Raw genomic sequence first — 46617 nt, 5'->3', positions numbered from 1 at the left:
CAGCCCGCTCAGAGATGTGTATAAGAGACAGACCCCGGCCCGTGGTTGCAACAGCGGCTCGGTGGCGGACTCGAGGACGGTCGCGAACTCCTTCGAGGCAGGAAGCCCCTCGTGGAACGCGATGGCGTCGTCGACGGTAGCTGCCTCGCCCGTCGGCCACTCGGCACGAATCGACTCGTCTATCGTAGCGAGTTCGTCCGACGAAAGTTGTTCGTCGCGAACCATCTGGTCAGGAGGTCACCCGGAGGCGATCGGGTTCAGTCGTGAGGTTCAGGTCGCGCCGAAGGGCGTTGATCGCCTCCGTCGGATCCGTCTCCGGATCGAAGACGCGATCGAACCCGAGCGACTCGAATGTCGCACGCGTCTGAGCGAAGTCGTCCTGGCCGACGGCGAGGTTGCCACCGATGTAGGTAACCGCGTCGACACCCGCCGTCTCGAGGCGGTCGTGGAAGCCGGTGCAGTCCTGCTGGGCGTGTCCGTACAGCGACGAGACGAGGATCGCGTCCGCGTCGTGGTCGGTCGCGGCCGCCACGAACTCCGCCTGCTCGGTCTGGACGCCGAGGTTGACCACCTCGAACCCAGCTGCGTCGAGCGCTCGTTCGAGTATCGTGACGCCAACCACGTGCGCGTCGGAGCCGATCACCCCGAGGACGACTGTTGTCGGCATGGATGCAGAACCATGATAGATTGGGGCTTAAAGGTAATGATTTATCATGATAATAGTCCTTATACGCCTTTGTATGGGTTCCTGTGACATGGGTTCGAGCTGAGAGTGGCACAGCCGGGATCCGGTAGAAAACGTTAACCCGGTCTTCGAGTTACGGCGGGGCATGGGAGCACTCTCGGACGTGCGCGTGTTGGACCTGACGCAGGTGCTTGCGGGGCCGTACTGTACGATGTTACTCGCCGATATGGGTGCGGACGTCGTCAAGATCGAACGGCCGGGCGGCGATCTCATCCGATCCAATCCGCCGTACGTCGACGATCCGGACGCCGAACCGTACGGTGGCTACTTCCAGAGCGTCAATCGTGGAAAGCGAAGTATCGAACTCGACCTCGCCGGGGACGACCGCGACACGTTCCTGGACCTCGTCGAATCGGCCGACGTCGTCGTCGAGAACTATCGCGCGGGCACGATGGAGTCGTTCGATCTGTCGTACGAACGCCTCGCCGAACGCAATCCCGAACTGATCTACGCGTCGATTCGCGGCTTCGGCGATCCACGGACGGGCGAGACCGATCGGCAAGGACAGCCAGCGTTCGACATCATCGCGCAGGCACTCGGCGGTGTGATGGAGATCACGGGCGAGGCGAACGGGCCACCGATGAAGGTCGGGCCCGGCATCGGGGACCTGTTCACGGCGACGCTCAACTGCATCGGCATCCTCGGCGCGCTCCACCACCGCGACCGGACCGGTGAGGGCCAGTACGTCGATACGGCGATGTACGACTCGATGCTCAGTATGACCGAGCGGGCGATCTACCTCCAGTCCTACGAGGGTGAGGCGCCGACTCGCTGTGGCAACGCCCATCCGACACTCTTCCCGTACAATGCCTACGAGGTCGCGGACGGCTACGTCGTGGTCTCCGCGTTCGGCACCAACCACTGGCGAGCGTTCTGTGCGGCCATCGACAAGCCTGGCCTCGCCGAGGAGTATGCGACTCCAGCAGCTCGCCTGGAACACCGTGAGACTCTCTACGACGAGATCGCCGCCTGGATGCGCGAGCACGAGACGGCCGACGTCATCGACCGGCTCGAGGGTGACGTTCCAGTCGCTCCCGTCCAGGACACCGAAGCCATCTTCGCTGACGACCACGTCCACGACCGAGACATGCTCTACGAGGTCGAACAACCCGGTGCAGACGAGTCCGTTCGCATCGCCGGCAGCGCGATCAAGATGAGCGAGACGAATCCCGTACCCCGGGGACGCGCCCCGATCCTCGACGAACACCGAGAAGAGATCCTGGCCGAACTCGCCGCACAGGAACAGGCCATCGACGAGTGACTCTCTGACGAAGAATTCGACTGTGCGGCCGCTAGCACCGCACCAGAGTGTATCCCAACTGATAGATGTGGCGTGAGTAACGTTTTTGCACCCACCGACGAGAGCACCGGTATGGACTGGCCGCACGACCCCGACGGCGAGGACGGAAGCGAGGGCGGTCGCAAGTACGATATGGCCGTCATCGCCAAGAAAGTCGACGAAGACGAAGACTTCCCGCTTGACCGAGACGAGTTCGTTGCCGAACACGGTGACGAACCGATCCGTATCAACCACCGTCGTGTCGTCGCACTCGCCGACATTTTCGAGCACGTCGAACCCGACGAGTTCGAGACGATCGTCGACATGCACAAAGCCGTCGGCGACGCGATGCGTTCCGGTGACTTCTGGGAGTACCACCCGAAGGGAGCGAACCCGGAACACAACCCCGCGTAATCTCGCGGCGACCCCACTCCCCCCGTAAATCGCGGCGACCCCATTTTCCCGCGGCGTCTACACCGTCGTCGCCCATCCCAGCTCGGACAGTACCCACTCTCAGATCCCACCCCATATCAGATCTGGATTGCGTATCACTTATCCGATGGTGGTGATTTCGTTCAGGTATCGTGACGAACACGCAGGTGACACTCCTTCAGATCGACAACTACGGGCCGTGGACGGTCACGCCCGAACCGCGCCGCGAAGCGGATCTCCAGACCTTACAGTCCCGCCTCTATGCCGACGTCTCGCAGTTCGTCGGCGCCCGAGACGGCTACGTGTTCTTCACCCGCTTCGACAACATGGTCGGCGTGACGAACGGACTCGACATCGACGACCACCGGTTGCTTCAGGAGTCGATAAACAACCGGTACCCGGTGACCGTCAGCCTCGGTATCGCAACCGGGCAGACGCCGATTCAGGCGCTCTCCGACGCGACAGCACTCATTCAGGACGCCGGCAGTGCCCAGGACGCAGACCGCCGAAACGTGCTCGACGGGCGGATCGTCGACGACGCCCATCGAACCGAATCGGACGTCCAGATCGCCCACTTCGACGTCGTCGACGCCACCGGCGAGTACACGGACGAACTCAACGCCTTCGACAGCTTCATCGAAATCGAGCAGGGGTACGCCGAACTGATGCGATACATGCGCTCGGCCCACGACAGCCTCTCGTTCTTCGTCGGCGGCGACAACATCATCGCCGTCTGCCCAACGCTCGATCGGGCGGCCTACGAGGATGCGATCGATCACGTCGAGTCGGCAGTCGGCGTCGAATTACGCGTCGGTGTCGGCCGAGGGAAAACCGCACACGTCGCCGGAATGGACGCGAAACACGCGCTCGAACACTGCCGGGCAACTGGATCGATCCTCGATCTCGCGTGGAAATAGGGACGGATCCACTTCGGTTCGATGAACTGAGATGTCGACGGCGGTATTCGGGTGCCGAATCAGGACTGCCACCATCGAGAGACCGCCACACTGATTTCCGTCATTGAACACCGGTTTTCTCGCACGAAACGGCCGGATTGTGGCTCAGAAAAGTAGACAACACGGCGGAATAAGCGTAACGGGGCTAGGTTTTAGGGGGACTGCGTGTTAGGCCATCACATGGAACCGGAGGTGTCGGTCAAAGACGTTCTGACGACGTCCTACGTGGGTGTCAGTGAGTCCGATAGCGTGCGCGGTGCCGTCGAACTCATGCGAGCCGAGCGAGCGGGTTCGGTGCTCGTGGTCCGCGGATCGAGTGCGATCGGAATCATGACAGAGTGGGACGTCCTGGGCGTCGTCGAAGACGGAGCCGATCCGTCGTCCGTGACCGTCGGATCCGTGATGTCGTCACCGGTGATCTCGATCCCGCCGGATCACTCGCTCACCGACGCCGCGGACGTCATGGCGCGTGACGAGATCAGAAATCTGGTCGTCGAGGACGGCGACGGGATCGTCGGCGTGTTGACCCAGCGAGACGTCATCACCGCGGCGGGCTCGTTTACCGGTGCGACGACCATCGACGAGGCCGAGCTCCGGACGATGGCGACGCCCGAGTCGGGCGCGGTCCAGGCGGAGACGAACGGCGGGACCGAGTACACGACCCAGAGTATCTGTGAGGTCTGTGGATCCCTCGCCGACTCGCTCTGGGAACGAAACGGACAACTCGTCTGTACCGATTGCCGGTCGGTCTGAGCCGCCGCGAATGCGTCCGATAGAAAGACCTTTTGGGACGGTCAGTGGACCTCCGTATAATGATTGCCACCCTCGACGATCTCGACGCAGCGGGGACCGTCGTCGGGCTCCGTGTCGACATCAACAGTCCGGTCGACGCGGACGGCCGTCTGCTCGACGATTCTCGCATCCGGGCCCACGTCGGAACCATCCGGTCGCTCCTCGATCACGGCGCTCGCGTCGCGCTCCTCGCACACCAGGGCCGCCCGGGCGGTGACTCGTTTACCACACTCGAACCACACGCTGATCGGCTGAACGAACTCCTCGACGCACCGGTCGAGTACGTCGACGAGACCCACGGCGCGTCAGCCAGAGCCGCCATCGCCGATCTCGCGGACGGTTCGTGTGTCGTCCTCGAGAACACCCGGTTCTACAGCGAGGAGTACATGGAGTTCGACTCGGCCGACGCGGCGGCGACGCATCTCGTCGAGCGACTCGCGCCGGTCCTCGACGTCTACGTCAACGACGCCTTCGCCGCAGCCCACCGATCCCAGCCCTCGATCGTTGGATTCCCGCACGACCTTCCGAGCTACGCCGGTCAGGTCATGGAACGGGAACTCGCTGTCTTAGACGACATCGAATCGACGACACGCCCACGAACCTACGTCCTCGGCGGCGCGAAAGTGTCGGGTTCGATCGACGCCGCCCGTGACGTGCTCGATCGAGATCTCGCCGATACGGTCCTCACTGCGGGTGTCGTGGGCAACGTCTTTCTCATCGCCGACGATCACGATGTCGGGAAGGCGAGCACCGATTTCATCTACGACCAGGACTACTGGGACGAGATCGACCGCGCGGCCGCTCTCCTCGAGGAGTACGGCGATCGGATCGAGTACCCACGCGACGTGGCCGTCGAACGCAACGGCGACCGGATCGAACTCCCTGTCGACGAGCTGCCGCCGGCTGACGACGAGCCAGCGATGGACGTCGGCACGGAGACGCTCGAAGCGTACGAGGCGATCCTCGACGAATCGGAGACTGTCGTCCTCAACGGGCCCGCCGGCGTCTACGAGAACGAGACGTTCGCCGAGGGAACTCAGTCACTGTACCGGGCCGCTGCCACCGTCGCGACGAGCATCGTCGGGGGCGGTGACACGGCGTCGGCGATGAACGCCCTCGGAATCGACGGGTTCACGCACGTGAGTACCGGTGGCGGGGCAGCACTCGCGCTACTCACCGGCGACACCTTGCCCGCCGTCGAGGCCCTCGACAATGCCCCAGAATCCTGAGCCAGTCGTCGAATGTGCGTCCGGAGGAGACGTCGACGAGGTCCTCCAGTGCTGGCTCCGACTGGCCGACGAACAACGCGAACACGGCTCTGCGGTCCGCGTCGACGAGAATCGTGGACCGATGCGTCAGATCCTGTCGGCACAACAGGTCGCGAACGGCCTCCTCGTCGCGAGACTGGCCGGAGAGATCGTTGGCTTCGTGACGTTCACCGTCGAGACCGAGACGATCGCCGTCGACCCAACGCGTGGCCTCCTCACGAATATCTGGATCGATCCGGCACACCGCAACGAAGGGATCGGGACAGCGTTGCTCGATGCAGCCGAAACCGAACTCGCCGAACGCGGGGCCGACGTCTGCCGACTCGAAGTTCTGGAGGACAACGAGGCAGCCCGCCGATTCTATCGCGACCACGACTACGAATCGAGCCGTCGGATCATGGAGCGACCCCTTCCAGCGCGAGAGAAAAACGATACACACTCAAAGGGTGACGGCTAAGCCCGGAGTGGCGACCGAAAACGCGCCAGGGGAGCATGGGCGGTTCATGCACTCGACTTGTAATCGAGACTTCGTGGGTTCAAATCCCACCCCTGGCTTCGGATATTACGTTCAAAGCTACTCTCCCCTCGTAGTCAGCCAGTTGAACGGAGCAGCCTCGAATCGACTGTCGAATCCATACGGCTCATCAGCCGATACGACTGGAGCGAAGTTCTTCCGTTTACTCAATCCTCTAAGACAGTCCAGAAGTGTGTAATTTAACGTATTATGGGATATAATTGGACGATCCCGTTACCTTTATGAGTGACGATGGGCTCGTTCGATGCAATGCTGGTTTCAGCGGATCGATCAGCGGGGGTGGAGGAGTCACTGAGCGTCTCGATCGTCAGTGCGATTGCGAACGCGGAAGGCGTGGACCCGACGGCCATCCGGCCGCCGGAGTACGAAGCGCTCTATCACGTGTGTAATCCCGATGCACTGGAGGCATTGTTCTCGTACGACGACGATGCAACGCCAGGATCGGTTCAATTCGAGTTCTGTGGGTACGACGTCACCGTCACCAGCGATGGGTCGGTATCCGTCTCCGACCCGGTCCCAGAGTAATCGGGTTCGACACGATCGACTCTCGGCTGAGGACTAGTCCGTCGTCGAGTAAGCGTCGCGGAAGATCGTTTCGTCGAGTCGAGTCGTCACTTCGGTCGCGATCGGTTCGAGATTGATCGTGTCGGCCTGATTGTACTCGACGAGCGTCTCGAGTGCTGACTCGCTCCCTCGTTCGTACTCGTGCCAGAGGCGAACGGCGTCACGGCCGGAGATGTCCGGCCGATCCCGCTCGATGCCGAGGGAGCGTTCGACCTCGGAGAGCCCACCGGTAAGTCCGACGGTCCGACACGCCGAGTAGAGGTCCATGTGCGGCAGTGTGAGATCGAGATCGAAATTGTACTCGAGAAACGGGACGTCGAATCGACGGCCGTTGAAAGTCACTAGCAACGGCACGGAGTCGAGGCGGGCAGCGAGCCGGTCGGCTGTCAGGTCATCGCCACGAACGAGGGTTTCCGCGGTGCCGTTCTGATAGAGCGAGACGGTCGTAACCACGTTGCGTTCCCGACTCAATCCGGTCGTCTCGATGTCGAGGTAGCACGCCTCGGAACCGGCGTTTTCGAACAGTCGCCAGTGGGAGTTCGCCGGCACGCACTCGGCGAAGAAGTCGTAGGCACCCCGGTCGAGTCGTTCCTGGGCGGTCTCGATGAACGACTCGATCCGATCGGACAGCGTCTGTCCGACGACCGACCCGTCGAACGCCTCCCAGTGCGTGACGCCGGCCTCCCACAGTTTCCGTTCCGTCTTTTCGCCGACGCCACGAACTGGATTGAAACTGTTTTCGATACGCACAGCCGTTCTGGATCGGCTGCGGCAAAAAGGAACTCGCTTCGGATCGAACTGTCCTGGACGGATCTGGGACTAGTTGCTGTCGGAGAGATACAAGGTTCGATCGATCACTTCGACGATCGCTGCCTCCCACTGGGAGACGTCAGTTCCCTCGGCGTCGGGAATATCGACGACGATCCGGTTGCCCGCAACGGACACGTCGACGTCCACGTCGCTCTCGTTGGCGAAACTCTGGAGTTGATACGTGAGTAGACGCTTCGTGGATTGCCCCGCATCGGCCGTCTCCAGATCGTACACGAGGACGACACCATCGTCGTCTTTCTCCGCACTGGACGTCACTCCATGAGCGGACCGAGAGAGCGAGGGGTTCGACTCGTTGACCGCTTCGACGGCATCGTCTACCGTGAGAGACGGCTCCGACGTGTCGTCCGGGGAAAACTCCTCGAACGTAAACTCCATATCTGGCGTCTCATCGATCTCCCCCGATTGGGCATCAGTAGCCTCGGCCTCGTCCAGCTGATCGTCCGCCTCGCCGTCAACTGCTTCGACAGTATCACTCTCGGAAGGAACCGGTTCCACGGCGGTCGTTGACTCCTCCGCCGCGGCTTCGTCGTCGGACGGTTCGATCTCATCAGTCGCTGGATGTGACTCATCGGTTCCAGTGGCTCCGAAATCGAAGTCGTCCTCGCCGACGTCGTCTCCGCCAGTTCCGATCACGTCCACATCGTCACCGTCAGTCTCGGTTTTGGCGGGCTCCGTCGTGATCGAATCCAGCGTCTCCGTCTCCGAGTCGCTCGTTTCCGCCGATTCCGCTTCGCCGGAAGTGGACGATTCCGCTGTCGACGACGCTGAATCGGCCCGTTCACCTGCAGCATCGATCTTGGTGTCAGCATCGTCCTTGGGTGACGCTTCGGCGTTGCCGTCGGGTGACGATGGCTCGTCGGTTCTATCGTCCTCCGCTTCGAGTCCGTCTGTACCGTCGCTCTCCCCGGATGCATCATCGTCCCAATCGTTGGCTTCCTGCGAGTCACGGGGTGTCGCCTCCGTCGTGGCTGCTCCATCGGGATCGACGACGATCGGTTCGTCGGATGGGTCCGTCTCGTCTCCATCAGTATCCGTCGGTGTCGGTTCGACGTTTCCGGCCTCGAGTTCCCCGGCAATGGGCGATCGACCGTCGACGACGGCGTCCCAATCGATGCGGGTTCGATACCAGGGCGTTCGATCCGGCGACGTGATAAATCGGCCGCTGTTCGGCGTCGAATCGCCTCTGTTAGGGGTGCCATCGGTAGACGCAGTCGACCCTTCGTCGGCAGAACCCGTCTCCGCGTTCGCGACTTCCTCCGCATCCGACCACGCAGCGGTTTCGGCAGCACTCCGAACGGGCGTCGGATCGGCGCCGACCGATTGTCTCGACCGTTGCCGTTCGGCATCGGTTCGGCCGTGAGACTCGCGCTCGGTCGCATCACTCGGTTCAGACTGGTCACTCGCAGTCGAAGACGCATCGGCTCGAGTCACGTCTGCGTGTTCTGAGTGGGTTCTTTCAGTACGTGGAGAGCGACGATCAGTTGCAGGGTCCCCGGCCGGATTGTCAGGGCGGGAAGACGGGTGCGGCCCCGCCTGCGCCCCTGAAGACCCACCGGATGTGATCGTTCCGCCCCCGCTCAGGTGGACCTGGGGTCCGCCGCCTCCGGAAGCGCCGGAGACGGCTCGTTCCATCTCGGTGAGATCGTCGTCGACTGTATCTTCCAGTTTGTCGATCTTGTCCGCCACACCACGGATGGCGAGCGCGACATCCCAGAGGACGACCACACCGAAGAACAAGAGGGCGAGCAACACCGTTACCGCAACGCCGCCGAGAATTTGTGCGTCGACTGCGACCATCTGTATTCGATACTGGAATCGGCCGTTCGACGTATAGTGTTTGTTGCCGTATCGAGCCCTAAATCGACGCTCGAGGCGTCCGTATTCGTGCCGTTCGACGGGGTTCTCGCCGGTATCCGTCTGTACCGCTATTTCCATCACTGTGGTAGAACCCGAGAAAACGGGACTGAAACCGCCCACACTGGCGACCTACTCCACCGTAGTTGCCGGGATCTCAGCTGTACTGGTCGATCACAACGGCAGCCACTCCGTCGCCGTCTCGCTATCGCGAAGGTCCCAGCGATGTTCGATGGTATCCCCGGTCGATCGCAGTGTCACGACGGCATCGAAGAGCGGCTCGAACAGGCGGACGGCCTCGGACTCTCGTTCGATCGGGAGATGATAGTGGCCCATTCCTCGACTACGGCGTATTCGGGTCGACAGCACGTGTAGCAATCGGAAGACGACCTCCGAATCGTACGAAGCTAACAGTTCGGCAACCGAATTGACGCAGACGCGGAGCGATGCCGGCCCGAGATCGGTTCTGGATTCGAGTTGGTCAATGCGATCGACGAACTCCCGACCGACCACTCCGAGGGACGGGAGAGCGGTGAGATGGTCCTCCGTCGTCGGCTCGACCGCCGTCGAATCCGGGTCGAGGAGCAAATACTGTGTCTGCGAGGTTCGATCTGCCTGGATTTGGGATCGGTCGGTGGAAACGACGATTCGGTGCGTGGTCGATTCACTGGCGCCCAGAAACCGAGAACAGACGTGCCCGTGACTCGACGCCGCCGGTTCGCCAACGAGCAGGACGTTACTCCCGTTCCGTTTCAACGCTCCGAGTTCCTGGACGAAGGAGGAACGCTCCGGAACGCCAACCCCAAGCTCGCTTCCCATTCAATCAGTGTATTGCCACTACTACAAATAAGTATTGCGGCCATAAAATCATCCATCAGAACTATCCAGTGGTAATACTGAATAGGTGTTCGTCTCCAGTTCACTGACGGGTTTGGGCTACGAGACCAGTGCACAGGAGCAGAAGAAAGAGCGGGTGTCGCACGGATTACCTTTATTCGCGTCGAGTCCGAGTCGATAGCCATGAGCCGAGACAAACGCACGGCGGCACTCGAGGATCTTGCGGACGCGATCCGCGATCTGAGTGATGCCATCGACGACCGTCCACGTGGCCGATCCGTGAGGCCACCTTCAATGAGCGACCTGCTTCGAGTGACGGACGAACTGGCAATTCCAACGCTGATTACGCTCCTCGAAGCACAGATACGGGCGCTCAAGGCGATGCAACGGGGGTCACGACTCGTTCGCCGCGGGAACCAGGCGGAGGGCCGAATACGCTCGTCGATCAGAAAGGGGCGCACTCGGCGTCCAGATACCGACGGCATGGTCGACCAACTTGGAACGACCATCGATGCGATTCAGGCCCGACTCGGTGACACCGACGAAGAGACACAGGCCCTGCTCGACCGGACCCGATCGATCTACGAGGAGATCGATCGGACGATTGCGCCACAGACTGACGACAGCTCCAGCCGAGACGACGGCTACCGAATCGAGATCGACGACGGTGACGGCGACACGACCGGTAGCGCAGAAGGAATTGGCGGACGGCCGAGTACGGGATCGACGAGATCAGCTGCCGATCACGTCGACGTCGATGCAGAACTCCGTACCCTCAAGGACCAGTACGGCACGGGGGCCGAACCCGATCCCCGAGCTGGCACGGACGACACACACGACGGTGAACAGTCCGGTCCGCCGGGCCAAACGGACGACCCAACTGTCGATAGCGACTCGGTAACTGATGGACAATCGGCCGTCGATGACGGAGCGGACGCTGGAAGCGGTTCGCACGACGAATCCGGTTCGAACGACGACGAGCAAGAACCCGCCAAACAGGATTCCGAGGAATCGACCACCGACAGTGCCGAGGACGAGCCTGGAGACGTCGATCGGTAACTCCCCGGAAAGTCCGTGTGGAGCGTGGAGCCGCTCTTCTCACTCCGAAACGGGCTCGAAACGATAGCCGTCCCAATCCTGACTGTCCCGTGCTCGCACGCTGGGTTCGGGATCGCGCAGTTCGTCGACGTACACCGGTTGTACCGTCTGACCGATCGAGACGTCTCCGTCAACCTGGCCGATCGCCCTCACCCATTCGCCGTCGACGGTGAATTCGACGATAGCGAGTGTGTTCGGTTCGCGGACGCCCGGCGGAGGAGCCGTATTCGTTGTCCAGGTGAGGACTTCGGCCGTATACTCGCTCAGGTCGATCGATTCGATCGGGTCGCCGCCGTCCGGGCCGACGGGATGGCCTGGATACGTGATCGTCCCATCGTCGTAGCGAACCGCTTCCATCGGTGGGGTGTCATCCGTCGAGTCAGCGTCGCTCATGCGCCCACCTCCAGAACCGATGTCGTGACGCAGTTACCGAACCCGCCGACGTTACAGCACAGGCCGACGTCCGCCGAAACCTGTCGTGGCCCCGCGTCTCCGAGGAGCTGTTCGTACACTTCGACCGCCTGTGCGACGCCGCTGGCACCCAGTGGATGCCCTTTCGACTTCAGCCCACCGGAGGTGTTGACCGGAAGTTCACCGCCATCACGATCCGTGTAACCCTCCTCGGCGAGTTGCCACGCCGTCCCGCGGTCAGCGAAGCCGAGCGCTTCCAGCTGGAGGAGTTCGAGAATCGTGAACATGTCGTGTAGTTCGGCGACGTCGACGTCGTCGGGTCCGTAGCCGCTCATGTCGAACGCACCACGCGCGCTCTCGGCCACCGCCCCCATCCACGTCGGGTCCGGCCGTTCGTGAACGACGTGCGTGTCCGTCGCGCCGTCGACGCCGGCCACCACGACGTACTCGTCCGCGTACTCCCGAGCGACTGATTCCGGACAGAACAGCAGCGCTGCAGAGCCGTCGGTGATCGGACAGAAATCGTACAGGCGGAGCGGGTCGGCGACGATCGGAGACTCGAGAATCGTCTCTTTCGACACCGCCTTCTGAAACTGGGCCTTCGGATTGTCGACGCCGTTTCGATGGTTCTTGGCGGCGACCGACGCCAGCGATTCCCGCGGCGCATCGTACCGGTCCAGGTAGCGTCGCGCTGTCAACCCTGCGAACGACGGAAGCGTCAATCCGTGTTTGTACTCGACGGGATGCGTGAGCGAGGCGATGACGTCGGTCGCCTCCGCCGTCGATCGATGGGTCATCTTCTCACCGCCGACCAGCAACGTCATGTCGCTCGCACCGCTCGCGATCGATCGCCAGGCGGCGTAGATACCAGCACCGCCGCTCGCACTCGTCTGATCGACGCGTTCAGTATAGGCCGGCAGGGCACCCAGATCGTGGGCGAGCGCGTTCGATACCCCCGTCTGTCCCTCGAACTCGCCGGCAGCCATGTTCGACACGTAGAGGTGGTCGACGGCGTTCGGATCGACACCGGCGGACGTCAGGCACGAGTGCCCCGCCTCGGCCAGTAACTCTCTGATCCAGGCCGACCGGTTTCCGAACTGCGTCATCGACGCACCGATGATCGCCACGCGTTCCATGCTCGACCGGTCGGCCACGGACGGGTTAAACGGTGGGGATGCTGGCCAGTGTGGCGAGCGGACAGGATTCACAATGGGGATGCCAGCCGATATCGGAAAGCGATCAGTACGCTGGAAGCACGTCCGCCGCGGCAGCGTCTTCGTCGAGCAACCGATACTTCCCGTCAATCCGATCGACCACACCGGCTCGGTCTAGATGATCCAGGTGAGCGAACGCTTCACCTGGCCCGTGGAGGATGTGAATCGCCTCGAGCGATCCGAACAGGGTTGCACTCACTTCCCAGGCGGTCGCCGGCCCCTCGGAGCGAAGCGCTTCCAGGACGTTGTCCGTGCGCTCGTGGTGGTGTTCGAGGATCGTTCGAGCCCGATCTTCGGGGTCCTCGATGACGTCTCGATGACCGGGCCAGACGCGATCGTAATCGGCGTCGATGATGGCCGTGATGGACCCGACGTAGTGTTCGAGGGGATTATCGAGCCGAAGGTCCGCACCGCCGACGTTCGGGGTGTACACGGGGAGGAGGACGTCCCCGACGAATGCCTCGCGGTCGCCATTATGCTCGAACGCGAACGTACAGTGGCCGGCCGAGTGGCCCGGGGCGTGGGTGACGGTGATCGAGACGTCGCCAACCTGTATCTCGTCGCCATCCGCGATCGTGGTCATCTCGTCGGGGCCGTCGATCGGAGGCACGGCGTCGAAGAACGACCGTAGTTCCTCGCGTTTCGACGCGGGCATTCCCCACTCCTCGAACCGACGCTCCTGCAACTCGTCGTACGCTGCGTGGGCGTCCGGGTCGCGGGCGACCATCGGAGCGGCGTCGGCGTGCACGTAGATCGTCGCGCCACTCTCGTCCGCGATGGGGCCGGCCAGGGCGGCGTGATCGATGTGATGGTGCGTGAGCAACACCGCATCGATATCCGCCACCGACCGCCCGTGCTCGGCGAGGCCCGACTCGAGCTGATCGCGGATGTCCGGCCGGTGGATGCCGGTGTCGATCAACGCCGTCTCTCCGGCCGATTCGAGGAGGTAGGCGTTGTTCTTGCCCTCGAATTCGTGGTTTCCGAGCGAGATAGACTCCAGGTTCACGGGTAAAGAGACGGAACAGTCGTACGTATCCTTGTTGGAACCGGCACGGAAGGCGGTGAGAGCCGGAATGGGGGAAATAGAGAGCCGAACGCTGAGCAAACGGCCGCAGCTGGCCCGAGAGACGAATGGAGTGGCTACGGACGCAACGAGTCCAGCCGACGACCGATGGGCCTACGGCTGCAGCTCGGGTTCGACGCGATCAGCAAACTGTTCGCGGACTTTCTCGAGTTTCGGCGCCGCATGCATCCGGCAGTACGCATCGTTCGGGTTCTTCTCGAAGTAATTCTGGTGGTGCGCTTCGGCTTCGTAAAAGGTATCAAGCTGTTCGATTTCGGTGACGATCTCGTCGTCGTAGAGGTCCTGTTCCTCGAGTTCAGCGACGAACGCCCGCACGAGAGAGTCCTGTCGGTCGCCGTGAGTCAGGACGATCGATCGGTACTGCGTGCCCACGTCGGGACCCTGTCGGTTCAGTTGCGTCGGGTCGTGTACCGTGAAGAAGACTTCCAGCAGGTCCTCGTAGCCGACGACGTCCGGGTCGTAGGCGACCTGGATCACTTCGGCGTGGCCAGTCTCGCCGGAGCAGACTTCCTCGTACGTCGGCTCCTCCGTGTGACCGCCGGCGTAACCGGAGGTGACCGAGTCCACACCCGCGAGTTGCTCGAAGGCACCCTCGATACACCAGAAACACCCGCCGCCGAACGTTGCGCGTTCCATACCCACGCTAGTCGCCGAACGTGTATAGGGATGACGGGACCGGAAGGACGAGAGAGCTGGTCCCAAGAAGGACGGACAGAAGCGCCACAGTCCAGATCAGGCGCTTACACGTGAGCCCACGGACGGTCAGACGATCGCCACGGCCCGCACCGGCGCGCCATCGGGAGCATCGATCGACAGTGGATAGGCACACACCTCGAACGTGTCGTCAGTCGGCAGTCGGTCGAGTCCGCGCAGGTTCTCGAGGATCATTCGATCCTGTTCGAACAGTGCGTGGTGAGCTGGGTACCCGTCAGGTTCGTAATTGCCGCCTCGTTGGGTTGGCGTCGGGTCCACGTTCGACGTATCGAGACCGAGGTGAACGTCCGCATCCGCAAGTATCGTCGCCGCGTCGGCGGTCACGTAGGGATGGTCGTGGTACGTCTCGGATCCCCAGTGGTTGTCCCACCCCGTCCGGAGTAAGACGAGGTCGACTGCGTCGCGTGTCCACGTCTCGGATGCAGTCTGCACGTGGGTCGTGTCTATCGCTGTTCGTGAATCGAGCCCCGTACAGTCGAGGACGACCGCGGTGAATCGGAACGTTTCGAGGTCGTACTCGTCGATCGACCGACCGTTCTCGAGCAGGTGCGCCGGCGCGTCGACGTGCGTCCCGGCATGGGTCGACAGCGTCAGTTCCGCCGTCCGGTAGCCGTCCCCGTCGACCGTCGCCAGTGGGTGGCACTCGACGGCTGGATCGCCCGGGTACACGGGCATGGAGTCGCGAATTCGGTGAGAGAGATCGTACGTTGCCATCGATAGATGGTCGAGTCGAGGGGAGACGGACCAAAGGCAATTGCGTTCGCTCCCTGAACGCTCGTCGCCAGACGGGTACACACCACTCACAGCAGCGCTCTGAATCCGACGACGGCGACGAGTCCCGCGAGGAGGGCGACGAGTAAGCGATTCGTGCGCCAGGCCACGAACGCGACGACGCCGGCGGCCGCCCACTCGGCCGGGCCGCCGTCGACCAGCTCCGGGCCGAGGATCGAGACGACGATCGCACCCGGGAGGACCGAGAGGCCGGCCTCGACGCGGTCGCTCACCTCGACTCGACTGAGTATCCAGAGCCCGCCGATTTTGGTCGCGAACGTGGCGACGGCCATCGCGAGGACGACGCCGGCGACGAACGGATCTATACCGAGTTCAGCCATCGTGGCGGAGCACCTCCACGATCGCGGCGGCTCCCCCGCCGGCAATGATGTACCACTGGCCGGACAGGGTTTCGGCGGCGACGACGGCGACGCCCAGCGCGACGGCCCACGGCAGGAGACTCGACCGCCCGTCCCAGAGGTCGACGGCGAGCGCGACGAACACGGCGGCGAGGACGAAATCGAGCCCGTAGCGTTCGGGAGACCCGATGGCTCCGCCGGCGACCACCCCCAGAATCGTCGCAGCGACCCACCAGAGCCACAGGACGACCCCGCTGCCGATCAAGAACGCACCCCGCCCGCTGCCAGACGTGAGGTCACCCATCGTCAGCGCCCAGTTCTCGTCCGCCATGAAGAACAGACTCCCGTAGGCCTGCCCTGGCGAGAGCGACCGGAACCACGGTTCCAGCGCGGCGCCCATGATCGAGTACCGGAGATTGATCGCGACCGTCGCGAGCATGATGGTCGCGACGGGAATCGGCTCCGACCACAGTTCGACGGCCACCATCTGAGAGGCGCCGGCGAGTACCGTCGCACTCATCAGCGCCGCCTCACCGACACTCAGTCCCGCACGATCGGCGAGCATTCCGAAGGCGACGCCGTACCCCGCGACGCCGATCGCGACGGGGAGTCCTGTCGTGAATCCCCGACGGAAGCCAGCCCAGCCGAACGAGACAGGGCCGACCGATTTGGCCGGCGCCGGTTCCGATGGAGGGGTCTTATCGACCCCTGCTGAATCGGCCTCCGCACCCGTACCGGCTTCGTCCGTCCACGTCGGCTTCGCGCCGTTCGATCCCGTAGCGTGGCTACTGGCTGGGTCCGACGAATCGACGTTCGCTTCGGTGTTCTCGCGTGTCATTCTCAGGTTCTCCCGCTCCAACCTCCTCCATCGCACAGCGGTTTGCAACGAATCCGGCGCCTGTCGCCAAAGCACTCTCGGTCGCGGTCAAGTGTGCCGAAGAGATTGACCGGTCGTGGGCCACGACAACTGTCTCGATCGCTCCTACGCGTCACCCGAGCGCTCCTGTTCGAAGCGTTCGAGGAAGGTCTCGACGAACTCGTGGCGCTCGGCGGCGATGGCCCGACCAGCGTCGGTGTACATCCGCTCACGCAAGGTGAGGATCTTCTTCGTGATATGGTTTACCGACGTCGCTCCGCCGGGCGTCTCGTCGGCCGCGAGTGGGCGGTCGGGGTCGTGCATCGGAAAGCCGTTCGTCCCACCGTGAGAGAACACCCGGGCGATACCCACCGCGCCGAGCGCGTCGAGATTGTCCGCATCGCAGAGCACCGTCGCTTCCGGAGATTCCGGCTCGACGTCGTTCGAGTACCGATGGGCACGAATACAGTGACCGACCGCGTCGATCGTCTCCGGATCGACGCCGGCCGATTCGAGGATCGTCGCGGCCTCCGCCGCACCCCACTCTGCGTGATCGTCGATCAAACCGTCGTCCTCGCGCTGGCGACCGATGTCGTGGAACCAAACGGCATACCGAAGTATCGTTTCGTCTACGTCCGCTCGGTCCTGTGCGAGACGGGTGGCGAGTTGGTGGACCCGTCGCACGTGTTGCCAGTCGTGGGCCGGGGCTGCGTCCTCGAAGTACGAACGGGCTATCGCACGAAGGTCCGCTTCCATCGAGCCGAACGTGTCGGGTCGGCGTAATCAGTCGTTCGGAAATCGGTCACCACATCGGAACGGCTGAGTGAACGACCTGGGTGCCTTCGACAGGTCGATCAGCTCCGGAGCCTGCAGTCCGCTGGATGGGTACTGCGTTCCGGTTATTGGTTACCGGTCGACGGTCCAGGTCAACACGACGCCATCGCCGACTCGCTCCACATCCGACAGGGAGAGCGCGGGAAATGCCTCGACGAACCCCTCGCCGTCGGCAAGCGTCGGTGCCTCCCGACCGCCGACGATCTGGGGGCCGACGAATACCGAGAGTTCGTCGACGAGGCCGGCGTCGAACAGCGAGAAGATGAGTTCGCCACCACCTTCGACCATGATATCTTCGAGGCCTTCGTCCTGGAGTGTGGCGAACGCACGCAGGAGATCGACGCGTTCCTCGCCGGCCGTGACGAGCGTCGCCCCGCGTTCGGCGAGCGCCGAGCGGCGTTCGACGGGAGCCGCTTCGCTCACGAGTACGTACGTCTCCGCCGCGTCGTCGAGGACGGTGGCGTCGGCCGGCGTGCGCGCCCGGGAGTCGGCGACGATACGGGCCGGATTCGCCGCTCGCCCGGCATCGACGCGGTCGGCGCGCAACGACGAGGATTTGACGGTGAGGCTGGGGTCGTCGGCGAGGACCGTCCCGACGCCGACGGCGACTGCGTCACTCTCCGCTCGCAGCCGGTCGACTCGCTCGAAATCCGCGTCGTCACTGATCGCCAGTTGCGTTCGCTCGCGCGTCGAGAGCTTGCCGTCCGCACTCATCGCTGCGTTGACGACGACGTGCATTGTCGATGTGGATATTCGGGAGACCTGGGTTAATCGTTGTCGACCTCGACCGCCGGGGAGTACCGTCTCGTCTGGCCGCTGCATCGAGCAGCCACGATCGTCCGGTGGAGAGCGGGTCGCGATCGTTCGAATCCAGGGGCGAGTCACGATCGGCCGAATCCGGAGACGGGTTCACTTTCACTCCGCGCTACGAACCCTTTTGTTGGGCGCACGCTTACGCACCCGTGATGGAACTCGACAGCCACGCCGAGGAGCTCGCCTCCGACCTCGGTGTCGACAACGAGGAGGTCAAAGCGGATCTGCAGAACCTGGTGGAGTACAGCGTCCCCATCGACGAGGCCAAACAGAGCCTGCGACGCAAGTACGGCGACGGCTCGACCAGCTCGTCGGGGCCGACCACGAAGTCGATCGGGGAGATCACGCCGGAAGGGAGTAACGTCAGCGTCACCGCGGTCGTCCTCTCAGCGGGCGAACGATCGATCAGGTACCAGGGCGACGACCACGTCATCGTCGAGGGCGAGCTCGCCGACGAGACCGGGCGCATCGACTACACCGCCTGGGAGGACTTCGGGCTCGAACCGGGCGAGACGCTCACCATCGGCAACGCTGGCGTCCGTGAGTGGGACGGGGAACCGGAACTCAATCTCGGCGAACACTCCGCGATCTCGGTCACGGACGACTCGCTCGACGTTCCGTACGAGGTCGGCGGCGAGTCGACGCTCGCGGCCCTCGAAACGGGCGATCGAGCCAGAGCGGTGGAGGTGACCGTCCTCGAGTGTGAGACCCGGTCGATCGACGGCCGCGACGGTGAGACCGAAATCCTGAGTGGCGTGTTCGGCGACGAGAGCGGTCGATTGCCCTTCACCTGCTGGGATCCCAGATCCGAGATCGAAACCGACGCCTCCGTTCGGCTGGAGAACGTCTACGTCCGCGAGTTCCGCGGCGTCCCGGAGGTCAACGTCTCCGAGTACTCGAGCGTCGAGACGCTCGACCGAGATATCGACATCGGGACCGACGCGCCCTCGCTCGGCATCGGCGAGGCGGTCGACAGCGGCGGCATTTACGACGTCGAATTGACCGGCACCGTCATCGAGGTACGCGATGGGTCCGGACTCATCCAGCGCTGTCCCGAGTGTCGCCGCGTCATCCAGAAAGGACAGTGTCGCACGCACGGCGAGGTCGACGGTGAGGACGACCTCCGCGTGAAGGCCATCCTCGACGACGGTACGGGTACCGTCACCGCCGTCCTCGACGACGAACTCACCGAAGCCGTCTACGGCGGCGGTCTGGACGACGCGCGAGATGCCGCCCGGGAGGCGATGGACCAGTCCGTCGTCGCCGACACGATCCGGGAGCGCATCGTCGGACGGGCTTACCGCGTTCGCGGCCACCTGTCCGTCGACGAGTACGGCGCCAACCTGGACGCCACCACGTTCGAAGAGGTGAGCGAGGATCCCACAGACCGTGCGACCGCGTTCCTCGCGGAGGTGGAGGCATGAGCACAAACGGGACCGACGACGAGAACCGGCCCGGACGCGAAGTCGCGTACCGACTCTTCGCGACGGAGTTCGACGACTCCGTCGTCTCCTACGCCGAGAGCGACGAAGAACGGGCGCCCAACTACGTCATTTCACCGACCGGCGCTCGACTCAATCGAATCTTCGTCGTCGGCACGCTCACCGAAGTGACCGACGTCAACGACGAGATGGTCCGGGCACGAGTGGTGGACCCGACCGGGGCGTTCGTCGTCTACGCCGGACAATACCAGCCCGACTCCCTGGCGTTTCTCGAACGGGCCGACCCACCGGCGTTCGTCGCCGTCTCGGGCAAGGCACGAACGTTCGAACCCGACGACGGCGACCAGGTCTACACCTCGATCAGACCCGAGAGCCTGGCGATCGTCGACGCCCCGACGCGCGACCGCTGGGTCGTCGACACGGCCGAGCACACGATCGATCGAATCGAGACGTACGCGGCCGCTGCCGACCTCGACGTCGACGACTCGACACTGTCAGCGGTCCTCCGCGCCAACGGACTCCCGGATGGCCCCGCCGAGGGAATCCCCCTCGCGACGCACCACTACGGGACGACGCCCGCGTACCTCGACGACCTACGGGAGGTCGCCATCGACGCCGTTCGCGTCGTCGCCGAAGACAAATCACAGGTCGAGGCGACCGCCGGCTCGCCGACGGAGACGGCGTCGGATGCCCCATCGTACGCGACACTGGCCGACGGCCGATCGCTTTCGATCCCGGACGACCTGACTGCTGACGAAACCAGTGACGACGAAGCCGTCGACGACGTCGCGACGTCGACCGACGCGTCGGCCGGTTCGGCAGTCGGCACGGCAACGGCGAGCTCCACCGACTCGACAGGCGACACGACCGCTTCGGACGCAGTCACGGACGACGTTTCGGATTCGTCCGAGACGGCAGCCGCCGAGCCAACCGAGACCGAACCGGAAGCCGACGAGTCCGAGGGTGAATCAGCCAACACCCGCTCCGAAGACGAAGGAGAAGCGTCTGACAGTACCGAAGACGAAGAAGAAACGACGGACAGTACCGGAGACGAACTCGGTGACTTCGAGACGGAACCGTCGACCGATGCAGACGAACCGATCGACGAGTCTGTCGACGAAGTTAGTGCGGACGATTCGACGGACGGTGAAGACGAAGAATTAGCAGGTGACGAAGCTACGGAGCAAGCGAGCGATGGAGACGAGGACTCTCCGACGGACGAAGACGTCGGGCCGACCGACGACGAACCGGTCGTGGAACTCGACACGGATGCGGACGATCTTGATCCCGACGACTTCGAAGACGGGATGTACGAGCTCGACGAGGACGAGCGGGCGGCCGTCGAGGAAGAGTACGGGACAGACTTCACCACCGGCACCGACGTCGGCGAACCCGGGGAAGCTGACATCGACGTTCCTGATGCAGCCGACGTCGCGCCGGAGGGGGAGGGATCGGCCGAGGACGCCGACGCTCCCACGTCTACTACGGAGACCAACTCCGCCACGTCCGACGCGACCGACGAGAACGCGACCGGTGAGGATCTCGACTTGCAGACGCGCGTCGTCGAGGCCATGGGCGAACTCGACGACGGTGAGGGTGCCGAACGATCGGCGGTCGTGGAACTGGTCGCCGGCGAGACGGACGCCGACGAAGCCGCCATCGACGACGCGATACAGGATGCGTTGATGGGCGGCGAGTGCTTCGAACCCGCCGAGGATCGACTGCAGGCCATCTGAGCATGAGCCACGTCGAACCGATCCCCGGGGAACCCGCTGCGGTCGGTTCGATCGATGGTGACCGGACACTGTTCGTCGCCGACTACCACGCCGGTATCGAGGCCGCGCTCCGGTACGAACGTGGCGTACAGGTACCGAGCCAGGCCGAGGACCGTCGCGAGCGGCTCTGTGCTCTCCTCGATCAAACCGATGCCGACCGACTGGTCGTCCTCGGCGATCTGATGCACTCGATCGGTGATCCCGGTGGGGCCGAACGTGGGGAGATCGAGGTGCTGTTCGAGTCGTTGCCGCCGATCCCCGTCACGCTCGTCAAGGGCAATCACGACGGCGCGATCGAATCGTGGTTGCAGGAGGTGATCGACGACGCGAGTCGCGGGCGACCGGGGTCGGCCACCGGCGCGACCGAGTTGACGGTGCTCGATGGCGATGGGGGCCGGCTCGGCGCCATCGGCGTCTGTCACGGTCATAGCTGGCCGACAACAACGGCCATCGAGGCCGACGTGCTCTGTTTTGGCCACGAACACCCGTGTGTCCGTCTCGAAGACGAAGTCGGCGGCAGTCGCGTCGAGTCCGTCTGGTTCCGCGGCGAACTCGATCGGGCGAAACTCGGCCCTGGGGGACCAGCGGCTCAGGACGACGACGATGCGACCGACGGGGCCGACCACGTCGATACCGACACGGGATCAGTCACTCCCAGCGACGGACTCGAGTTCGTCGTGTTCCCGGCGTTCAACGAGCTCGCCGGTGGCACGTGGATCAACGTCGAGGGGCAATCGTTTCTCTCACCGATGCTTCCGGATGGACTCCGGACGGGTGAAGCGTACCTGCTCGACGGAACGCGACTCGGTCCCTACGAGTCCATCTGAGAGACCCCGTTCGGACGCGGTGACCGTGGGGACTGCGATCCGAGAACAATGGGCTTATGGAGCGTTCGTCCCTATGGACGGCGATGACTGACGGGGACGCGGCGGCGTTTACCCACCTGGGTCCGGCCGTCCGCGAGGCCCTCTCCGATCGCGGCTTCTCGACGCCGACCGCGCCACAGCGACTGGCGATTCCACCGCTCGCCGCGGGGGATAACACGCTTGTGATCGCCCCGACGGGGAGCGGGAAGACCGAGACGGCGATGTTGCCCGTCTTCGACGATATCGTCTCGGCGCGGCGCGAAGCCCGACGAACTGGAGCGGGAGTGAGTGACGGTGGCGAGGCCGGAACGGCGAGCGACGAGGAGACCGACGGGTTTCGCGCGCTGTACGTGACGCCGCTTCGGGCGCTCAACCGGGACATGCTCGACCGACTGGAGTGGTGGGGCGACGAACTCGACGTGTCCGTCGACGTCCGCCACGGCGATACCACACAGTACCAGCGGAGCAAGCAGGCCGAGAATCCCCCGGACGTCCTGATAACGACGCCCGAGACCATCCAGGCGATGCTTACCGGCGAGCGGTTGCGCGACGCGCTGGCCGATCTTTCGCATATCGTGGTCGACGAAGTGCACGAACTCGCCGCGTCGAAACGAGGCGCGCAGCTCTCGATTGCGATGGAGCGGCTGGTCGAGCTCGCCGGCCCCGTCCAGCGAATCGGCCTCTCCGCGACGGTGGGAGATCCAGCGGCTGTTGGACAGTTCCTCACCGGCGGGCGACCCTGCGATATTCGGGAGATCGACGTCGGGAGTAACGTCGACGTCACCGTTCGCGAACCGACCGTCACCGACGAGGATCGCGACCTCGCGGGGAAACTGATGACGGAGGTAACCACGGCGAGCCACGTCCGGCTCATCCGGGACATCGTCGCCGAGAACGAATCGACGCTCGTCTTCGTGAACACGCGCCAGACCGCGGAGGCGCTCGGTTCGCGATTTCGCGAACTCGACCTTCCGATCGGCGTCCACCACGGTTCGCTGTCGAAGTCCGCCCGAATCGAGGTGGAAGATGACTTCAAGGCGGGCGAGTTGGACGCCTTACTGTGTACTTCCTCGATGGAACTCGGCATCGACGTGGGTCGGGTCGATCACGTCGTTCAGTACCAGAGTCCGCGACAGGTCGCCCGACTCCTCCAGCGCATCGGCCGGGCGGGCCACCGCATGGACGAGGTTTCCTCGGGGACGATCGTCACGACGCGGGCCGACGATACGTTCGAGGCGATCGCCATCGCCCGACGAGCCCGTCAGGGGCAGGTCGAGGACGCTGGCATTCACGAGGGGAGTCTGGACGTCGTCGCGAACCAGGTCCCCGCGATCGTCCACAGTGCCGGCGATACGTTCGTCGACGACGCCTACGAGATCGTCTCGCGAGCGTACCCCTTCCGTGACCTGACAGAGGAGACGTTCCGCGAGGTACTCTCGGAGCTCCACCGCAACCGGATCGTCTGGTTCGACGAGGCCGAGGATCGGATCGAGACCAGCGGCAGTACCTGGCAGTACGTCTACGCCAACCTCTCGATGATCCCGGACGAGGAGACCTACGAGGTTCACGACATCGCCTCCGGCGGCCAGATTGGGACGCTCGACGAACGGTTCGTCGTCAACTTCGCCTCCCCGGGCGAGATATTCATCCAGCGCGGCGAAATGTGGCGCATCGCCGAGGTGGACGACGACGAGGGTGTCGTGAAGGTGAGCCCCATCGAGGACCCCGCGGGTGAGGTACCCTCCTGGATCGGTCAGGAGATCCCAGTCCCCTACGACGTTGCCCAGGAGGTCGGTGAAATTCGGACCGTCGCCGAACCGCAATTCGCAGGCGGTGCGGACGAGGACGCGGTCGCTCGCGAACTCGAGACGCGATACCCGAGCGATCGGAAGACGCTCTCGTCGGCCCTTTCACAGCTCGAACGACAGATCGACGCCGAACATGCGATGCCGACGACGGATCGGATCGTGCTCGAACGACAGGGCCGGGACGTCGTCGTCAACGCCTGTCTCGGACACAAGACCAACGAGACGCTCGGGCGCGTCCTCTCTGCCCTCCTCGGTCAGCAGTCCGGGTCGTCGATCGGCCTCGAGACCGACCCGTATCGGATCGAACTCGAAGTGCCGACGAGCATCGCGACCAGCGACGTCGTGGCGATTCTCGAGGAGACCGACCCCGCCCACGTCGAGACCATCGTCGAGCTCGGGCTCAAAAACTCCGATGCGCTCGCCTTCCGCCTCGCGCAGGTCTCCGGCAAGTTCGGCGCGCTCAAGCGCTGGGACGGCTCGGCCAGGCTGTCCAACGACCGATTGCTGGCCGCGCTCGAAGACACACCCATGTACGCGGAGGCGGTCCGCGAAGTGTTCCACGAGGATCTCGATCCGGACGCGGCCGCAGGCGTCCTCGAATCGATTCAATCGGACGAGATTACCGTCGAAATCGTCCGTGGGCGGACGTCGGTCGGAACCGGCGGTCACTCCTCCGGGAAAGAGTTACTTGCCCCCGACAACGCGGACGCGAGTATCATTCAGACCGTGAGGGATCGCATCCGGGACGACCGCGTGATTCTGTTGTGTACCCACTGCACCGAGTGGCTCTCGCGGACGAAGGTTCGCCGCGTCCCCGAGCAACCGGAGTGTCCGGAGTGTGGGTCCACTCGCATCGCCTCGCTCAATCCGTGGGCCGACGAGGTGGTCGACGCGGTTCGGGCCGAGGAGAAATCCGACGAGCAACGCGAACAGACCGAACGCGCGTTCCACGCGGCGAGTCTCGTCCAGAGCCACGGCAAACAGGCCGTGATCGCGATGGCCGCCCGCGGCGTCGGGCCGCACAACGCCGCCCGGATCATCAACAAACTTCGCGAGGACGAAGACGAATTCTATCGCGACATCCTCAGACAGGAACGCCAGTACGCACGCACCCAATCGTTCTGGGATTAGCCGTCCGAGAATCGAATCAGCCGCTACGTCCGTTGCGGTCTCCCTCCCCGTCCACCACCGATGGGTGACACGAAACGATCAAACGAACCCGTGGCCAACGACCCGTATGAACGTCGCACCGGGGGCGTGGCGCTACGCGGCCGGACCGCTACTCGCCGCCCCGTTCGGTTTCTTCGTCCACCCCCTCGCCGGACTCGGCCTGTTCGCGCTGGGCGGGTTCGTGCTCTGGTTCTTCCGCGATCCGGAGCGCTCAACGCCGCCGTCAGGTGTCGTCGCGCCGGCGCACGGGAAGGTCTCCGTGCTCAGAAAGGAAGGTGAGACCGTCCGACTCGGTATCTTCATGAACGTCTGGGACGTCCACGTGATCCGCTCACCTGTCGACGGGCAGGTGACGGACGTAGAACACACACCCGGTGCCCACCGCCCGGCGTTCTCGAAGGACTCGGACCGCAACGAGCGTGTACACGTGCGGGTCGCCGCCGATGCCGACGACCGCGCTCCGCCCATCCAGGAGGTGACCATGATCGCTGGTGCCTTCGCCAGGCGAATCACGCCGTACACCGAGGCAAGCAACACGCTCTCGCGGGGCGAACGTATCGGCCACATCGCCTTCGGCAGCCGGGTGGACGTCGTGTTCGCCCCGTCGGTATCGCTCGACGAGGTGCAGGTGTCGCCCGGAGACAAAACCACTGCCGGGGAGACGATTATTCTCGACGAGGCAGAACCCGACGGCGACGACGTGTAGAAGTGGCCGTGTGTGGATGTCTAGGGCCGATTCGAGTCCACTCGACGACGCTCAGGGAGGAAAGCCCAACTCGTGTTACTCGACCGTCTCGCGGGCGCGCTCGATGTGTTCGCGTTCGATGACGACCTCGTCGGCCCGCTCGTTCGCCTCGTCGGGATCGTCGTAGCGGTCGGCGACATCGCGGATGGCGTGCATCGATGCATCGCGGACGATGGCCTCGATATCTGCGCCAGTCGTCCCCTCGAGTTCCGCGGCGAGTTCGGCCAGATCCACGTCGTCGGCCAGCGGTTTATCGCTCGCGTGGACCGCGAGGATCTTCTCGCGCGCTGGGCGGTCCGGTTCCGGGACCAGGACGTGCGTGTCGAGGCGCCCGGGGCGGAGCAGGGCTGGATCCAGATCGTCCATCCGGTTCGTCGCGGCCAGGACGACGAGATTGGGGTTTTCGCGCATGCCGTCGAGTTCCGTGAGCAGTTGCGAGACCACGCGCTCGGTGACCTCGTGGCTCTCGCCACGTCGCCCGACGAGGGCGTCGATCTCGTCGATGAAGATGATCGAGGGTGCCGACTGCCGGGCGCGCTCGAAGAGCTTCCGAATCGCCTTCTCGCTCTCGCCGACGTACCGGTCAAGTACCTCCGGCCCGTCGACCTGAACGAAATTGACGTCCGTCTCGCCGGCGAGCGCCCGGGCGAGGAGCGTCTTGCCGGTCCCAGGCGGCCCGTACAGGAGGACGCCGGCCGGCGGATCGGTGTTCGTCTGCTCGAAGAGCTTGTCGTACGTGAGGGGCCACTCGACCGATTCGGTCAGCGTGCGTTTCGCCGAGTCGAGTCCGCCGACATCGTCGAAGTCCGTGTCCGGCGACTCGGCGACGTACTCGCGCATCGCCGACGGTTCGACCGACGCGAGTGCGGTGTCGAAATCGGCCCGCGTGACGACCGGGTCCGCGTTCCACTCGGTGCGCGCAGCTTCGTCTGCGGGCCGGCGACGAATCGCCGCCATCGCCGCCTCACTGGCGACCGAGTCGAGATCGGCCCCGACGAACCCGTGCGTTCGTGAGGCGAGCGTCTCGATCGAGACGTCGTCCGAAAGCGGCATACCGCGCGTGTGAACTTCGAGGATTTCGTGACGACCGGCCTCGTCCGGCACGCCGATCTGTATTTCACGATCGAAGCGCCCGCCCCGACGGAGCGCTTGATCCAGCGCGTCCACCCGATTGGTCGCACCGATCACGATGACGTCACCACGGCCGTCGAGACCGTCCATCAGCGAGAGGAGTTGCCCGACGATGCGGCTCTCGGCGTCGGCGTCGCCGTCACGCGCGCTCGCGATGGAGTCGATCTCGTCGAAGAAGATGATCGTCGGCGACTCCTCGCGGGCGCGTTCGAACGCTTCCCGCAGTTTCTCCTCGGACTCACCCTTGTACTTCGACATGATCTCCGGGCCGGAGATGGAGATGAAGTGGGCGTCCACCTCGTTCGCGACGGCCCGTGCGATCAGGGTCTTGCCAGTGCCGGGCGGTCCGTACAGGAGGACGCCGGATGGGGGCTCCACGCCGAGTCGCTGGAAGAGTGCCGGCTCCGACAGCGGGAGCTCGATCATCTCGCGGACGAGTTCGAGTTCCTCGTCGAGCCCGCCGATGTCCTCGTACGTGGCCCCCGAAGCGGGCTGTGATCGGGCACCTGTCGCGGCCGGTTGATCCGTCTGGTCGGCGTTCACTTTAGCCCGGTCACCAACGTCCGTCGCGTCTGGTCCATTGCTCACGACGACGTCCGTGTCGGTCGTGATGCGAACGTCACCGTCGGGAACGGTCGCGACGACCCGGAACGGTTCCCCGGCGACCCCCTCGATTCTGATCTGCTCGCCGGCCCGAACGGGCCGATTTCTGAGTTTCTGGTTCGCGACCCGTTCGGTAAGGTTGGTCTCGGCCTCGTTGGCGACGGTGGGTGCGGCCAGGACGACTTCGTCTGCCGGCGAGATCGACGAGCCATCGAGCGGACGCACCGTGACGCTATCTCCGACGTGCACCCCTGCATTGGCGCGCGCGTCGGCGTCGATCTGGACGACGGTGTCGTCCACCGTCGGATCGGCCGGCCACATCTTCGCGACGGTCGAGTCCGTCCCCTCGATAACCACCGAATCCCCGCTCAGCACACCGAGTGCGCGGCGGGCCGGTTCCGGTATTCTGGCCACGCCTCGCCCGGCGTCTCGCTTCTCGGCTGCACGCACCGAAAGGCGTACTCCGTCAGTGTCCGACTCGCTCATGGGAGGTCTTACGTGGCTGTCACCTTGAGAATTATCCTCGCCGGCAGTGTGGCCAGGGGCCAGAATCAGGGACCGTTTGTGCCCCATCTCCCAAGGTTATGGTAACACGACACAATGCATTTCCGATCACGGCCCGTTGTCGCCGACATGGTCGCCGAAACCGAGCGGGACGGTGAGACGTGGTACGAGTGCGACGGCTGCGGCATGCTGTTCGACGATAGGGACGATGCGACCACGCACGAAGGCAATTGCGACGAGGAAGATCCGATCTACATCCAGTGAGAGCCTGATTCGGTAGCAGACAGAGTTACCGAGAGACGAGACTCGTCGGGACGCTGTGGTGGTGACTCACGAGCGTACGCGTTCGTCTCCGTTGTCGGGAGACCGATCGAGGTTCCGAGAGGAGCTCGATCGACTACGTCTCGGTGACGAGTTCGTACGCACGTTCGCTGAACTCGTCTTCGGCGAAGACGAAAACACGGCCATCGACGACCGCTGGTTCGACGCTGACCGTGACGGAGTGGCCCTCGGCCGCTGCCGAGACGCCAGGGAAGAGCACGGACCGTTCTCCCTGCTCGATCAGCACCCGACCGACACCGGTCGATTCGAGGATCTCGGCGTCCGTCTTCAGGTCGTTCACGTACGTCATCACACCTTCGACGCCGTCCTCGTCGGTGACGAGTACGTGCACGGTCTTGCCTGGCGGTGTCGTGAGCGACGACTCGACCGGCTCCGGCGGCCCGTGATAAAACACCTCTCGCCCGTCCAGGTACCTGACGACGATCCCGCCGTCGACGAGATCCACTTCGAGCGTACTGGGGGCGACTTCCGAACGCGTGCTCATAGCCGCTCGTACGGCTTGGTACGCCTAAAGACTGTGTTTCTCTCCGTCGACCGCTCCCTGGCAATCACTCCCGTCACCGTCAGCGGTAAGTAGCCCCTCGGCCGAGTGGCGATATGGACGGACAGGCCGTCGCCCCCGCTGCGGGCACCGTGGTCAACGCTATCGCGACCGGTCACGGCGCGGCATTCGCGATCGACCTGGAGACCACCGCCACGGTCGAGTTCACGAGCGACGGCGACATCCGAGGGACCGTCGCCGACGCTCCGGACGCCGATACCGAACTTGTCGAACAGTGCGTTCGACGCGTCTTCGACGCCGTGGGCGACGAAGCCGGGCTCGATCGATCCGTCGCCGGCGCCCGGATCCGAACGGAGAGTGCCGTGCCGATGGCAGCCGGCCTGAAGAGTTCGAGCGCCGCCGCCAACGCGACGGTGCTGGCGACGCTCGACGCGCTCGACTGTCCCGACGCGATGAACCCGATCGACGCCTGCCGACTCGGCGTCGAGGCTGCACGCGCGGCCGACGTCACGATCACGGGGGCATTCGACGACGCGTCGGCGAGCATGCTCGGCGGCGTCACCGTGACGAACAACACAACCGACGACCTGGAGGGACAGGAGACGGTCGACTGGGACGTCCTCGTCTACACGCCGCCGGACCGGGCGTTCAGCGCGGCCGTCGACGTCGCGGCCTGCGAACGCGTCGCGCCGATGGCCGAACTCGCGATCGAACTCGCGAGCGAGGGCCGATTCGTCGAAGCGATGACCGTCAACGGCTTCGCCTTCTGTGCGACGCTGGGGTACGATCCCGACCCGTTACTCGCGGCTCTCCCGGACGCAGCGGGTGCGTCACTGTCCGGAACGGGTCCGAGTTTCGTCGCGGTCGGAGACGCCGAACAACTCGACGCCGTCGAACGCGACTGGGACGAGCGGCCCGGGACGACGATCCGAACGACGACTCGAACGGAGGGAGCTACTATCGTATGACCGACAGTGATCCAGCCCACGACACCGACGACGCGGGACTCGAACCGACGCCGGACGAGATGTCACTCGACGAACTCAGGTCGGAGATTCGAGAGATCGACTCCGAACTCGTCCGACTCATCGCCCGTCGAACCTACGTCGCCGACTCCATCGCCCGCGTCAAAGACGCCGAGGGGTTGCCGACCGTCGACGAAACGCAAGAACAGCGCGTGATGGACCGTGCCGGCGAGAACGCAGACCGGTTCGACGTGGATTCGAACCTCGTCAAGGCCATCTTCCGCTTGCTCATCGAGTTGAACAAGGTCGAACAGCGCGAGCGCAGGTAAGCAGTCACAAACCGACGCGATTCGAGCCAGCAGACAATTGCGTCGATGTCGATTCACATCGACTGAGGCGATCGTTGTAATCCGCTTTCGGAACCGACTGCACAACTCAGTCCAGCCCAAGACTCAGTCTCAACGCGTCGTCTACCGCTTCCATCGTCTTGGTATCGAGAGCTCCAACAACAGAGTGAATCCGCTTTTTGATGGAGACGACTCGAATCTGATCGAGGCGGATCGAGGAATCTTTCTCGAACGGTGACTCCGCTGCGTCGACGAAAACCTCGAACGGATAGCCTCGATGCGTCCCCGTCGCAGGCGCAACGATAGTCGTACTGGCGTTTTCGTTCCCCACGTCGTTCTGGACGACGACTGCGGGACGAGTCTTTTTCATCTCGTGGCCTTCCGCAGGATCGAGTCGAACGATAACGACGTCACCGCGACGAACCGTTGACCCCTCGCTCATGTATCTAATCCGTCCCACGCCTCGTCCGACACGTCGGTCCACCCTTCTGCCAATTCTTCAGCACTCCCAGACGCCTCACGGTACGCAGCGGCCAGCTCGTCGGTATCCGGCTGATCGTTTTCTACCTCGACGACTGCGACAGTTACACGCTTGTTCGCGTACTCCGTCCCGAGATAGATCCGCCCTCGATCGTCGGTTTCGTTGGTTTGTAGATCCTGGGCATCCACTTTCGTCATACCGCCTGCTACGGTCCGCCGATGGATAAATGCTACCCACTATTACCCACGTTTACTCTCCGGGAAGCCTTTCAACAGGTTCAAACGACCTGAACAGGGTCGCACAGCGCAAGCGCAGGTGAGCGGTCTCGAACCCAGAGACGATTCGGGGCGGTCGGTAGGGATTACTCGATACCCCACTCACGCATCCGCGTTGATCGAGGTTCGAAAAGCCGGGCAGAGCAAACGAGTAGCAAAATTCGAATCCGGTGTGCCTCCGTCCGACCCCCCTGTGAACCACCACCGTGTGTTTCGAATCGATAACCGGTCGGCGCTGCCGGGTCGGGAACTACTTTTACCCCCCACGGGCTAGTCCCGGGAGATTCCAGTGCTGTCGTGGCTTCCGAACCCGATGCGGCTCACGATCCTGTGGATCGGTCTCGGCCTCGCTCGGCTGGGGCTGATCGACCGTGAGCGTGCGGTTCGGACGGCCGATCTCGCCTGGCCGCGCATCGTGACCGGACTGGCGCGAATGTCGAAGAGCGCGGTCGACGTCGCGATGGTCGGCATCGCAGTGGGTGAAGCGGCAATCGCCGGCGTCGGGTTCGCGACGCCGTTCTGGGGACTGGCATTCACCATCGGTGGTGGTGTCGCTGGCGGGACTATCGCGCTCGTCTCTCAGCGGTACGGCGCCGAACAGTTCGACGAACTCGGAGAGGCGATACGCTCGTCCATCTTGCTCGTCCTGCTCATCAGCCTCCCGGTAACCGCTTTCTTCGTCGTGTTTTCGACCGAGCTCGTCTCGATCATCACGACGAAACCCGAGCCCCTGTCGCTGGGGGCGTCCTACCTCTCGGTCGTGGCGTTCGGCGTCCCGTTCGCCGGACTCAATCTGATCGGAAGCCGCACGTTCGTCGGCATGGACGACGCCTGGACACCGATGATCATCAGAGCGGGCGGCGCCATCGCCAACATCGGCTTCAGTGCGGCCTTCATCTTCGTCGCCGACCTCGGGGTGGCCGGGGCGGCCCTCGGGACCGTGCTGGCCAACGTCGTCGTCTCGGCCGGCTTCGCGACGCTCCTCATCCGCGGTTCGTTCCCCGGCGTCCCCGACATGGTCGTCACGATCGATCCGTTCGGTTCGTACGTCAATCCAGAGATCATCCGATCGCTCGTCTCGATCGGGACGCCGGTCTTCCTCCGGAACATGGTCTGGACCGTCGCCGAACTCCCGCTACTCGGGATCGTCGACATCTTCGGCACTGACACCGCGTCGGCGTTCGTCATCACGCGACGGATCTGGGGGCTGATGAACACGCCAGGCTGGGGATTCAGCCTCGCCGCCTCCAGTCTCGTCGGACAGGAACTCGGGACCGGTGCAGAGGATACCGCAGCCGAGTACGGGAACGAGATCATCCGGTATTCCGTCGCCGTCTACGCCGTGTCGGCGACGATCGTGTTCGTCTTCGCCGAGCCGATCGTTCAGGGGTTCGTCGACGAACCCGGCTCGCAGGTCGTCCCGATCGCCATCTCCCTCGTGTACGCAGCCTGTGTCGCGATCCTCTTCCGCGGCATCGTCGGCTCCGCCGAGGGCGCGTTGAACGCTGCGGGCGACACACGCTGGCCGTTCTACGCCCAGTTGCTCGGTATGTTCGGCGGGGCGATTCCCCTCGCGTACATCGGTGCCACGACGTCGCTCGGGATCTGGGGGCTCTACCTCGCGTTCGTCGCCGAGACGGCCGTCCCGGCCGTCGTCAACTACTACCGGTTCGGGACCGGCCGCTGGCGCGCCATCAGTCGGAGCTACCGTCCTGGCGGCACAACCAGTGACGATTAGTCCGGACCCAGTGAGGGACCGAAGAATCGTCGATCCAGGAGTCAGATTTACGGATGCGGACACGGAGTTTCGAACAATGGATGCATCGGACGTGAGCAACCGGCGACGACGGAGCCACGAGCGGATCGAAACAGTCAGTGGAGTGCCCATGCGATGATCCCGATCACGGCCGGTGTCGACCGCTACCTCGATCGCAAATCCGTCGGCGAGGGGGCTGGAACGTACGCATCGAACGCGTCGTCGATCCTCACCCGGTGGACGGAGTGGCTCGAGGCGGAATACGACGTAGAGGCGTTCGCTGACCTGGAGCGTGCTCACCTCGAAGCATACGCCAGATACCTCTCGCGGCGGACGGCTCGGGACGAGTACGCGGCATCGACGGCACGAACATACTTCGCCGTCGTCAGAGCCTTCCTCTCCTGGTGTGTCGAGGAATCGATCCTGTCGGCGAATCCCGCGGAAGCGAGTCGGGCCACTGCAGCGCTCCCCACACCAGTCGAGTCCGAAGCAGGTGGCCGATCGGTCAAACGCGCCACGTACGAACTCGAGGCCGAGGTACGACGGCTGGCCAACGAGGCACCCGACGGCTCGACCGAACGACTGAATCGGTTACGTGAGTACGCGATGATCGCACTGTTAGCTCACGCCGGGCTGCGTGGCGGAGAACTCTTTCGAGTCCCGGAGGACGACCGACGCGACGGTGCGACGTGGGACGATGTGGACTTCTACGCAGGAACCATCAGAGTCCTCGGGACGTCACAGGAGCTAGAAGACGTCTCACTACCAGCCGGTGCCAGGACCCCGCTTCGGCGGTATCGCGTCGCACTCGAACCGCCGACGACCGACTGGCCGCTGTTCCCAACCCGCCACGCACCCTCCATCGCCGCGACTGTCAGAGCGGGGCTCGCCGATCGCGGCTTCGACGCCGACGAGATCGACGCCGCGTTCGAGTCGGCGACCGCGAGCGACCTGGCTCGCGAGTACGGAATCAGTCCCCCGGCGATCACCACCGAAGGGGCACGGACCATCCTCAAGCGCCTGAGTCAGCGCGTCGAGGTCGCCGTCGACGGCGACTACCTCACGCCGGGTGATGCGAGACGGGCCCACGACGATCGCGGCGAACGAACGGCCGCGACGGGGCCCCAGGGTGGGATTCGAACCCGGGCGCTCGAAGAATCGCTCGTCGCCGTCGACGAGTCAGCGGATCAGGGTCCCGACGATCCCAGCACACCCCACGACGCCGACCCGGACGCTCACCGCGACGACGAGGGATAAGCGGCGTCGGCAGTTTGTGACGGTCGCGCTCGAGCTTCCCGGGTGAGCAAGTCGACGATCAGGGTCGTTCCATCCTGCAAGTCGTCGACCACCGCGTCGCGTCGTCGTTTCCACCGGGCCGGCGTTTTCGGATCCGCACTCAGCTCGTCGGCGAGCGCAAGCGCGACCGATTCGTCCGCCGTCGAGCGGAGGAGATCGTACTCGGTCTCGAGGACGACGAAGTTACTCATGTCCGCGTCGAAGTCGGTCGCGAACGACTGAATTCGCACCGCCGGCGTCCCGAGGAGGGCGGCTTCGGTCGCCATCGTCGCCGAATCGCCGGCGTAACAGTCGGCGTAGTAGAGCAAATCGTGGACGGCCGTCGGCGGGATCGGCTGTCGATACGGTTCCAGATCCGGAGGTAGGGGGTCCGAACTGGAGATGTAGACGGTCCCGCGATCGTCGAAGCGTGAGACGAGCTCTCGCTTTCCGGCCGGTGAGAGTCCCCCTTGGCCGACGTCGTGAAACGCGTCCCACGTCCGGAACCGGCAAAAAAAGTACCGATCGGACGGGTCGACGCCCGCCGCACGGAGGCGGTCCGGATCGGGTTCGAACCGGTTCGGATGGAGATACGCGAGTTCCTGAAACCCCCGGTATCTAACGTGCCCCTCTCCGAAGTCGTCCTCGAACGACGCCGGCGTGGCGATCACGTCCGCGAACGAGGCCATCAGTCGATGTGACCAGACGCCCTCGTTATCGACGAACACCACACTACGAGCGTCGACCAGGGGCGCCACGTGCGAGACGGCGACGCCACCGATCGAGGTCATCACGTCCGGGTCGATCCGACGCGCCCGGGTGAGCAGCCGCCACTCGTAGATCGCCTGCACCCGTGCGAGCGACGCGAGAGAGCGCTGGGGCCCTGCGAGGACTTCGTGTTCGATACCGTAGGCCTCCAACAGCGGGACGGCGAGATCGTTCTCGCGGGCGTACACGAAGACGTCGTGACCCTGCTCGTCGAGTTCCTTGACGGCGTGTCGGTAGAAGTGGACGTGCGCCGGATGCTGGATCGTCACGACGATCTTCATTCTTCGACCACCACCGACCCCTCGTTCGCGTCGTGGTCGAACGCCATCGCGAGACAGAGGGCGATGGCCGAACACAGCGTCCACACCCCTGCGAGCCACCACCGGATCGAACGCGTCTCGTGACTGGTTTCGGGATCCGCAGCCGTGTGTCCGTCGTCACCGTCTTTCGTCGGCGATCCTGAATTGGAGGCTCGGTCCGACGGACTGGTGGATCGCCTGTCGAAACGGTTCGAAACGAGTGTCCCGATCCCAACGGCGAGGCCACCGATCCCCAGCGCGTAGAGGGCGACGAGCGGGTGGAAGTCCTGCATGACGTACCGTATCCCGAGTCTGTGTAGGAACCGGCGCCAGAGCAACCACGACAATCGCGGGACGAACGTCCGGTAACTAATGTGGCTGCGTTCGTCGCCGTAGACGGCCGGCATCGCCACGTCGGCGATCGCGAATCCCTCGGCGTTCAGCACGACGAGCAAGTCGTTCGCGAAGCCGTACTCCGTGTACAGCGAGTCGAGGTCGATCGCCTCCAGAGCCTCACCGGCAATCGCGGTATAACCGTTCTGTGGATCGACCATTCCCCAGTAGCCGCTCGCGATTTTGGTCAACAGCGAGAGTAAGACGTTCCCGCCGAATCGAAACGTCGACATCGAATCGTACTGTGCCCGCCCGCGCAGTCGATTCCCCTTCGCGTACGCCGCCCGTCCCTCGACGATAGGATCTATGAGTCGTGGGAGCTGATCGGGGTCCATCTGTCCATCGCCGGCCATCACGGCGGTGGCGTCGATGCCCTCCCTCCGTGCACACCGATACCCGGTCGTGATCGCCGCCCCGACGCCGCGATTTTCCTCGTGACGGATCGGTACGATCGTCGGCCCTGCAGTCGGTCGCTGGGTCGAAACGTCAGACTCCGAACCTCGTGACCGGCCTGTCACATCTCTGCTGACGTTCCTCGAACCAGAAGCAGCGGAGGGTGCAACGCCAGTTCGATCCCCGCCGTCTGACCGGGGCGATGGTGTCGGTGACGTCGCGTGATCGTCTTCGCTCGTATCGACCCGGTCCGACACGAGTTCAGTTGCGTCGTCGATCGGGTCACACGTTGCGAATCGGCAGATTTCCGCCCACGTCCCGTCGGTCGAACAGTCGTCGACCGCGTAGACCCGGTCGACGTACTCCGGCATCGACATCAGTACGTCGCCGACGAACCCTGCCTCGTTGTACGCCGGAACCACGACGGCGACACTGTGGTCGCGATACATCTCAGACCCTCGCGTCCACACCGGTCGGTCGTTCGGGTTCGGCCGCCCCACGTCCGGTCTCGTTCATCCAATTGCGGCTTCCGTGGTGGCGCCAATTGTTATTCGTCGCATTTACGCCGCTATGGGCGACGTATCCTCGTAACCGTTCAGTAACACTACGCCGGAATTGAGTGACATCGATCGGCACTCTAGAATATCTCGGCCTGGCGTGTTACTACCATAAAATCGGCTCTTCGGACGAGCGTATCCCCGCTCGGACCACCCGATGCAGCACGCAGAAACGGGATTCTCGGTGTACGGGTGTCGTTACGAACTGTTCGACGTCGATACTCCACTAAGCGGTCGAGAAATTCGGCGGGTCGATTCTTACACGAACCCGAGCGCGAGTAGCAGCGTCGTCGCCAGCAGGACGAGAATTACGGCGGCCCCAATTCCGGCCCGTCGAGCGAACGCCGTCGTGAGACCCCGTTCGACGAGGGTGGGCTGATCTCGGTGCCCATGGTCGGTCTCGGTGGACGATCCACTCGTGGCAACCGAACCCAGTGAAATCGTCCCCAGCGCAGCACTCGTCGACGCTCGGTCAAGCGTCCCGATAGCTCGGTTGACCGCCCGGAGCGAGCCACGACCGAGCCCGACCGAGAGCGGGTTGTACGCGAGGTCGATGTCCGGGATGCGACCGACACGGCTGAGCGGCCCCTTCACCAGTACGAACCCGAAGAGGCCCGTCGCCGCCAGGACGAAGGATTCCAGGACCTGGAAGCTATCGAAGACGTGATAGTGAGCTGCTGCGCTCGCACGCGGCAAGATAGAGACGAGGGCGTCCGGATAGACGCCGTAGAAGACACACAGCGCCGCGACGGAGAGCATAGCGATCGACTGGCCGGCCGAGGCGCGTTCGACGTCGTGGGTCTGCTCCCCGTAGAAGAACACGTAGTAGCCGAGTTTGATGAACGACATGAACGTCCCGACGCCGCCGAGCAGGAGGAGATACCACAGCGCCTCGTACTCGGGATAGTGATGAGCCTCGTAGAGCACCATCCCCTTGCTCACGAAACCGTTGAAGCCGGGGAAGCCGGCGATCGAGAGCGCGGCGATCGTAAAGGCGAGGAACGTAATCGGCATCGCCCGCCGCATGCCGTGAATCTTGTCGAGACTCTCCGCACCGGTCCGGTAGATGACCACGCCGACGGTCATGAACAGCAGCGCCTTGTAGAGGATGTGGTTGAAGACGTGCCCGAAGGCGCCGGCGGTCGCGAGCGCGGATCCGATCCCGACGCCGGCGACCATGTAGCCGACCTGCGACTGGATGTGATAGGAGAGGAGTCGGCGCATATCGCTCTGCAGGAGTGCGAACGTGGCGCCGAAGACGGCCATCGCCCCGCCCATGTAGGCGATGGCGAGGTTCCCCTCGGGAAACGCCCGAAAGAGCGCATAGACGCCGGTCTTGGTCGTGTAGACACAGAGGAAGACGCTCGCGGCGATGTGCGGGCGCGGGTAGGTGTCGGGAAGCCACGCGTGGAAACCGACGAACGCGACGTTGATCCCGATGCCGAGGGCAGCCAGCACCTGTGGGATGCCGGTCGCGATACCGTCACCGGTCATGACGAACGTTCCAACGCCGGGGCTCTGATAGTGCCAGATGACGGCGGCCATCAACAGGCTGCCACCGATGCCGTGCCAGACGGCGTACCGGAAGCCGGCCCTGACCGCGGCGCCGCCGTGGTGCCAGACGAGCAGCGTCGACGTAATGGCCATCACCTCCCAGAAGAACAACAGGAGGAGCCAGTCGCCGGCGAAGACCGCCCCCAGACTGGAGGCGACGTACGCCAACGCATACGCCGTCTGGGTCGGCGGGGCGTCGGTCGACCAGGAGTAGAGCACGGCGACGAAGCCGATGAAGGCAAAGATCAGGCCCATCAATCGGCTGAACGGATCGACGGAGACGAACACGACGTCGAACCCGGCGAATCCGAACGTTCCGCTGCCGAAGAGGGTGCCCGAAAGCTCGTAGTCGGCGGGGACGAGTGCGGCGTACGCGAGTGCGCCCGCGGTCACGACGAGCCCTGCGGGGTGGATCAGTCTCGGTCGCACCACGTAGGCGAGCAGTGCGAACAGGACGAGCAATACTGGCGGAACGACGTACGGTTCGAGTGCCATCAGTGCGTCACCTCCGTCGCAACGTCGACGATGTGTTCGATGAGCTCCAGGAAGACCACGTGGCCCGGAACGAGCCCGAGGACGACCGCACCGACGGCCGCGAGCACGATCGGCCCGAGCATGAACCAGGTGCTCTCGGTGCGCCAGCTCCGGCGCTCCCAGCCCGAATCCGCCGTATGGCCCCCACCGTGGGACGACACGTGGTCATCGGTCACGTCGGTGTCGGTGACCGATTCCTCGTGGTCCCCGTCGCCGTCGGATCGAACCGAATCGGGCCCGTCAGCATCAGCGTCGACAGCGGCCCCGGTGGGTTCTGCCGTGGTGGCCAGGTGTCGACCTCCATTGGTCCGTGGCGAGTTTGCTTCGACGCCCGTATCGGAACTCGCGAGTCCACCGGGCGGGAACTCGAGGAGCGGTTTTGGGTCCGGGTGGTGTTCGTCTTCGAAGAACGCCTGGTAGACGATCGGCCAGTAGTAGGCAACGTTGAGCACGCCCGAGACGAGCAGGACGACGGCGAAGATCGCCAGGTCGAGCTCGACTGCACCGACGAGCAGGTACCACTTACTCACGAACCCGGCGAGCAAGGGCATTCCCGCCATCCCGGCCGCCGCGACCGCGAACGCCGACATCGTCAACGGCATCCGCTTACCGATACCGGCCATGTCACTGATGTCGTCGGTGTGTGTCTCGACGTGGATCGCTCCGGCACAGAAGAACAGGGTGATCTTCATGAACGCGTGGGCGGGGATGTGCAACAGCGCCCCCACGAGTGCGGCCGGGCTCGCGAGCCCGAGCCCGAGGACGATGTACGACAGCTGTGACACGGTCGAGTAGGCGAGCCGACGCTTCAGGTTGTCCTGTTTCAACGCGATGATACTGGCCGTGACGAGTGTGATGGCAGCGACCGTGGCGAGCGCGATTCCGACGCCGAGGTCCTGGACAGCGCCGGGGCCGTAGACTTCCAGAACGACCCGGGCGATCCCGAACACCCCGCTCTTGACGACCGCGACCGCGTGCAACAGCGCCGAGACGGGCGTCGGTGCGACCATCGCGTCCGGCAGCCACGAGTGAAACGGCATCAGCGCGGCCTTGACGCCGAACCCGCCCACGAGCAGGGCGAACGCGGCACGTGCCATCATCGGATCTTCGGTGAGGGCAGCGATGCCGCCGGCCTGGAACGTCGTCGTTCCCGTCATGGCGTACACCATCACGGTGCCGGCCAGTACGGCCACGCCGCCACCAAGTGTGTAGAGCAGGTACTTCCGGCCGGCCCAGATCGCCTCCTCGGACTCGTCGTGGGCCACGAGCGGGTACGTCGCGATCGAGAGCACTTCGTAGAAGACGAACAGCGTGACGAGGTTCGCCCCGAACGCGACGCCCATCGCCGACGCGATACTCGCCGCGAACGCCGCGAAGAATCGCGTCTGATCGTGCTCGTCGAGCCCCCGCATGTAGCCGATCGAGTAGAAACTCGTCGCGATCCAGAGGAAGGATGCGAGCAAGGCGAACAGGACGCCCAGGCGGTCCGCCTGGAGCGTGAACCCGATCGGGTCACCGAGTCCCGTCGAGAGGAAGGTCCCGAGATCGGTCTCGTAGACCGCACCATCGAGCACGTCGGGGACCATACTGGCCACCGTCGCGAACGTGGCGAAGGCAGCGGTCAGCGTGACGCCCTCGCGAACGTTCGGTCGGCGGCCGAGCGCGAGGATCAACGGAATCGCGATCGCCGGGATCGCCACCGCGAGCAGCGGCAGAATCGAGTCGACCGGCATTAGACGAGCACCTCCACGGTGGCGGCGAGCGCCCCCTCGATCGTGCTACCGAGCACGCCAAGGGCGAGCGTCGCGAGCGCCGCGACGATCACGACCGCGAGCAGTGGCCGGGAGATTCGCCCGGCCGCCGCGGTATCCGTCCGCGACACGTCATTCGAAGGCCCATCGTTCGAAGGCTCGTCGACAGTGTGGTCCCCGTCGGTCGCCGATTCATCGGTTGGGTCCCCGCCGTCGGTCGATAGGTCGGCTGCAGGCGGCGAAACTGGTGAGCTGTCGGGCGGATCGGCGAAGTACATCCGTTCGAGCAGGCGCATCACGTACCCCAGCGTGAGCACGGTACTGGCGACGATAATCGCCAGCAGTGCCCACGCTCCGGCCTCGAACGCGCCGATGGCGATGTAGAACTTACCGACGAATCCGACCGTGGGCGGCATGCCGACGAGCGCCAGTGCGAGGACGGCGACGGCCGCACTGGCGTACGGCGCTCGCTCGGCGAGACCGTCGTACTCTGAAACGGTCCGAACGCCGTAGGCCGTGGCGAACGCGGCGACGCCGAGGAACAGACCTACCTTGATGATCGCGTGTCCAAGCAGGTGGATCACGGTTCCCGTGAGCGCCGTCCCGTTCAGCAGGTAGATCCCGAGGACGACGAGGCCAAACTGGGCGACGGAAGAGTACGCGAGCATCCGTTTGACCTCGCGTTGCATCACGGCGAGGACACTCCCGGCGACGACGCTCGCCCCGGCCAGGGCAAGCAGGAGGGTGTGGATCAACGAGTTCGCCTCGAAAAAGGCCGGCGTGAACACACCGAGCGAGATCCGGACGAGCGCGTAGGCGGCCGTCGTCGAGACGAGCGCGGCGACGAGCGCCGTGACCCGGTCGGGCGCCTCCGTGTAGGCGTCGGGCTGCCAGGTGTGCACCGGAAATAGCGCGATCTTGATCACGAGGCCGGCCGCGATCAGCGCGAAGGCCGTCTGCACCAGTGGCTCTTGATGCCCGATCTCCGCGAACGCCCCCTCGAGCTGGACCATATTGAGGTAGCCCGTCGCAACGAAGGCGTAGCCGACCCCGAGCAAGTACAGCGAAGCCCCGACCGTCCCGACGAGGAGGTACTTGAGTGACGCCAGCGCGGATCGGCCGGACCCGTCGCTGGCGATCAGCGCGTACGTGGCCAGCCCGCTGATCTCGAGGAAGACGTAGAGGTTGAACAGGTCGTTGGTCACCACCATGCCGGACAGCCCGGCCATCAACAGCACGTACAGGGCGTAGAAGCTGTCCTGCCGGCGACGGTCGAAGCTAGCGACGAGCACGCCAAGACTGACGAGGGCGATCAAGCCGAGGACGACGGCCGAGATGCCGTCGACGAAGAGTTCGATACCACCCTCCGCGGCCGGGAAACCGGCGATCTCCGTCCGGATCGGGCGGCCGTCCTGGCCGAGCGTTTCCCCGGCGAGGACGAACGCGATCGCCGTGTTCGCGAGCGTGGCAACCAGTGCGAGTACCCGTCCTGCACCACCGACGAAACGCCCGACTGCAAGCAGGAAGGCCGCGGTGACGAGCGGGACGACCACGAGCAAGATCGGGAGGAGTGTGAGGTCACTCATCTTCTAACACCTCCACGACGACGTCTTCACGAATCGAGCCGTATTCTTCGTGAATGCGGACGACGAGCGCGAGTGCGAGTGCTGTCAGGCTCACCCCCACCACGATGGCGGTGAGGATGAGCACGTGTGGAAGCGGGTTGACGTACGCCGATTCCGACCCCTTTCCGACCGCCGGGAGGCCCCCATCGCGGACGGAGATCGTGATGAAGAACAGGAAGATACCCGTCTGGAAGACGTTGAGACCGATCACTTTCTTCACCAGATTCTCGTCGTCGATGATCATGTACAGGCCGATCCCGAGCAGTACCGCGAAGACGACGTAGTTGTAGTGGGTCGTGAGTAGCTCCATCATCGTCGATCATCTCCCTCGTCAGCCGGTGACGGGCGATCCGATCCGTCGTCGACTGGTGTCGAGCGACCCGAGTCCGTCGCGGACGAGTCGGCGTCGGTCGGCGTATCGGTTCGATCCACGGGTTCGTCGGACACCTCGTGCCCGGTCTGGTCCGCTGTTTCGTCACCGGATTGATCCGCTGATTCGGTGCCGGGCTGTGCCGCTTCGCCACGACTGCGGCTGGGGACCCGCTGTGCTGACGGCTTCGCGTACGGAGAGCCACCCGGTGGCATCGCACCGCGGGCCAGCTGGAAGAACAGCACGATGACGACGCCGGCGACGGTCATCGCGATTCCGACCTCGACGAGTTCGATGCCGTACTTCCAGGGGTTGGGAATCACCGGATAGGAGCCGAGTTCCAGGAAGTCACCCCCCGTTCCGAGGAGAATGGGCCCGAGTGCCAGCGCGGCGAAGACGGCGATCCCGCCGCTCGTAATCCCGACGAGCACGCGTTTGTCGAGCCACTCCCACGTGGGATCGATCCCATACGCGAACGAGAGCATGACGATCACGGAGGCGACGATGACGCCACCCTGGAAGCCACCGCCAGGAGAACTGGCGCCGTGAAGCGTGATGAACAGCCCGTAGGTCAGGACGAACGGCGCGACGAGTCTGACCGTCGCCATGATGATCGGACTCTCGACGTAGGTGCGGCCGTCGCTCATGCGTCCACCTCCCGTCTGAGGACGGTGAGCACGGCGACGCCGGCGGTAAAGACGACCGTTGCCTCGCCGAGCGTGTCGAAGCCACGATAGGCGACGAGGATCGCCGTCACGACGTTCTCGACGTGGGTCTGTTCGTAGGCCATGGTGACGTAGTGGTTGTATATCTCGCCAAAGACGGGATTCCCCACCGTTTGGCCCATATCGGGGAGTGCGGGAACCGTGGCGAGGATCGCGAGCACGAATAGGCCACAGAGGGCGGCAACTCCCCAGTTGATCTCGACCGGTCTGAGTTCGATCCCGGTCAGTCGGGTCGTCCGTGCGATCGAGACGAGCAACAGCACCGTCATGATGCCGGCACCGACCGCGGCTTCCGTCAAGCCGACGTCGGGAGCGCGAAGGACGATCCAGAGGACGGCCATTCCGAGGCTGTACGCACCGAAGACGATGATCGCCGCGAGCACGTCTCGAAGGATGGCCGTCATCAGCGCCGAGAGGACGATGAAGACGAGCAAGCCAGCCTCGAGGAGCGTTATCATCGATCGTCACCCCGCGTCCATGGTTCGATTCCTTGCTCGTGGGCCGCACGGGCGATGGCGTGGGCGGCGGTGGGCGACGTGATCAGCATGAACACGACCAGCATGACAACCTTGATCGTGGCTACGTCGGCACCGAACGCGAGTGCGACCGCCGAAAGCGACAGGATCGAACCCAGTGTATCGCTCTTCGAAGCCGCGTGTGCCCGGGTGTAGAGGTCCGGTAGTCGGTAGAGCCCGACCGCCGAGACGAACGCGAAGAAGAGGCCACCAACGACCAGGACCGCGATGACCCCCTGAATCACCATCAGAGGACACCTCCCTGTTCGACCGTAAACTTCGAAATCGCGATACTCATGAGGAAGTTCAACAGTGCGTAGACGAGTGCGACGTCGAGAAACGCAGGGAGCTCCATCGCTGCGGCCAGTAAGGCGATGACGACCACGACGTTCGAGCCGACGACGTTGAGCGCGATGACGCGATCTTGCATCGTCGGCCCGACGAGTATCCGCCCGAGGAGGACGATCGAGATCGTGACGAACCCGAGCGCACCGGCGAACAGGATCGTCGAGACGGGCCCCTCGATCACGAGGACTCACCCTCCGATTCGGCGCGGTCACGGGGCGACGGATACGGGAGCGCACTCCGCCCGTAGAAGACGAAACGGACTGCTCGTTCCAGGCCCCCATCCAACAGATCCTCGCGCGCACCCGCCGTCAGCGAGTGGACGACGAACGCCCGATCCTCGACGTCGACCGTCAGCGTCCCCGGCGTGAGAGTGATGCTGTTTGCCAGTGTCGCCATCGGGAGGCCGCCCCAGACGCCCGGTTCGAATCGCTCAACGGAGGGATCGATCGGCAGCGACGGATGCAAGACCACGTACGCGATCTGAAAGTTGGCGACTAGTATCTTGTAGCCGAGATACGGCACGTAGACCAGCCACCTGAACACGCTCGAGACCATTCGTGTCGGCCGCGGCGTGCGTTCGAACGTAACCCGCGACAGCACTCCGGCGACGAGGAGCGCAGCAATCGTCCCGGTCACCAGATCGAACGTGACGTCGGCGAACCCACCGACGAGCAGGTAGAAGCCGAGTGAGATACCGAACACGGACAGAAACTGGGCGAGACCGCCTCGAGTGACGATGGATGCCGGTCGAGTCTGACGGTCGACCGGCGCGATGTCGACGTCGAGAGTGGTCTGGTCGGCGAGTCGGTCGGCGATCGAGCCAGTCATCGGCCGGGTTCCCGGCGTCGCGTGGGATGGGTCGACGATGACGGAATCGATGCCGTGCTCGGTCGCGTAGGACTGGACCACGTCGGCGTACTCGTAGGGATCGAACGGGTACCGATAACGATAGATTCGCTCGGTTTCCACGTCGACCGCCCCTTCGGGATCGGTCAACGTCGTCGCCCGTTCGGCGACGTCGGTCGCCGTCTCGAGGAGGGCATCGAAATCCGGCGTCTCGGTCTGTGGGACGTCCTCGACGACCGGCGTTCCGATGGTGAGCGTGAGCCGACTGTCGGTCTCGGCCGCCAGTTCGCGGACCTTTCGCGCGGCGTACTCCACAGTCTCCTCGACTGTTGACGAGTCCGTGACGAGGACGAGGGCGGAACCCGCAGTCGTCTCACCGCCGGCTTCGTCGGTCATTTTCCGGAGGTTGCTATCGTACGGCCTTCAATGTTCCCGTTTGGCACGACGCAGGGAAGATACTTCCAATGATCAACCACAGGCGACACATATTTACCACAATACGACAACAATGTGTTGGAAAGCACTACGATCGTTGTGCCAGGTTGGAATTCATCAGTGACTCGACTCAGATCGGCGGCTGGCATGGTCCCATCGTTCGGTTTTCGAACGCAGCGACAGCCGTCCGGCACACGAGAGGAGAGTGGGGAGCACGTCGTGGGACCCGCTGGCCGGACCCGAGTCACTTACGTAGGTCCCCGGGCCACACGAGGACGATGAATCCGTACTCGCTGCTCCGGCCGCTGTTTTTCAAGCTTCCTGCGGAGACGGCTCACGAGTACGTGACTGGTGGATTGCGAGCGATCCAGTCGTTCGGGCCCGCCCGACGCACACTCCGGTCGCGGTACACGTACGAACACCCCGCACTGGCGGTGGAGTGTTTCGATACGACGTTCGCGAACCCGGTCGGTATCGCTGCCGGGTTCGACAAGAACGCGCGGGTGTTTCCCGCCCTCTCCGATCTCGGCTTTGGGTTCGTCGAGATCGGCACCGTCACACCGGCCTCCCAGACTGGCAACCCACGGCCACGACTCTTCAGACTCCCCGGCGACCGGGCGCTCATCAACCGGATGGGGTTCAACGGAGACGGCGCCGACGCCGTTCACTCCCGTCTCGCAGCGAACGCAGATACGGGCGGTCCACTGGGCATCAACGTTGGCAAGATGAACGATTCCGGCGCTGAGACGGCCATCGACGACTACCGCCGGGTCTTCGAGCGTCTATACCCCTTCGGTGACTACTTCGTGGTCAACGTCTCCTGTCCCAACACACCCGACGAGTTCGACGAGGCCGACCCCGACCACCTCCGACGAATCTTCGAGACGTTGCAAGCGGCGAACGAGGACGACGTTCCGCTCCTCGTCAAAATCGGCCCGGAGTCACCGCGAGAATCGTTGTACGAACTCGTCGACATCGTCGAAGCCTACGACCTAGACGGGATCGTCGCGACGAACACGACGACGAGTCGAGACGGCGTCACCGACCCACCCGACGAACGCGGCGGTTTGAGTGGCAAGCCACTCGAAGCACGCTCCACGGCGGTCATCGAGACGCTCGCCGGCTACACCGAACTCCCGATCGTCGGCGTCGGTGGCGTCGACTCGGCTGAGAGTGCCTACGCGAAGATCCGCGCCGGGGCATCGCTCGTTCAGCTCTACACCGGTTTCGTCTACAACTGTCTCTTATACACATCTCTGATGGCGCGAGG

General features: G+C 64.1%; 47 protein-coding genes, 1 tRNA gene and 1 pseudogene. 20 read left to right on the top strand and 29 right to left on the bottom strand.

The window, feature by feature from the left end; genetic code table 11:
- Both C479_RS00855 and glmS read right to left on the bottom strand, forming a co-directional pair.
- A pseudogene (locus C479_RS00855) lies at positions 1-225 on the bottom strand (methylaspartate mutase subunit E); the annotation flags it as partial.
- A 4-nt stretch (positions 226-229) separates the two neighbouring features.
- Positions 230-667, bottom strand: a complete 438-nt coding sequence (gene glmS, locus C479_RS00850; RefSeq protein ID WP_007696442.1) for a methylaspartate mutase subunit S — start codon at positions 665-667, stop codon at positions 230-232.
- A gap of 163 nt (positions 668-830) precedes the next feature.
- Here glmS and mct point away from each other — a divergent pair, with 163 nt between their 5' ends.
- The 8 genes from mct to C479_RS00810 all read left to right on the top strand — a co-directional run bounded on the left by mct (position 831) and on the right by C479_RS00810 (position 6532).
- Positions 831-2006: a succinyl-CoA:mesaconate CoA-transferase gene (mct, locus tag C479_RS00845; RefSeq protein ID WP_007696440.1), complete on the top strand. Its 1176-nt coding sequence runs from the start codon at positions 831-833 to the stop codon at positions 2004-2006.
- 111 nt (positions 2007-2117) lie between these two features.
- Complete coding sequence (locus C479_RS00840; protein ID WP_007696438.1) at positions 2118-2438, top strand: DUF5785 family protein; 321 nt, start codon at positions 2118-2120, stop codon at positions 2436-2438.
- A 170-nt stretch (positions 2439-2608) separates the two neighbouring features.
- Entirely contained in the window at positions 2609-3373 is a 765-nt protein-coding gene (locus C479_RS00835) for a GTP cyclohydrolase III (protein ID WP_007696435.1), read from the top strand.
- Positions 3374-3592: 219 nt separating this feature from the next.
- On the top strand, positions 3593-4165 hold the full coding sequence (locus tag C479_RS00830; RefSeq protein ID WP_007696433.1) for a CBS domain-containing protein: 573 nt from the start codon (positions 3593-3595) through the stop codon (positions 4163-4165).
- Positions 4166-4224: 59 nt separating this feature from the next.
- The gene (locus C479_RS00825) at positions 4225-5433 is read left to right on the top strand and encodes a phosphoglycerate kinase (RefSeq protein WP_007696431.1); all 1209 of its coding nucleotides are present in this window, start codon (positions 4225-4227) and stop codon (positions 5431-5433) included.
- On the top strand, positions 5417-5929 hold the full coding sequence (locus C479_RS00820) for a GNAT family N-acetyltransferase (RefSeq protein WP_007696430.1): 513 nt from the start codon (positions 5417-5419) through the stop codon (positions 5927-5929). The genes C479_RS00825 and C479_RS00820 overlap by 17 nt, the downstream gene beginning before the upstream one ends.
- 24 nt (positions 5930-5953) lie before the next feature.
- Positions 5954-6027, top strand: a tRNA-Thr gene (locus tag C479_RS00815).
- 229 nt (positions 6028-6256) lie between these two features.
- Positions 6257-6532: a HalOD1 output domain-containing protein gene (locus tag C479_RS00810; protein WP_007696428.1), complete on the top strand. Its 276-nt coding sequence runs from the start codon at positions 6257-6259 to the stop codon at positions 6530-6532.
- A gap of 33 nt (positions 6533-6565) precedes the next feature.
- Here C479_RS00810 and C479_RS00805 read toward each other — a convergent pair whose 3' ends face one another.
- The 3 genes from C479_RS00805 to C479_RS00795 all read right to left on the bottom strand — a co-directional run bounded on the left by C479_RS00805 (position 6566) and on the right by C479_RS00795 (position 10075).
- Positions 6566-7321 carry a ribonuclease H-like domain-containing protein gene (locus C479_RS00805; protein ID WP_007696426.1) on the bottom strand — a complete coding sequence of 252 codons (756 nt, stop codon included), beginning with the start codon at positions 7319-7321 and terminating at the stop codon, positions 6566-6568.
- A gap of 69 nt (positions 7322-7390) precedes the next feature.
- Positions 7391-9199 carry an AAA family ATPase gene (locus C479_RS00800; RefSeq protein WP_152415771.1) on the bottom strand — a complete coding sequence of 603 codons (1809 nt, stop codon included), beginning with the start codon at positions 9197-9199 and terminating at the stop codon, positions 7391-7393.
- A gap of 231 nt (positions 9200-9430) precedes the next feature.
- On the bottom strand, positions 9431-10075 hold the full coding sequence (locus C479_RS00795; RefSeq protein WP_007696422.1) for a DUF7504 family protein: 645 nt from the start codon (positions 10073-10075) through the stop codon (positions 9431-9433).
- Positions 10076-10276: 201 nt separating this feature from the next.
- Between C479_RS00795 and C479_RS00790 the strand changes: the two genes are divergently transcribed.
- Positions 10277-11152: a DUF7547 family protein gene (locus C479_RS00790; RefSeq protein ID WP_007696421.1), complete on the top strand. Its 876-nt coding sequence runs from the start codon at positions 10277-10279 to the stop codon at positions 11150-11152.
- Positions 11153-11191: 39 nt separating this feature from the next.
- Here the strand turns inward: C479_RS00790 and C479_RS00785 are convergent, their stop codons facing one another.
- The 9 genes from C479_RS00785 to C479_RS00745 all read right to left on the bottom strand — a co-directional run bounded on the left by C479_RS00785 (position 11192) and on the right by C479_RS00745 (position 18172).
- Entirely contained in the window at positions 11192-11584 is a 393-nt protein-coding gene (locus tag C479_RS00785; protein ID WP_007696420.1) for a hypothetical protein, read from the bottom strand.
- Positions 11581-12738 carry a thiolase family protein gene (locus C479_RS00780; RefSeq protein WP_007696419.1) on the bottom strand — a complete coding sequence of 386 codons (1158 nt, stop codon included), beginning with the start codon at positions 12736-12738 and terminating at the stop codon, positions 11581-11583. The genes C479_RS00785 and C479_RS00780 overlap by 4 nt, the downstream gene beginning before the upstream one ends.
- Before the next feature lie 103 nt (positions 12739-12841).
- Positions 12842-13822 carry an MBL fold metallo-hydrolase gene (locus C479_RS00775; RefSeq protein ID WP_007696418.1) on the bottom strand — a complete coding sequence of 327 codons (981 nt, stop codon included), beginning with the start codon at positions 13820-13822 and terminating at the stop codon, positions 12842-12844.
- 171 nt (positions 13823-13993) lie between these two features.
- The gene (msrA, locus tag C479_RS00770; protein WP_007696417.1) at positions 13994-14536 is read right to left on the bottom strand and encodes a peptide-methionine (S)-S-oxide reductase MsrA; all 543 of its coding nucleotides are present in this window, start codon (positions 14534-14536) and stop codon (positions 13994-13996) included.
- Between the two features lie 126 nt (positions 14537-14662).
- Positions 14663-15328, bottom strand: a complete 666-nt coding sequence (locus tag C479_RS00765) for a cyclase family protein (RefSeq protein ID WP_007696416.1) — start codon at positions 15326-15328, stop codon at positions 14663-14665.
- A gap of 86 nt (positions 15329-15414) precedes the next feature.
- Positions 15415-15726 (bottom strand): AzlD family protein, encoded by a 312-nt coding sequence (locus C479_RS00760; protein ID WP_007696414.1) that lies wholly within the window; start codon positions 15724-15726, stop codon positions 15415-15417.
- A complete protein-coding gene (locus C479_RS00755; RefSeq protein ID WP_007696412.1) occupies positions 15719-16582 on the bottom strand; it encodes an AzlC family ABC transporter permease in 864 nt (287 codons plus the stop codon). The genes C479_RS00760 and C479_RS00755 overlap by 8 nt, the downstream gene beginning before the upstream one ends.
- A 144-nt stretch (positions 16583-16726) precedes the next feature.
- On the bottom strand, positions 16727-17356 hold the full coding sequence (locus C479_RS00750) for an HD domain-containing protein (RefSeq protein ID WP_007696410.1): 630 nt from the start codon (positions 17354-17356) through the stop codon (positions 16727-16729).
- A gap of 150 nt (positions 17357-17506) precedes the next feature.
- Positions 17507-18172, bottom strand: a complete 666-nt coding sequence (locus C479_RS00745) for a 2,5-diamino-6-(ribosylamino)-4(3H)-pyrimidinone 5'-phosphate reductase (RefSeq protein ID WP_007696409.1) — start codon at positions 18170-18172, stop codon at positions 17507-17509.
- 227 nt (positions 18173-18399) lie between these two features.
- Between C479_RS00745 and C479_RS00740 the strand changes: the two genes are divergently transcribed.
- The 5 genes from C479_RS00740 (at position 18400) to C479_RS00720 (ending at position 26014) form a co-directional block, all read left to right on the top strand.
- On the top strand, positions 18400-19671 hold the full coding sequence (locus C479_RS00740) for a Single-stranded DNA binding protein (protein WP_007696408.1): 1272 nt from the start codon (positions 18400-18402) through the stop codon (positions 19669-19671).
- Positions 19668-21425 carry a hypothetical protein gene (locus C479_RS00735; RefSeq protein ID WP_007696407.1) on the top strand — a complete coding sequence of 586 codons (1758 nt, stop codon included), beginning with the start codon at positions 19668-19670 and terminating at the stop codon, positions 21423-21425. Before C479_RS00740 ends, C479_RS00735 begins: the two co-directional genes overlap by 4 nt.
- 2 nt (positions 21426-21427) lie before the next feature.
- Positions 21428-22291 (top strand): metallophosphoesterase, encoded by an 864-nt coding sequence (locus C479_RS00730; RefSeq protein WP_007696406.1) that lies wholly within the window; start codon positions 21428-21430, stop codon positions 22289-22291.
- 83 nt (positions 22292-22374) lie between these two features.
- A complete protein-coding gene (locus C479_RS00725; RefSeq protein ID WP_007696405.1) occupies positions 22375-25269 on the top strand; it encodes a DEAD/DEAH box helicase in 2895 nt (964 codons plus the stop codon).
- A 106-nt stretch (positions 25270-25375) separates the two neighbouring features.
- Positions 25376-26014 (top strand): protein sorting system archaetidylserine decarboxylase, encoded by a 639-nt coding sequence (locus C479_RS00720; RefSeq protein ID WP_007696402.1) that lies wholly within the window; start codon positions 25376-25378, stop codon positions 26012-26014.
- Positions 26015-26089: 75 nt separating this feature from the next.
- Here the strand turns inward: C479_RS00720 and C479_RS00715 are convergent, their stop codons facing one another.
- Positions 26090-28273, bottom strand: a complete 2184-nt coding sequence (locus C479_RS00715) for an AAA family ATPase (protein ID WP_049906996.1) — start codon at positions 28271-28273, stop codon at positions 26090-26092.
- A 147-nt stretch (positions 28274-28420) separates the two neighbouring features.
- On the opposite strand from C479_RS00715, the gene C479_RS16865 reads away from it, so the two are divergent.
- Positions 28421-28555, top strand: coding sequence for a DUF7128 family protein (locus C479_RS16865; protein ID WP_007696398.1), 135 nt, complete (start codon positions 28421-28423; stop codon positions 28553-28555).
- A 133-nt stretch (positions 28556-28688) separates the two neighbouring features.
- Here C479_RS16865 and C479_RS00705 read toward each other — a convergent pair whose 3' ends face one another.
- Complete coding sequence (locus C479_RS00705; protein WP_007696396.1) at positions 28689-29117, bottom strand: DUF5796 family protein; 429 nt, start codon at positions 29115-29117, stop codon at positions 28689-28691.
- 113 nt (positions 29118-29230) lie between these two features.
- Between C479_RS00705 and C479_RS00700 the strand changes: the two genes are divergently transcribed.
- Both C479_RS00700 and C479_RS00695 read left to right on the top strand, forming a co-directional pair.
- Positions 29231-30103 carry a shikimate kinase gene (locus C479_RS00700; protein WP_007696395.1) on the top strand — a complete coding sequence of 291 codons (873 nt, stop codon included), beginning with the start codon at positions 29231-29233 and terminating at the stop codon, positions 30101-30103.
- Entirely contained in the window at positions 30100-30429 is a 330-nt protein-coding gene (locus C479_RS00695; RefSeq protein ID WP_007696394.1) for a chorismate mutase, read from the top strand. Before C479_RS00700 ends, C479_RS00695 begins: the two co-directional genes overlap by 4 nt.
- Before the next feature lie 106 nt (positions 30430-30535).
- On the opposite strand, the gene C479_RS00690 is transcribed toward C479_RS00695, so the two are convergent.
- Together C479_RS00690 and C479_RS00685 are read right to left on the bottom strand one after the other, a co-directional pair.
- Positions 30536-30889 carry a type II toxin-antitoxin system PemK/MazF family toxin gene (locus C479_RS00690; RefSeq protein ID WP_007696393.1) on the bottom strand — a complete coding sequence of 118 codons (354 nt, stop codon included), beginning with the start codon at positions 30887-30889 and terminating at the stop codon, positions 30536-30538.
- A complete protein-coding gene (locus C479_RS00685; RefSeq protein WP_007696392.1) occupies positions 30886-31125 on the bottom strand; it encodes a hypothetical protein in 240 nt (79 codons plus the stop codon). Before C479_RS00685 ends, C479_RS00690 begins: the two co-directional genes overlap by 4 nt.
- A 391-nt stretch (positions 31126-31516) precedes the next feature.
- On the opposite strand from C479_RS00685, the gene C479_RS00680 reads away from it, so the two are divergent.
- Both C479_RS00680 and C479_RS16195 read left to right on the top strand, forming a co-directional pair.
- The gene (locus tag C479_RS00680) at positions 31517-32941 is read left to right on the top strand and encodes an MATE family efflux transporter (RefSeq protein ID WP_007696390.1); all 1425 of its coding nucleotides are present in this window, start codon (positions 31517-31519) and stop codon (positions 32939-32941) included.
- A gap of 153 nt (positions 32942-33094) precedes the next feature.
- On the top strand, positions 33095-34216 hold the full coding sequence (locus C479_RS16195) for a tyrosine-type recombinase/integrase (protein ID WP_007696388.1): 1122 nt from the start codon (positions 33095-33097) through the stop codon (positions 34214-34216).
- Here C479_RS16195 and C479_RS00670 read toward each other — a convergent pair.
- From C479_RS00670 to C479_RS00620, 11 genes are all read right to left on the bottom strand, one after another.
- The gene (locus tag C479_RS00670) at positions 34195-35283 is read right to left on the bottom strand and encodes a DUF354 domain-containing protein (RefSeq protein WP_007696386.1); all 1089 of its coding nucleotides are present in this window, start codon (positions 35281-35283) and stop codon (positions 34195-34197) included. The genes C479_RS16195 and C479_RS00670 overlap by 22 nt on opposite strands.
- On the bottom strand, positions 35280-36536 hold the full coding sequence (locus tag C479_RS00665) for a glycosyltransferase family 2 protein (protein WP_007696385.1): 1257 nt from the start codon (positions 36534-36536) through the stop codon (positions 35280-35282). The genes C479_RS00670 and C479_RS00665 overlap by 4 nt, the downstream gene beginning before the upstream one ends.
- A 366-nt stretch (positions 36537-36902) precedes the next feature.
- Positions 36903-38693 carry a Na(+)/H(+) antiporter subunit D gene (locus C479_RS00660; protein ID WP_007696384.1) on the bottom strand — a complete coding sequence of 597 codons (1791 nt, stop codon included), beginning with the start codon at positions 38691-38693 and terminating at the stop codon, positions 36903-36905.
- Positions 38693-40465: a monovalent cation/H+ antiporter subunit D family protein gene (locus C479_RS00655; protein WP_007696383.1), complete on the bottom strand. Its 1773-nt coding sequence runs from the start codon at positions 40463-40465 to the stop codon at positions 38693-38695. The genes C479_RS00660 and C479_RS00655 overlap by 1 nt, the downstream gene beginning before the upstream one ends.
- On the bottom strand, positions 40465-42069 hold the full coding sequence (locus C479_RS00650; protein ID WP_007696382.1) for a proton-conducting transporter transmembrane domain-containing protein: 1605 nt from the start codon (positions 42067-42069) through the stop codon (positions 40465-40467). Before C479_RS00650 ends, C479_RS00655 begins: the two co-directional genes overlap by 1 nt.
- Complete coding sequence (locus tag C479_RS00645; protein WP_049906995.1) at positions 42062-42421, bottom strand: cation:proton antiporter subunit C; 360 nt, start codon at positions 42419-42421, stop codon at positions 42062-42064. The genes C479_RS00650 and C479_RS00645 overlap by 8 nt, the downstream gene beginning before the upstream one ends.
- Positions 42418-43125 carry an MnhB domain-containing protein gene (locus C479_RS00640; protein ID WP_007696375.1) on the bottom strand — a complete coding sequence of 236 codons (708 nt, stop codon included), beginning with the start codon at positions 43123-43125 and terminating at the stop codon, positions 42418-42420. The genes C479_RS00645 and C479_RS00640 overlap by 4 nt, the downstream gene beginning before the upstream one ends.
- Positions 43122-43661: a DUF4040 domain-containing protein gene (locus C479_RS00635; RefSeq protein WP_007696373.1), complete on the bottom strand. Its 540-nt coding sequence runs from the start codon at positions 43659-43661 to the stop codon at positions 43122-43124. The genes C479_RS00640 and C479_RS00635 overlap by 4 nt, the downstream gene beginning before the upstream one ends.
- Complete coding sequence (mnhG, locus tag C479_RS00630; protein ID WP_007696371.1) at positions 43658-43966, bottom strand: monovalent cation/H(+) antiporter subunit G; 309 nt, start codon at positions 43964-43966, stop codon at positions 43658-43660. The genes C479_RS00635 and mnhG overlap by 4 nt, the downstream gene beginning before the upstream one ends.
- Complete coding sequence (locus C479_RS00625) at positions 43966-44247, bottom strand: monovalent cation/H+ antiporter complex subunit F (protein ID WP_007696369.1); 282 nt, start codon at positions 44245-44247, stop codon at positions 43966-43968. The genes mnhG and C479_RS00625 overlap by 1 nt, the downstream gene beginning before the upstream one ends.
- Positions 44244-45308 (bottom strand): monovalent cation/H+ antiporter subunit E, encoded by a 1065-nt coding sequence (locus C479_RS00620; RefSeq protein WP_007696367.1) that lies wholly within the window; start codon positions 45306-45308, stop codon positions 44244-44246. The genes C479_RS00625 and C479_RS00620 overlap by 4 nt, the downstream gene beginning before the upstream one ends.
- A 317-nt stretch (positions 45309-45625) precedes the next feature.
- Here C479_RS00620 and C479_RS00615 point away from each other — a divergent pair.
- Positions 45626-46617: quinone-dependent dihydroorotate dehydrogenase (locus C479_RS00615; protein WP_007696365.1), on the top strand; the 992-nt coding region annotated here is incomplete at its 3' end.

The sequence above is a fragment of the Halovivax asiaticus JCM 14624 genome, assembly GCF_000337515.1.
In the GTDB taxonomy this organism is placed as follows: domain Archaea; phylum Halobacteriota; class Halobacteria; order Halobacteriales; family Natrialbaceae; genus Halovivax; species Halovivax asiaticus.
Note: the sequence above shows the minus strand (reverse complement) of the source record. Positions and strands in the feature narration are given on the sequence as shown.

Coding starts and splice junctions, on each gene's coding strand:
- C479_RS00820 (WP_007696430.1), top strand. CDS start 5,417: ATGCCCCAGAATCCTGAGCCAGTCGTCGAATGTGCGTCCGGAGGAGAC.
- C479_RS00785 (WP_007696420.1), bottom strand. CDS start 11,584: ATGAGCGACGCTGACTCGACGGATGACACCCCACCGATGGAAGCGGTT.
- C479_RS00755 (WP_007696412.1), bottom strand. CDS start 16,582: ATGACACGCGAGAACACCGAAGCGAACGTCGATTCGTCGGACCCAGCC.
- C479_RS00725 (WP_007696405.1), top strand. CDS start 22,375: ATGACTGACGGGGACGCGGCGGCGTTTACCCACCTGGGTCCGGCCGTC.
- C479_RS00720 (WP_007696402.1), top strand. CDS start 25,376: ATGAACGTCGCACCGGGGGCGTGGCGCTACGCGGCCGGACCGCTACTC.
- C479_RS00800 (WP_152415771.1), bottom strand. CDS start 9,199: ATGGTCGCAGTCGACGCACAAATTCTCGGCGGCGTTGCGGTAACGGTG.
- C479_RS00715 (WP_049906996.1), bottom strand. CDS start 28,273: ATGAGCGAGTCGGACACTGACGGAGTACGCCTTTCGGTGCGTGCAGCC.
- C479_RS00635 (WP_007696373.1), bottom strand. CDS start 43,661: ATGATAACGCTCCTCGAGGCTGGCTTGCTCGTCTTCATCGTCCTCTCG.
- C479_RS00735 (WP_007696407.1), top strand. CDS start 19,668: ATGAGCACAAACGGGACCGACGACGAGAACCGGCCCGGACGCGAAGTC.
- C479_RS00700 (WP_007696395.1), top strand. CDS start 29,231: ATGGACGGACAGGCCGTCGCCCCCGCTGCGGGCACCGTGGTCAACGCT.
- C479_RS00760 (WP_007696414.1), bottom strand. CDS start 15,726: ATGGCTGAACTCGGTATAGATCCGTTCGTCGCCGGCGTCGTCCTCGCG.
- C479_RS00840 (WP_007696438.1), top strand. CDS start 2,118: ATGGACTGGCCGCACGACCCCGACGGCGAGGACGGAAGCGAGGGCGGT.
- glmS (WP_007696442.1), bottom strand. CDS start 667: ATGCCGACAACAGTCGTCCTCGGGGTGATCGGCTCCGACGCGCACGTG.
- C479_RS00830 (WP_007696433.1), top strand. CDS start 3,593: ATGGAACCGGAGGTGTCGGTCAAAGACGTTCTGACGACGTCCTACGTG.
- C479_RS00640 (WP_007696375.1), bottom strand. CDS start 43,125: ATGAGCGACGGCCGCACCTACGTCGAGAGTCCGATCATCATGGCGACG.
- C479_RS00740 (WP_007696408.1), top strand. CDS start 18,400: ATGGAACTCGACAGCCACGCCGAGGAGCTCGCCTCCGACCTCGGTGTC.
- C479_RS00645 (WP_049906995.1), bottom strand. CDS start 42,421: ATGATGGAGCTACTCACGACCCACTACAACTACGTCGTCTTCGCGGTA.
- C479_RS00685 (WP_007696392.1), bottom strand. CDS start 31,125: ATGACGAAAGTGGATGCCCAGGATCTACAAACCAACGAAACCGACGAT.
- C479_RS16195 (WP_007696388.1), top strand. CDS start 33,095: ATGATCCCGATCACGGCCGGTGTCGACCGCTACCTCGATCGCAAATCC.
- mct (WP_007696440.1), top strand. CDS start 831: ATGGGAGCACTCTCGGACGTGCGCGTGTTGGACCTGACGCAGGTGCTT.
- C479_RS00810 (WP_007696428.1), top strand. CDS start 6,257: ATGCTGGTTTCAGCGGATCGATCAGCGGGGGTGGAGGAGTCACTGAGC.
- C479_RS00650 (WP_007696382.1), bottom strand. CDS start 42,069: ATGAGTGACCTCACACTCCTCCCGATCTTGCTCGTGGTCGTCCCGCTC.
- C479_RS00705 (WP_007696396.1), bottom strand. CDS start 29,117: ATGAGCACGCGTTCGGAAGTCGCCCCCAGTACGCTCGAAGTGGATCTC.
- C479_RS00680 (WP_007696390.1), top strand. CDS start 31,517: ATGCGGCTCACGATCCTGTGGATCGGTCTCGGCCTCGCTCGGCTGGGG.
- C479_RS00620 (WP_007696367.1), bottom strand. CDS start 45,308: ATGACCGACGAAGCCGGCGGTGAGACGACTGCGGGTTCCGCCCTCGTC.
- C479_RS00780 (WP_007696419.1), bottom strand. CDS start 12,738: ATGGAACGCGTGGCGATCATCGGTGCGTCGATGACGCAGTTCGGAAAC.
- C479_RS00745 (WP_007696409.1), bottom strand. CDS start 18,172: ATGCACGTCGTCGTCAACGCAGCGATGAGTGCGGACGGCAAGCTCTCG.
- C479_RS00825 (WP_007696431.1), top strand. CDS start 4,225: ATGATTGCCACCCTCGACGATCTCGACGCAGCGGGGACCGTCGTCGGG.
- msrA (WP_007696417.1), bottom strand. CDS start 14,536: ATGGAACGCGCAACGTTCGGCGGCGGGTGTTTCTGGTGTATCGAGGGT.
- C479_RS00665 (WP_007696385.1), bottom strand. CDS start 36,536: ATGTATCGCGACCACAGTGTCGCCGTCGTGGTTCCGGCGTACAACGAG.
- C479_RS00750 (WP_007696410.1), bottom strand. CDS start 17,356: ATGGAAGCGGACCTTCGTGCGATAGCCCGTTCGTACTTCGAGGACGCA.
- C479_RS00695 (WP_007696394.1), top strand. CDS start 30,100: ATGACCGACAGTGATCCAGCCCACGACACCGACGACGCGGGACTCGAA.
- C479_RS00730 (WP_007696406.1), top strand. CDS start 21,428: ATGAGCCACGTCGAACCGATCCCCGGGGAACCCGCTGCGGTCGGTTCG.
- C479_RS00670 (WP_007696386.1), bottom strand. CDS start 35,283: ATGAAGATCGTCGTGACGATCCAGCATCCGGCGCACGTCCACTTCTAC.
- C479_RS00655 (WP_007696383.1), bottom strand. CDS start 40,465: ATGCCGGTCGACTCGATTCTGCCGCTGCTCGCGGTGGCGATCCCGGCG.
- C479_RS00765 (WP_007696416.1), bottom strand. CDS start 15,328: ATGGCAACGTACGATCTCTCTCACCGAATTCGCGACTCCATGCCCGTG.
- C479_RS00790 (WP_007696421.1), top strand. CDS start 10,277: ATGAGCCGAGACAAACGCACGGCGGCACTCGAGGATCTTGCGGACGCG.
- C479_RS00690 (WP_007696393.1), bottom strand. CDS start 30,889: ATGAGCGAGGGGTCAACGGTTCGTCGCGGTGACGTCGTTATCGTTCGA.
- C479_RS00795 (WP_007696422.1), bottom strand. CDS start 10,075: ATGGGAAGCGAGCTTGGGGTTGGCGTTCCGGAGCGTTCCTCCTTCGTC.
- C479_RS16865 (WP_007696398.1), top strand. CDS start 28,421: ATGGTCGCCGAAACCGAGCGGGACGGTGAGACGTGGTACGAGTGCGAC.
- C479_RS00660 (WP_007696384.1), bottom strand. CDS start 38,693: ATGGCACTCGAACCGTACGTCGTTCCGCCAGTATTGCTCGTCCTGTTC.
- mnhG (WP_007696371.1), bottom strand. CDS start 43,966: ATGGTGATTCAGGGGGTCATCGCGGTCCTGGTCGTTGGTGGCCTCTTC.